The organism is Paenisporosarcina sp. P4_B8 (genome assembly GCF_056402175.1).
In genome coordinates this window covers 172,760-230,430 of the sequence record NZ_JBFUHX010000001.1, presented here as the reverse complement: position 1 = coordinate 230,430, position 57,671 = coordinate 172,760, and the positions used below count along the sequence as shown (strand labels likewise).

Annotated in this window: 48 protein-coding genes, 1 tRNA gene and 1 pseudogene (2 of these 50 running past the window's edge); 17 read left to right on the top strand and 33 right to left on the bottom strand. The window is 41.5% G+C overall.

Annotated features, from left to right (window positions below):
• From AC1DSK_RS01125 to AC1DSK_RS01095, 7 genes are all read right to left on the bottom strand, one after another.
• Positions 1 to 228, bottom strand: the 5' end (the start) of a protein-coding gene (locus AC1DSK_RS01125) for a glycine C-acetyltransferase (protein ID WP_016428344.1). 963 nt of this gene lie to the left of the window's left edge; only the first 228 of its 1,191 coding nucleotides appear in the window; its start codon is at positions 226 to 228; its stop codon lies beyond the left edge, outside the window.
• Between the two features lie 289 nt (positions 229 to 517).
• On the bottom strand, positions 518 to 1,606 hold the full coding sequence (locus tag AC1DSK_RS01120; RefSeq protein WP_477546232.1) for a hypothetical protein: 1,089 nt from the start codon (positions 1,604 to 1,606) through the stop codon (positions 518 to 520).
• Between the two features lie 98 nt (positions 1,607 to 1,704).
• Positions 1,705 to 2,322: a YczE/YyaS/YitT family protein gene (locus AC1DSK_RS01115; RefSeq protein WP_477546231.1), complete on the bottom strand. Its 618-nt coding sequence runs from the start codon at positions 2,320 to 2,322 to the stop codon at positions 1,705 to 1,707.
• A gap of 112 nt (positions 2,323 to 2,434) precedes the next feature.
• Complete coding sequence (ybaK, locus tag AC1DSK_RS01110) at positions 2,435 to 2,923, bottom strand: Cys-tRNA(Pro) deacylase (RefSeq protein ID WP_477546230.1); 489 nt, start codon at positions 2,921 to 2,923, stop codon at positions 2,435 to 2,437.
• 27 nt (positions 2,924 to 2,950) lie between these two features.
• The gene (locus tag AC1DSK_RS01105) at positions 2,951 to 5,119 is read right to left on the bottom strand and encodes a DNA topoisomerase III (protein ID WP_477546229.1); all 2,169 of its coding nucleotides are present in this window, start codon (positions 5,117 to 5,119) and stop codon (positions 2,951 to 2,953) included.
• 208 nt (positions 5,120 to 5,327) lie between these two features.
• Complete coding sequence (locus AC1DSK_RS01100) at positions 5,328 to 5,891, bottom strand: NADPH-dependent FMN reductase (protein WP_477546228.1); 564 nt, start codon at positions 5,889 to 5,891, stop codon at positions 5,328 to 5,330.
• Between the two features lie 337 nt (positions 5,892 to 6,228).
• The gene (locus tag AC1DSK_RS01095) at positions 6,229 to 6,897 is read right to left on the bottom strand and encodes an NAD(P)H-binding protein (protein WP_477546227.1); all 669 of its coding nucleotides are present in this window, start codon (positions 6,895 to 6,897) and stop codon (positions 6,229 to 6,231) included.
• Positions 6,898 to 7,014: 117 nt separating this feature from the next.
• Here AC1DSK_RS01095 and AC1DSK_RS01090 point away from each other — a divergent pair, with 117 nt between their 5' ends.
• Genes AC1DSK_RS01090 through AC1DSK_RS01080 form a run of 3 tightly spaced genes read left to right on the top strand, consistent with a single transcriptional unit; the run spans position 7,015 to position 9,877 of the window.
• Positions 7,015 to 8,037 (top strand): hypothetical protein, encoded by a 1,023-nt coding sequence (locus AC1DSK_RS01090; RefSeq protein WP_477546226.1) that lies wholly within the window; start codon positions 7,015 to 7,017, stop codon positions 8,035 to 8,037.
• Between the two features lie 46 nt (positions 8,038 to 8,083).
• On the top strand, positions 8,084 to 8,266 hold the full coding sequence (locus AC1DSK_RS01085; RefSeq protein ID WP_477546225.1) for an SE1832 family protein: 183 nt from the start codon (positions 8,084 to 8,086) through the stop codon (positions 8,264 to 8,266).
• 36 nt (positions 8,267 to 8,302) lie between these two features.
• A complete protein-coding gene (locus tag AC1DSK_RS01080) occupies positions 8,303 to 9,877 on the top strand; it encodes an ABC-F family ATP-binding cassette domain-containing protein (protein ID WP_016428353.1) in 1,575 nt (524 codons plus the stop codon).
• Between the two features lie 297 nt (positions 9,878 to 10,174).
• Here AC1DSK_RS01080 and AC1DSK_RS01075 read toward each other — a convergent pair whose 3' ends face one another.
• From AC1DSK_RS01075 to AC1DSK_RS01065, 3 genes are all read right to left on the bottom strand, one after another.
• Positions 10,175 to 11,629 (bottom strand): phospholipase D family protein, encoded by a 1,455-nt coding sequence (locus AC1DSK_RS01075; protein WP_477546224.1) that lies wholly within the window; start codon positions 11,627 to 11,629, stop codon positions 10,175 to 10,177.
• Between the two features lie 417 nt (positions 11,630 to 12,046).
• Positions 12,047 to 12,592, bottom strand: coding sequence for an RNA polymerase sigma factor (locus tag AC1DSK_RS01070; protein ID WP_477546223.1), 546 nt, complete (start codon positions 12,590 to 12,592; stop codon positions 12,047 to 12,049).
• A gap of 479 nt (positions 12,593 to 13,071) precedes the next feature.
• Entirely contained in the window at positions 13,072 to 14,325 is a 1,254-nt protein-coding gene (locus AC1DSK_RS01065) for a hemolysin family protein (RefSeq protein ID WP_477546222.1), read from the bottom strand.
• A 164-nt stretch (positions 14,326 to 14,489) separates the two neighbouring features.
• Here AC1DSK_RS01065 and AC1DSK_RS01060 point away from each other — a divergent pair, with 164 nt between their 5' ends.
• Positions 14,490 to 15,887: a dipeptidase gene (locus AC1DSK_RS01060; protein WP_477546221.1), complete on the top strand. Its 1,398-nt coding sequence runs from the start codon at positions 14,490 to 14,492 to the stop codon at positions 15,885 to 15,887.
• A gap of 59 nt (positions 15,888 to 15,946) precedes the next feature.
• Here AC1DSK_RS01060 and AC1DSK_RS01055 read toward each other — a convergent pair whose 3' ends face one another.
• Positions 15,947 to 16,525, bottom strand: a complete 579-nt coding sequence (locus AC1DSK_RS01055) for a nitroreductase family protein (protein WP_477546220.1) — start codon at positions 16,523 to 16,525, stop codon at positions 15,947 to 15,949.
• 170 nt (positions 16,526 to 16,695) lie between these two features.
• Here AC1DSK_RS01055 and AC1DSK_RS01050 point away from each other — a divergent pair, with 170 nt between their 5' ends.
• The 4 genes from AC1DSK_RS01050 to AC1DSK_RS01035 all read left to right on the top strand — a co-directional run bounded on the left by AC1DSK_RS01050 (position 16,696) and on the right by AC1DSK_RS01035 (position 18,763).
• Positions 16,696 to 16,995, top strand: a complete 300-nt coding sequence (locus AC1DSK_RS01050; RefSeq protein WP_477546460.1) for a GAF domain-containing protein — start codon at positions 16,696 to 16,698, stop codon at positions 16,993 to 16,995.
• A complete protein-coding gene (locus AC1DSK_RS01045) occupies positions 16,977 to 17,102 on the top strand; it encodes a hypothetical protein (RefSeq protein ID WP_477546219.1) in 126 nt (41 codons plus the stop codon). Before AC1DSK_RS01050 ends, AC1DSK_RS01045 begins: the two co-directional genes overlap by 19 nt.
• 117 nt (positions 17,103 to 17,219) lie before the next feature.
• Positions 17,220 to 17,789: a glycerol-3-phosphate acyltransferase gene (locus tag AC1DSK_RS01040; RefSeq protein ID WP_477546218.1), complete on the top strand. Its 570-nt coding sequence runs from the start codon at positions 17,220 to 17,222 to the stop codon at positions 17,787 to 17,789.
• A 116-nt stretch (positions 17,790 to 17,905) separates the two neighbouring features.
• A complete protein-coding gene (locus AC1DSK_RS01035; RefSeq protein ID WP_477546217.1) occupies positions 17,906 to 18,763 on the top strand; it encodes a DegV family protein in 858 nt (285 codons plus the stop codon).
• 103 nt (positions 18,764 to 18,866) lie between these two features.
• Here AC1DSK_RS01035 and AC1DSK_RS01030 read toward each other — a convergent pair.
• Together AC1DSK_RS01030 and AC1DSK_RS01025 are read right to left on the bottom strand one after the other, a co-directional pair.
• Positions 18,867 to 19,352: pseudogene (locus AC1DSK_RS01030) on the bottom strand (amidase domain-containing protein); the annotation flags it as partial.
• A gap of 339 nt (positions 19,353 to 19,691) precedes the next feature.
• Complete coding sequence (locus AC1DSK_RS01025) at positions 19,692 to 20,273, bottom strand: site-2 protease family protein (RefSeq protein WP_477546216.1); 582 nt, start codon at positions 20,271 to 20,273, stop codon at positions 19,692 to 19,694.
• A 377-nt stretch (positions 20,274 to 20,650) separates the two neighbouring features.
• Here AC1DSK_RS01025 and AC1DSK_RS01020 point away from each other — a divergent pair, with 377 nt between their 5' ends.
• The gene (locus AC1DSK_RS01020; protein WP_477546215.1) at positions 20,651 to 20,755 is read left to right on the top strand and encodes an ATP-binding protein; all 105 of its coding nucleotides are present in this window, start codon (positions 20,651 to 20,653) and stop codon (positions 20,753 to 20,755) included.
• 41 nt (positions 20,756 to 20,796) lie between these two features.
• Here the strand turns inward: AC1DSK_RS01020 and AC1DSK_RS01015 are convergent, their stop codons facing one another.
• Positions 20,797 to 21,336, bottom strand: coding sequence for a DUF6241 domain-containing protein (locus AC1DSK_RS01015; RefSeq protein WP_477546214.1), 540 nt, complete (start codon positions 21,334 to 21,336; stop codon positions 20,797 to 20,799).
• 317 nt (positions 21,337 to 21,653) lie between these two features.
• A tRNA-Ala gene (locus AC1DSK_RS01010) sits at positions 21,654 to 21,726 on the bottom strand.
• Between the two features lie 76 nt (positions 21,727 to 21,802).
• On the opposite strand from AC1DSK_RS01010, the gene AC1DSK_RS01005 reads away from it, so the two are divergent.
• Positions 21,803 to 22,834 carry a DUF2804 domain-containing protein gene (locus AC1DSK_RS01005; protein ID WP_477546213.1) on the top strand — a complete coding sequence of 344 codons (1,032 nt, stop codon included), beginning with the start codon at positions 21,803 to 21,805 and terminating at the stop codon, positions 22,832 to 22,834.
• Positions 22,835 to 23,036: 202 nt separating this feature from the next.
• Entirely contained in the window at positions 23,037 to 26,066 is a 3,030-nt protein-coding gene (locus AC1DSK_RS01000) for a S8 family serine peptidase (RefSeq protein ID WP_477546212.1), read from the top strand.
• Between the two features lie 77 nt (positions 26,067 to 26,143).
• Here the strand turns inward: AC1DSK_RS01000 and AC1DSK_RS00995 are convergent, their stop codons facing one another.
• Both AC1DSK_RS00995 and kynA read right to left on the bottom strand, forming a co-directional pair.
• Complete coding sequence (locus AC1DSK_RS00995) at positions 26,144 to 26,869, bottom strand: glycerophosphodiester phosphodiesterase (protein WP_477546211.1); 726 nt, start codon at positions 26,867 to 26,869, stop codon at positions 26,144 to 26,146.
• 12 nt (positions 26,870 to 26,881) lie between these two features.
• Positions 26,882 to 27,742 carry a tryptophan 2,3-dioxygenase gene (kynA, locus tag AC1DSK_RS00990; RefSeq protein ID WP_477546210.1) on the bottom strand — a complete coding sequence of 287 codons (861 nt, stop codon included), beginning with the start codon at positions 27,740 to 27,742 and terminating at the stop codon, positions 26,882 to 26,884.
• Between the two features lie 386 nt (positions 27,743 to 28,128).
• Between kynA and helD the strand changes: the two genes are divergently transcribed.
• Both helD and AC1DSK_RS00980 read left to right on the top strand, forming a co-directional pair.
• A complete protein-coding gene (gene helD, locus AC1DSK_RS00985) occupies positions 28,129 to 30,369 on the top strand; it encodes an RNA polymerase recycling motor HelD (RefSeq protein WP_477546209.1) in 2,241 nt (746 codons plus the stop codon).
• Positions 30,370 to 30,498: 129 nt separating this feature from the next.
• On the top strand, positions 30,499 to 31,686 hold the full coding sequence (locus tag AC1DSK_RS00980; protein ID WP_477546208.1) for a GTP-binding protein: 1,188 nt from the start codon (positions 30,499 to 30,501) through the stop codon (positions 31,684 to 31,686).
• A 56-nt stretch (positions 31,687 to 31,742) separates the two neighbouring features.
• On the opposite strand, the gene AC1DSK_RS00975 is transcribed toward AC1DSK_RS00980, so the two are convergent.
• The gene (locus AC1DSK_RS00975; RefSeq protein ID WP_477546207.1) at positions 31,743 to 32,615 is read right to left on the bottom strand and encodes a GNAT family N-acetyltransferase; all 873 of its coding nucleotides are present in this window, start codon (positions 32,613 to 32,615) and stop codon (positions 31,743 to 31,745) included.
• 122 nt (positions 32,616 to 32,737) lie between these two features.
• Between AC1DSK_RS00975 and AC1DSK_RS00970 the strand changes: the two genes are divergently transcribed.
• Positions 32,738 to 33,820 carry an acyltransferase family protein gene (locus tag AC1DSK_RS00970; protein WP_477546206.1) on the top strand — a complete coding sequence of 361 codons (1,083 nt, stop codon included), beginning with the start codon at positions 32,738 to 32,740 and terminating at the stop codon, positions 33,818 to 33,820.
• A gap of 267 nt (positions 33,821 to 34,087) precedes the next feature.
• Here the strand turns inward: AC1DSK_RS00970 and AC1DSK_RS00965 are convergent, their stop codons facing one another.
• The 3 genes from AC1DSK_RS00965 to AC1DSK_RS00955 all read right to left on the bottom strand — a co-directional run bounded on the left by AC1DSK_RS00965 (position 34,088) and on the right by AC1DSK_RS00955 (position 38,760).
• The gene (locus AC1DSK_RS00965; protein WP_477546205.1) at positions 34,088 to 35,911 is read right to left on the bottom strand and encodes an ABC transporter ATP-binding protein; all 1,824 of its coding nucleotides are present in this window, start codon (positions 35,909 to 35,911) and stop codon (positions 34,088 to 34,090) included.
• Positions 35,892 to 37,634 (bottom strand): ABC transporter ATP-binding protein, encoded by a 1,743-nt coding sequence (locus tag AC1DSK_RS00960; protein ID WP_477546204.1) that lies wholly within the window; start codon positions 37,632 to 37,634, stop codon positions 35,892 to 35,894. The genes AC1DSK_RS00965 and AC1DSK_RS00960 overlap by 20 nt, the downstream gene beginning before the upstream one ends.
• Positions 37,635 to 37,860: 226 nt before the next feature.
• Complete coding sequence (locus tag AC1DSK_RS00955; protein ID WP_477546203.1) at positions 37,861 to 38,760, bottom strand: DMT family transporter; 900 nt, start codon at positions 38,758 to 38,760, stop codon at positions 37,861 to 37,863.
• A 214-nt stretch (positions 38,761 to 38,974) separates the two neighbouring features.
• Between AC1DSK_RS00955 and AC1DSK_RS00950 the strand changes: the two genes are divergently transcribed.
• Positions 38,975 to 40,984 carry an EAL domain-containing protein gene (locus AC1DSK_RS00950; protein ID WP_477546202.1) on the top strand — a complete coding sequence of 670 codons (2,010 nt, stop codon included), beginning with the start codon at positions 38,975 to 38,977 and terminating at the stop codon, positions 40,982 to 40,984.
• A gap of 62 nt (positions 40,985 to 41,046) precedes the next feature.
• On the opposite strand, the gene AC1DSK_RS00945 is transcribed toward AC1DSK_RS00950, so the two are convergent.
• Together AC1DSK_RS00945 and AC1DSK_RS00940 are read right to left on the bottom strand one after the other, a co-directional pair.
• Positions 41,047 to 41,505 carry a threonine/serine exporter family protein gene (locus AC1DSK_RS00945; protein WP_477546201.1) on the bottom strand — a complete coding sequence of 153 codons (459 nt, stop codon included), beginning with the start codon at positions 41,503 to 41,505 and terminating at the stop codon, positions 41,047 to 41,049.
• 10 nt (positions 41,506 to 41,515) lie between these two features.
• Positions 41,516 to 42,262 carry a threonine/serine exporter family protein gene (locus tag AC1DSK_RS00940; protein ID WP_016428378.1) on the bottom strand — a complete coding sequence of 249 codons (747 nt, stop codon included), beginning with the start codon at positions 42,260 to 42,262 and terminating at the stop codon, positions 41,516 to 41,518.
• A 234-nt stretch (positions 42,263 to 42,496) separates the two neighbouring features.
• On the opposite strand from AC1DSK_RS00940, the gene ade reads away from it, so the two are divergent.
• Positions 42,497 to 44,269 (top strand): adenine deaminase, encoded by a 1,773-nt coding sequence (ade, locus tag AC1DSK_RS00935; RefSeq protein WP_477546200.1) that lies wholly within the window; start codon positions 42,497 to 42,499, stop codon positions 44,267 to 44,269.
• Positions 44,270 to 44,298: 29 nt separating this feature from the next.
• On the opposite strand, the gene AC1DSK_RS00930 is transcribed toward ade, so the two are convergent.
• From AC1DSK_RS00930 to AC1DSK_RS00900, 7 genes are all read right to left on the bottom strand, one after another.
• Positions 44,299 to 46,452: a beta-propeller domain-containing protein gene (locus AC1DSK_RS00930; RefSeq protein WP_477546199.1), complete on the bottom strand. Its 2,154-nt coding sequence runs from the start codon at positions 46,450 to 46,452 to the stop codon at positions 44,299 to 44,301.
• A 377-nt stretch (positions 46,453 to 46,829) separates the two neighbouring features.
• Positions 46,830 to 47,354, bottom strand: coding sequence for a hypothetical protein (locus AC1DSK_RS00925; RefSeq protein ID WP_477546198.1), 525 nt, complete (start codon positions 47,352 to 47,354; stop codon positions 46,830 to 46,832).
• A gap of 20 nt (positions 47,355 to 47,374) precedes the next feature.
• Complete coding sequence (gene abc-f, locus AC1DSK_RS00920) at positions 47,375 to 49,243, bottom strand: ribosomal protection-like ABC-F family protein (protein ID WP_477546197.1); 1,869 nt, start codon at positions 49,241 to 49,243, stop codon at positions 47,375 to 47,377.
• A gap of 246 nt (positions 49,244 to 49,489) precedes the next feature.
• On the bottom strand, positions 49,490 to 49,621 hold the full coding sequence (locus AC1DSK_RS00915; RefSeq protein WP_477598003.1) for an RAxF-45 family protein: 132 nt from the start codon (positions 49,619 to 49,621) through the stop codon (positions 49,490 to 49,492).
• 46 nt (positions 49,622 to 49,667) lie between these two features.
• Entirely contained in the window at positions 49,668 to 50,867 is a 1,200-nt protein-coding gene (locus AC1DSK_RS00910; RefSeq protein ID WP_477546195.1) for an acyl-CoA dehydrogenase family protein, read from the bottom strand.
• A gap of 15 nt (positions 50,868 to 50,882) precedes the next feature.
• Positions 50,883 to 52,055, bottom strand: a complete 1,173-nt coding sequence (locus tag AC1DSK_RS00905) for a saccharopine dehydrogenase family protein (RefSeq protein ID WP_477546194.1) — start codon at positions 52,053 to 52,055, stop codon at positions 50,883 to 50,885.
• A 72-nt stretch (positions 52,056 to 52,127) separates the two neighbouring features.
• Entirely contained in the window at positions 52,128 to 53,603 is a 1,476-nt protein-coding gene (locus AC1DSK_RS00900) for an aldehyde dehydrogenase family protein (RefSeq protein ID WP_477546193.1), read from the bottom strand.
• 177 nt (positions 53,604 to 53,780) lie between these two features.
• Between AC1DSK_RS00900 and AC1DSK_RS00895 the strand changes: the two genes are divergently transcribed.
• Entirely contained in the window at positions 53,781 to 54,578 is a 798-nt protein-coding gene (locus AC1DSK_RS00895) for a TIGR00266 family protein (RefSeq protein WP_016428387.1), read from the top strand.
• Positions 54,579 to 54,807: 229 nt separating this feature from the next.
• Here the strand turns inward: AC1DSK_RS00895 and AC1DSK_RS00890 are convergent, their stop codons facing one another.
• The 3 genes from AC1DSK_RS00890 to AC1DSK_RS00880 all read right to left on the bottom strand — a co-directional run.
• A complete protein-coding gene (locus AC1DSK_RS00890) occupies positions 54,808 to 56,004 on the bottom strand; it encodes an MFS transporter (RefSeq protein ID WP_477546192.1) in 1,197 nt (398 codons plus the stop codon).
• A gap of 427 nt (positions 56,005 to 56,431) precedes the next feature.
• Complete coding sequence (locus tag AC1DSK_RS00885; protein ID WP_477546191.1) at positions 56,432 to 56,845, bottom strand: VOC family protein; 414 nt, start codon at positions 56,843 to 56,845, stop codon at positions 56,432 to 56,434.
• A gap of 194 nt (positions 56,846 to 57,039) precedes the next feature.
• Positions 57,040 to 57,671: the 3' portion of a ribonucleotide-diphosphate reductase subunit beta gene (locus AC1DSK_RS00880; protein ID WP_477546190.1), read on the bottom strand. The gene runs 409 nt beyond the window's last position; only the last 632 of its 1,041 coding nucleotides appear in the window; its start codon lies beyond the right edge, outside the window; the stop codon is at positions 57,040 to 57,042.

Genomic DNA, 57,671 nt, shown 5'->3' with positions numbered 1-57,671 from the left:
ACCTGCTCCAACACCGTATTTATCAATTGTTTCTTTTGCAATGCGTTTCAATTCTTCATTTGTTGCCAATCCCAAATAGTTATTTGAAGATAAATTGATAAGTTCTTTACCGCGAACTTGGATTTTTGCTCCGTTCGGGCCCTCTACTGGATCGACTTCATTGTATAAACCTTGATCGCGTAATTCTTGTAAATTTTCTTGTAAAAAAGCATCTAATACTTTAGACAAAAAACATCTTCCTCTCAAGCGAATTTATGTGCCACACCACTATCATTGGCAAATCGCTGGTGTATTATAATCTATTACATTTTAACATAAGCGCATTAGAAAAGTGCAAAGCGCCATTCTGTTACGACATACGAAATTTATTTTTGGCTAGTGAAAAATTTATCGTTCAAATTGATGGATTTATCAAAATCAGCTATTTATCAATCAAACAATTCTCATGACCAATTTAACTTTTTGAATCACGGACACAAAAAAACGAGCTCAGTATGAGCCCGCGTTCATTAAAGAATCATTTATATATAGAAGAATTATCTAACTTTTGGAAGAGACCATCCTCAATTTCCTGCCATTTAAAATTATTTACACACGCATCCAATGTCTCTTTTATTGTTTCATCATCCGTGCAATATACTTGTAGATATTCAGTTGCATGCAAAATTTCTTCTTTGTATCGAGCAACAATTCCATCTACTAATTTCTGATCTTCTTCATTCAGTTCGCGGAATTTTTTAACGTCGTAAATTTCGTCTCCAGACCGTTCAGGCTCATATTCATGCGGAGCGGTGCTATCGAACAGGATAGTTTGCAGCTCAGGTAACCACACGTAATCAATGCTGTTGCAGTCGAGTCCACACCAGCCCCACTGGGTATCAAGACCTAAGCTCTCTGCTTTCTCGGCAAAGCTCTTCATCAATGTCGATTTTCCGCCACCTGGATACCCTTTGATGAATATGCGTCTTTTGACTCCTTTTGTTAAGGAAGCGAAATAATCTTTTGCGCCTTCAGGAGTTAACGTGCCCATCAATCGATGAGTTCGATGAGGGGTTTTATTGAATTTAAGCGTGGTGAAGGTTTCATCGAATAGTGTGTTCGCTTGCTCATCAAAGCCACTCCAGTCCATCCCTTTTACATATGGAATTTCCCATTCGTCGTGAATCTTTTTCGCGTTTGTTAATGTTTGCAATGCTTTTGTCAGCCACTGCTCACTGTGCAATGTCTTTTCCCGTAAAAAGCCACCGTGTTCACGCAACTTGTTTTCGTCATAAGCCTCATAGAATGAAATAACGTGATGGGTACTGCCATAATATTTAGGTTCAAAAGAAACTGGGTGTGCAGCCTGTATAAATAAGATTCGATTGCCTCTTACAAAAGTGGCTTCAAGTGTATCTGCATGCAAAGGATCGTAAAACCACTCAATATCGTAGCCTCTTTTCACATAATGATAGCCAACTTGTCTGAATAATTCCGACAGTTTGAATGTCGGGGGGGATTTAATAAAATATACTTTCCGTGCTTCGTTGATCAAATCGGCATAAATATTTTTTTCACCTTGTCCTGTAAAAGCACGTCCAAACTGATGCGTGATTGTTCCGTTCATCGACTCATCCCTTTCATTGTGTTGACTGCATCTACTATATGAAATGGGATGACAAAACATGAAAAAAAGCAGCCACTAAGAGTGACCGCTTTGCTTGATTATTTAGAAACTGTCGTTAGTTTTTCAATCCATTTTTGTGATAGTGGCAATGTAAAGTGCACGATATAACCGAGTGTCAACGCAATGATAACAGTCCCCACACCAACAGGTCCTCCGAGAAGCCAGCCAATGACAGCAACAACCATCTCAAGTAAAGTACGGACACGTTTGACTGTCCACCCAGTCTTCTCAATAAGTATCAACATGAGTGAGTCGCGAGGCCCAGCCCCCATATTTGGCGCAATATACATCCCAACCCCGAACCCCATGATTACTACACCTGCAATGAATAATCCGATTTCGGCAATTGGATTGACTACAATCGGCAATAACCAAAGAAACATATCGATAAAAACTCCGATTAATAACATATTGAGCCATGTGCCTATTGGTGGCCAGCGCTTGGAATAGAGGGAAGTGGCAAGTACGATCAAGAATCCGGTGACAATAGACCAAATGCCAATCGATAAACCAAAGTTAATGAAAAGTCCTACATGCATAACATCCCATGGTGCTATACCAAGTATTTCCCCTCTAATGGTCATCGCAATGCCCAGAGACAGCACTACTAACCCGACTAGAAAAAAACTCCATCGTATGTAAATTGTGTTTGTCATCTAAAAGTGCCTTCTTTCCGTAAAAAATCCACTCATGCTTCGCATGAATGGATTCGAATCAATACTGAAAAGTATATCAGCATTATGTTTTAAGTGTTATATAAATTTATTCCTATTTGGTCAAAGAAGCGAATACCCCTTTGGTGCAGGATGCTAAATCAGTTGGATGCAAATGAATCTGCATTCCGACTTTGCCGGCACTGACAATCATCGTATCAAGTTCTTTCGCAGTTTCATCAATGAACGTGGGAAATAGCTTTTTCATTCCAAGCGGTGAACAGCCTCCGCGTATATAGCCAGTCACCCCTAGCAGATCTTTTACCGGAAGCATTTCAACTTTCTTTTCTCCGGCAGCTTTAGCGGCTGCTTTTAAATTCAGTTCCTGGGCTACTGGCACCAGGAAAACGGATACTTTCCCTGGACCTGCAGTAGCAACCAGTGTCTTAAATACTTTTTCAACTGGCTGTGCTATTTTATGCGCAACAGATACACCATCGATTTGTCCGTCGGATACTTCATACTCAAATAAGTCATAGCTGATTTGTTGTTGATCCAGTAAGCGGACTGCATTCGTTTTTGTTGGTTTGGAAGACTTGGCCATAGACATTTCCTCGCTTTACAAAAATCTTTATTCCTGATTCAATAACTTCTTCAGTGCTTCAGCCATTGCTGTATTTTGAGGTTCATCCTGTTGTTTCAGGAATTTCTGAACGTCTTTCTTATTCGCTTTTGCTCCACCAGAAGATTCGCGGCGTTTCTCGAAAGCTGATAATTTTTCACGATGCCCACATTTACAAACAAACAGTTTGCCATCGCCTTCTCCTCGCATTTCCATGCGTTTATGACACACTGGGCAACGGGCATTAGTTTGCATCGCAACTTGTTTTTTGTATCCACATTCACGATCTTGGCATACAAGCATTTTGCCACGTTTGCCGTTTACTTCAAGCAAATTCTTTCCACAAGTCGGACAGGTCTTACCCGTGACATTGTCATGTTTGAACTTTTGATCGCTTTGTTTGATTTGCGTCACGACCGTTTTTGAAAAGGTCACCATGTCTTTCATGAATTGTTCCTTTTTCATCGTACCCTTTGCAATTTTCGTCAATCGCTGTTCCCACTCACCCGTTAAGGACGGGGATTTTAAATCTTCAGGGACCAATTCAAGCAACTGTCTCCCTTTGGAAGTCGTGTAGATTTCTTTGCCTTTCTTTTCAATGACAAAGCTATTGAATAATTTCTCAATAATATCAGCTCGTGTTGCCACTGTTCCAAGTCCACCCGTTTCGACTGCTGTCTGGATAATGTCTTTAGACTCCCCTGCCATAAATGACGAAGGATTCTCCATCGCAGCAAGTAATGTCCCTTCATTGAATCGGGCAGGTGGCTTCGTTTCACCTTGTGTCATGGAGATAGCACGAATTTCAATCGTGTCTCCTTTTTGTACAGGAGGCAACGTGCTTTCTGTGTCGTCTTCTTTGTCTTGATTGACACGTTTCCATCCTTCATCCCGGACGGTTTTTCCTTTTGCCGTAAATGTTTCTCCAAGCACTTCAAGTGTAATGACTGTTTGATCATATGCATAAGGAGGCAGGAAAACGGCTAAAAATCGCTTAACGATTAAGTCATATAACTTTCGTTCTTTGTCTGATAGATTTTGCATGACCGGTGATTCCTCTGTCGGAATAATCGCGTGGTGATCGCTCACTCTTGCATCGTCAATTACTCCTTTTTGCGGTTGGATATTTGATGAACGCAAAATACTGTTCGTCGCAGCTCTGTAAGGTTGCAAATCGACTGCTTTAATACGATCTTTCAAGGTCGACTTCATGTCGCTTGATAAATGCTTCGAATCCGTCCGTGGATACGTCACGATTTTATGGCGTTCGTATAACCCTTGCAATGTGGACAGCGTTTCTTTCGCTGACCAGCCAAACAGACGATGGCCTTCTTTTTGCAGTTCGGTCAAGTCAAACAACGGTGGTGCAGGTTGCTTTTTAGGCGTTGTTTGAATGGACTTGATCTTACCTTCCTTGCTATTGTCCAATTTCTTCAGAACTTGCTCGACCTGGTCCTTATTGAAATTGCTCGACTGATTATTCGGGCCAAATGACCATGTATAGTTTGCCTCTTTCGTTAATGCTTGCAAACCGTAATATGTTTTAGATTTAAAGTCGCGAATTTGTTTCTCGCGTGCTGCAATCATTGCGAGAGTTGGAGTCTGAACTCGTCCCGTCGATAATTGCGCATTGTATTTCACTGTTAGTGCACGGGTTGCGTTAATACCAACCACCCAGTCGGCTTCCGCTCGTGCAACTGCCGCTTCATACAAATGTTCATAGGCTCGGCCATCTTTCAGTTCGCGGAATCCTTTTTGAATCGCTTGATCCGTTACCGAAGAAATCCACAATCGCTTCACCGGTTTACGGCTTTTCGCTTTTTCTAAAATCCAACGCGCAACCAGTTCCCCTTCACGTCCTGCGTCAGTCGCAATAATGACTTCTTTAACGTCCGGTCGGTTCAGTTGTGCTTTAACAGCATTAAATTGCTTCATCGTTTGTTTAATCGGTACCAGCTTGAATGGCTGAGGCAAGATCGGCAAATCCTCTAGTTTCCATTCCTTATAGCTGTTATCGTATTGTTCAGGGTCAGCATGCGTGACCAAATGGCCAAGTGCCCAAGTAACAATGTATTGTGTTCCTTCTAAAAAGCCGTTTCCTTTTTTATGACAACCGAGGACGCGGGCGATATCGCGTGCTACGGATGGTTTTTCTGCAAGTACTACTGATTTTGACAAAGTGTCCGCCCCTTTCTTACATTCTTCTATTATAACGGAAAACGGTGGTGGCTGTTTAGTGCGAGCTGGCGGGTATCCCTCACATTTTGATTTATTCCTCTTCACGATAGGTTTATTCCCTTTCGCAAAGACCTCATTCCCTTTCACCCACTAATTTCCAACAAAAAAACCACTTCGCATGGAATTCGCGAAGTGGTCCAACTGTCTTTTAAGGTTGGTCAATAGTTTCTTTTGATAAGTGTTTGCCCATTTCGACGTACTGTACAAATACGCGAGCAAGTTCACGTAAGCGATCATGTACGTCTTCATCAATGATGACATTACCCTCACCGAAATGACTGCCTGTCGTGTACACGTAATTCGGTGTCACTAAGCAACGGAAGTAATCCAGGATGGGCTTCAATTGGTTTTCGATGACCAAGTGATGCTGGAACGTTCCACCATTTGCGACAATTGCAACCGGTTTATAGCGCATTGTTCGCGGGTGTAGCATATCGAATGCATTTTTCAGAACACCTGGAATCGATCCTTGGAAAATCGGTGTTGCCAACACGTAGCCATCCGCTTCTTCGAACTCGCGAACGAGACGACGCATATCATCGTTGTACTCACCCAGTGGTCGGCCATCGACAAACTGATGGTCAAAATCGGCCAGCTTCATAATTTCAAGATCGAGCTCACTATTCAATTGTTCAATATATATTTTCACTTGATCCAGAATTGCACCCGTTTTGGAGCCAATAATGGTCCCGTCGATAAGTAAAATTTTCATGTCCATTCTCCTTCAAACGCTTTTCTAATGTAAGTACAAAAAGGAATTTGAACTTCCTATATCCTCATTGTATCAAAAAGAAAATCCTTGCCCTAAGCACCGGGTGCTGAAACTACACAAGTTCATTCTTTTGACGGAGACTGTCGCACAATCCGCTTCAAGCCGTTCCTGCACTTTTACGATTTCTTTAGTTAGGCGGTATCAAACTCACAGCAGTATCAAAATGGATTGAAGTTCTTTCTTGTCGGTGTAAAATTCCACTTCCCCATTTTCTTTCATGAATACAGGAGCACTGTTTCTTCCTCACAGTCGCGCAAGTAGCATGTGGACGTTATTCTTATTTAATTTGTGCAATTGCTTCTGAATCATAAATAGCGACTGTTCTTGAAGGTGTCCGCAAAGCTATTTTCATCATGGCAAATGCCACCTGCTTCGCTTCAATCGAACGGTATTTTTTCAAAGGACCTAGAAAAGCCGGTTTTAACAGAGTCATCGCTATTTCTCCAAAGCACTCCCCTAAACGAAATTCTTCTCGATTCCCGGTCAATAATGACGGTCTGAAAATGGAAACGTGCGGAAGTGTAAGCATCAAGACTTTATCTTCCATCGTTCCCTTTACACGGTTGTAATAGACATTCGATTCAGGATTTGCCCCCATTGCCGAAATAACCAGCATATGCTTTGCCCCTTGTGATTGTGCAAATTTGCCCATCTGGATGGGTGCGATTAAATCCACTTGTTCAAATGCTTCTTTCGATCCCGCTTTTTTCATCGTCGTACCTAAGCAGCAAAAGAAATCATCTACCCCAACAAAGTCATCCTTGGTCACTTGATTCAGATTTTTGACTTTCGTGACTAACTTCGGATGGCTGAAGGAAATTGCATTCCTGACGATAATCGTGACTTTTTCATAAGTCTCGTTTTCACAAAGAAACTTGACGAGTTGTGAACCTGTAAGTCCTGAAGCTCCTGCTATCATCGCAGTTCTTTTTTCCAATGTCTTCACTCCATTCTTGTAATCTAGTATTTTGAGTTTACCATACGCACCTGCAAATTCTAATATTTACTCATACAGAGGTTGTAGTTCCCATACGTTAAATAGAAGATGAAAGGTGGGAATGAAATGAGCAACCAAATTCAACAAAAAACCATTTTATTTACGATTGGACGGGCTGGCTATCCTGTCACGAGGTGTGTCCACATTGCGAAGTTACTGGCTTCTCATCGCATTCTTTTTGCAGCCCCTGAAAAACAAACAGCGGTTCTTCGTACCCTCGACCAACAGGGCTTTGCCCCTCTTTCATATGCAAGAATCGCTGATTTGAAGAAGTTATTGATTGAACACCAGCCTGATATGGTGATTACCGATGGCTATGATACAGATATTGATGAAGGAAAAATGTACGCTTCGCATGTTCCGATCACCCTGCATTTTGACGACTTTGGAGAAGGCGGAAAAGCTGCAACTCATGTAGTTCAATCTTTGTACCGCGAAGACCGTGAGCCAGTTCCTTCCCATTATGTGATAGGATCCACAGGTTTTGTGGTGCCTGACGAATTGGAGCCATACGCGAATTCCGGCCTAAAGCATGCATCTGCACTTCCTCTTCCCCACGTCGTTGTGACATTTGCAGATGAAGATGCAGATAACTTGTCTTACCGTACACTTCGTCATTTGCTGCATTTACAAATCCCACTTGCCATTACAGTCGCCCTACATTCGAGTTACCGACACAGTCGCGATGATTTGAAACTGATGGCATTGGGACGAAAACAAACACGTATTTTAGAATGTGACGATCCAATTCAACTGATCAGCGAATCCGATTTAGTCATTTGTGATGCTAGCTTCACTCCTTACCACGTCGCAGTAATTGGTAAACCATGCATTGTCATCGCAGAAGATGAAAAAGAAGCGCAGCATGCTTTCCCGAAGGAAGTAAATGGTTTCATTTATTTAGGTCTGGGACGCAAATTGAAACAATCCCATTTGCAAAACGCCGTGATGGAGACAATTCTCCATCCTAATAGAAGCGTACGGGCAATTAAAAAACAGTTGGGCTTAAAAATGCATTTAAACAATGCGAACATGCAACAATTTTTAGAAAAAATCATCCAAGAAGAAGCACGAGAAATCACCAGATAAGCTGTTCATGTGATACAATAGGTGAAAAAAGAGGAGTTTCTCTTACATGACTTCACAAGAAATTCAAGCACAAATTGCCGAACTGAAAATGGATTATGTACGTTTGCAAGGCGACATGGAGAAGCTGGAGTCAACTGGACACCCCGGCATGATCGAAAAAGCCGAGCAACGTTTAGCTAATATGGAAGTACAACTCGCAGAACTAAACAAAAAGCTCGCGGCGCTGTAACACGCCGGCGAGCTTTCTTTATGGAGGAATGGAATCATGGCATTATTGACAGTTGAAAATCTCGGTCACTCATTTGGTGACCGCACACTATTTAAAGACGTATCATTCCGCCTAATTGAAGGCGAACATGTTGGACTGGTTGGTGCAAACGGTGTAGGAAAATCTACATTGATGAGCATCATTACGGGCGAAACCATCTATGATTCTGGTCGTGTGGAATGGTTACCTGGTACCCACTACGGATATTTGGATCAGCACACTCGTTTGGAACAAGGTCGTTCGATGCGCGATACTTTGCGTGACGCGTTCTTGCCGCTTTACAAAAAAGAAGCGGAAATGAATGAAATCACTAGCAAAATGGGTGAAGCAACACCTGAGGAATTGGAAGATTTACTTGAGCAAATGGCGGACATCCAAGATGCACTGGATGCGGGTGACTTCTATACGCTTGATATGAAAATAGAAGAAATCGCTCGTGGTCTTGGTCTTGATGCGATTGGATTGGACCGTCCTGTCTCCGCTCTATCAGGTGGCCAAAGAACGAAAGTATTGTTGGCAAAACTACTTCTTGAAAAACCAAAAGTATTGTTGCTGGATGAGCCTACCAACTATCTAGATGAAGAACATATTGGCTGGTTAACGAATTATCTAAAGAATTACCCTCATTGCTTCCTGCTTATTTCGCATGATACGGAATTTATGAACGGAATCGTTGATGTCATTTTCCAACTGGAATTCTCTAAGCTGTCCCGCTTCACGGCATCTTATGAAAAATTCCTTGAGCTTGCTGAAATCAACAAACGTCAGCACATCGATGCGTATGAAAAACAACAGGACTTCATTAAAAAGCAAGAAGACTTTATTGCAAAAAATAAAGCACGCTATTCCACAACTGGCCGCGCCAAATCCCGCCAGAAGCAACTTGACCGCATTGAGCGAATCGATCGTCCAGAAACTGCTGCGAAACCTCAATTCGGTTTCAAAGAATCCCGCAGCCCTAGTCGCTACGTAGTGGAAGCTGAAAACTTATTGATTGGCTATGACAAGCCATTATTGCCGCCATTGTCTTTCTCAATTGAACGCGGTGAAAAAATTGCCCTTGTCGGGATGAACGGTGTCGGTAAATCGACATTGCTTAAAACGATGCTTGGTAAAGTGAATCCACTCGGCGGAAGCGTTAGACGTGGCGATTTCTTAAATATTTCTTACTTTGAACAAGAAGTAAGAGCGGACAATGTAACGCCGATTGAAGAGATTTGGAAAACGTATCCGAGTATGGAACAAAGCCAAGTGCGCGCAGCACTAGCACGTACTGGTTTGAAAAATGAACACATTTCTCGTCCGATGAACAGCTTGAGTGGTGGCGAACAAGCGAAAGTCCGCCTATGTAAGCTCATGATGGAAGAAAGTAACTGGTTGCTTTTCGATGAGCCGACGAACCATTTGGATATTCATGCAAAAGAAGAATTGAAACGTGCAATGAGCGAATACAAAGGCACCATCGTATTAGTAAGCCATGAACCTGACTTCTATGAAGGTTTAGTTACGAAAATTTGGAACGTGGAAGACTGGTTCCAAACGGGCGTGCACGTAGACGATTCAAACAAATAACAGAAAGATCGCTGAAGTTCAGCGGTCTTTTTTTATTGTGTTATGGGGTAATATAGATTTCGCGGGTCGTTATCTGCATTTCCCTGTGGGTTATCTCCATTTTCCGAAGCGTTATCTAGGATTCACCTGCACTTATCTAGAATTCGCACGAACTTATCTACATTTCGCTATATATGCACATATTGACGTGCTTGAAATTGTGCCAGTTGGCTTGCCAACTGACACTTTTATGGGTGTGGGTGTTACGCTTGGGAACAAAAAGAAAAACCCTGCGCATAACCGCAGGATTTCCTCACATTAATATGTCGTTACTTTGATTGCTTCTTGGAATGAATAAATCCATCGTTGCCACCATGTGAATTCATCTTGGAATTCTTCCAAGTCGAGCGTGTACATAGCATCTTTATTGTTCCAGAGGCGTTCAAAATAGTCCTCCATTTCAACTGCGAGCTCGCTGTCATTAGGTGCGATGACACGTAAATTATTTTCAAGATTGTAATTATCCAATGTACGTTCCGTATAGTTTGCGGAGCCATTTGAAATAATCGTATGTTCATCTGTCTGAATCCAGATCGCTTTCGTGTGATACTGTCCAATTACCGTGTTGTACCAACGAGCATTAATCTTCCCTTTAGTATCTTCCACCAGTTCCTGTACCACAGGACGATTGGGTATTCCCGACTTCTCCTGCCCAAATGAATTTTGATTCGGATCCAGAACCATATTGATTTCCACTCCACGATTGGCTGCATCAACGAGCGCATTCACAATATCGCGTTTGGCAATGAAGAACATACCAAGCCAAATTTTGTCGCCTTCCTTCGTATCGGACAAATCTTTAAGTAATGCATCCAATATCTTTTTCTCTGTAACATATTGAACTTCATATTGCCCTTCACTTTCTTTTACGTCAACTCGAGGAAGTTCTGGACCTCCCGAATAGAGTGATACGGCTTCTTCTGCTTCCAACATATCGTTGAGCACGGGACCAGTTACTTTTAAGGCGATATTGCCGTGGAATCCACTTGCATCATGTGGATTCGATGAAGTGACCATCGCTTCCTTGTCTGTTATCACTGCTTTTCGATGATTGGCCTTTACGTTCAAAAGGGTCATATAGGATGCCATCGTCATTTTAGGTGCATCACTTGCCAATGCATTGTCAATCCATCCTTTGCCCCCAATATCAAACCATTGGAACATCGTGCGGTAAATACCTGAATAAATAGGTGTAGAATCGCGTAAAGAATCTAAATCAGTATAAACAATTTCGACTCCCGCATCGCGCATTTTTTTAAACCACTCATTCTCATAAGAGCCATATCCACGATTGAGGGGATCGGTAATAAACACAATCGGCATGTCTGGATTTTCTTTCTTTTTGTTTGCTATTGTCGTGGATAATGTATCGGCAATTTTAGGGAAGTCTTCCTTCTCATCGTAGTAGCCATCGAATAAAAAAAAGTCGACCACAACAAATTCTTCAGCATTTTCAATCATGGTGTATACTTCATCAAAAATATGATTTTCATGGACCATGCCTTTACCTTTTTTATCTTGTGCATAAGTTAAATCCGTAATCATTTCGATATTGTCCGTTTTATGTAACTCCCCTGTATAAGAAATTCCTTTTGGCAGTGGTTTAAACGTGTGCCACATGATTACAGAAATATATATCAGAGCAAATACGCCCAACGAAACAATAATAATTCGTTTACGCTTGCTCCATTGTTTGCGCGGCTTGTTGGCCATACGCTTTTCCCCCTTGAATCGTGCAAGTGTTTTACTACGTTATTCCCTTCTTGGAATTTTAACAAACCGCACTTGGGATGTATTAGAATATATATTTTTGCACTTGGCACTCAAATGCATTGAAATTGTTTTGTTTTCGCTACGCTCCTGGTTGAGAGATGAGTTCGTTTCATTCCCTCGTAGACTTAAACATGAGACGCTTTCCGATAGCAAGTTTGGCTTGTGAAAAATTTATCACTCAGATTGAGGTATTTATCGATCAAACTGACGATTTGTCGCTCATACTGGAGATTTATCAATCAAACTTAAAGGTTTGTCGCTCAAACACGTCTCTTAGGCTAGTTAACTTGTTGAAAAAGCAGAGAATCACTCTCCATAATGCGCAAAAAAATCACAGTCGCAAGGACTGTGATTTCGTTATGCAGGTATATATTCGACAGCAGCTGTATCTGCCATCATCATTTCTTTCAAGCGTTGTTTTGCACGGAAAAGACGAGATTTAACGGTCCCGATCGACACTTTCATCAAGTCGGCAATTTCAACGAGTGAATATTGATGGACATAAAAATACAATACTGTCGTTTTATAAATACCATCCAATTCTCCAATTTTTTGTTGAACCATTTCAGATAAATCATGTTTTTCCATTAAATCTTCCGCCGTCAATGTGTCACATGGGATCAAGTCCATAATCGGAACGTCCAATTGGTCGGGTTGATTCATGACATGTTTGCTACGGCGAACATTTTTACGGTAACGATCACGGAATGTATTCATGCAAATGGTCGTCAACCAGGCTTTTACATGATCCACATCTTTAACATAATCTTCGTAACGAACGACTTTAACCCATACTTCTTGCATCAAGTCCTCCGCTTCCGTTTGATTGCGTGTTAACTTTAAACATAAATGATATATATAGCGGTTATATTCCTCATACACTTGTTCTAATTGCCCGTTCATTTGTTTTTTCCTCCGTTCATATCTTGCTGATGTCTTTATTTTGCCAAAAAGAAACCTTACGCTCTATCGGATTCACTTTCAAAACTCTTACAAACGTGTAAGCCAGAAATGTGGAGCAGGTTACGTTGATCACTTCGACGTTGGACCAAGCTCTCTTTGACGAGTAAATCGCAGTCGCAACTTAATTGAAAACTCGTTTACAAATGCCTTTGGATGGAAGGCTAAGTTTGCGACTTCCTAGTGTGCCTGCGGTTACTCGGCACAGAGGAAACCTCGCTCCTGCTGTTACCTCGTTGCAAAATACAGTTCCACAAAATTTCGCAACGCCTTCATGACCCATATCCTGTTGACCCAAGCGGAGATGCGGTCTGACCTGCGAAACTAGACATTGAAACACATATGTGTCATCTTTGCGGTTTAATGTAAGATCACGAGACAACATACTAAACTAATCGTTAGACAAAAAAAGTGCTGAATGACTATTCGTCATCCAGCACTTCTTCATTTTCTTTTATTGTAATTGTTAATTGCAAAATTCGGTTCCAGTCCATTTCGTTTACTTCAAAGTGAAGATTTTCGTATGTGAACTGTTCTCCATTATCCGGCATATGCCCCAATTGTTGAAGGACAAAGCCACCAATCGTATCGTGGTCATTTGGAATATCAACTTTAAACATTTCATTCACGTCTTCGATTTCCACACGCCCGTGGCAGATGAGACGGTTTTCCGTCATTTCATATACTAAAATATCTTCATCTTCGTCAGATTCATCTTCGATTTCCTGACCAATCATTTCTTCAATGATATCTTCATGTGTGATGATACCGAGTGTCCCGCCGTATTCATCAAGAACGATTGCCATATGTTTTTTCTTCGCTAGCATTTGCTTGAATACTTTTTCAACACTTACTGATTGAACGACGAACAAGGGTTCACGGTCAATTAATTCGTGCAGTTCCATTGTTGGGTCCATTGACCATTCAATCAATGTTTTCGAATAGAACATGCCAACGATGTGATCCATACTCTCTTCGTATACTGGGTATCGCGTGTAATAATGTTCCAAAATGACGTCGCGTACTTCCTCGTATGTAGCATTTGTTGGAATCCCGATGATTTCCGTGCGGTGGGTTTCCAATACATCTTGTACATCTTTATGTGGAAAATCCAAAACGCCTTTTAAACGTTCAGATTCTTCTTCTTCGAAAGTTCCTTCCGTTGATGCGATATCAACCATCGAACGCAGTTCTTCTTTGGTAAGAGTCGCTTCTTTTACAGCACCTTTAGAGATAACGCGAATGAATACATTGGTAAACTTCGCAATCAAAAACGTTAGGGGGCGTAAAATTTGAACGAGAATTGCAATAAATGGTGCAACAATATATGCAATTCGATCTGAGAATGTAACTGCAATCGTTTTAGGTAGCACTTCTCCAAAAATGATGATAATGATCGTCAAGATGGCAGTTGCAAGCGCAATATCCCAGTCATAATTAATTGCAATTAATGTTAAGATTGTCGGCATTGCTATATTTACGATATTATTCCCGATTAGAATCGTTGTTATCATGCGGTCCGGTTTCGCGATTAACAAAAGAAGTTTTTGCGACATTCTGTCACCTTGTTCTGCACGAAGCTGGACCTTCATCCTATTTACTGCTGTGAGTGCCGTTTCACTACCTGAAAAGAAAAACGACAACATTAAACTAATGGCTAAACCTATAAATTCCATTAACCGTGTTTCCTCCTATATGAGTTAAAAGTTTCGCTCAATTTTTAGTAGCCTTATCATAGCATATTCCGAAATCCCATGTCTCATTTCCAATATATATAACTATCAATAGAATATGATATACTATTTCCATTCTCGAAATTTTGTGAAAAGAGGGATTCCGATTGAGTCATTTACAATCATTGAACACATATTTTGAAACGAAGCGTGAAGAGCATTTAGACGAATTAAAACAGTTTCTGCGCATTCCAAGTATTAGTGCATTATCTGATCACAAAGATGACATGAAAACTGCTGCAGAATGGTTAGCTGAATCAATGAAATCAGTAGGGCTGGAAAATGTTTCAATCGATGAAACAAAGGGTCATCCTGTTGTATATGCAGATTGGCTGCATGCAGAGGGGAAGCCGACTCTTTTGATTTATGGACATTATGACGTACAACCAGTTGACCCTTTGAACTTGTGGGAATCCGAACCTTTCAATCCTCAAGTTCGTGACAATAAACTTTTTGCACGCGGCGCAAGTGATGATAAAGGACAAGTATACATGCATGTTAAAGCCGTGGAAGCATTGATGCAAACTGAAGGTACTCTTCCTGTGAATGTGAAATTCTGTATCGAAGGTGAAGAAGAAATCGGTAGCCCGAATTTACCTGAATATGTCTTGGCAAATACTGAAAAACTTGCGGCTGATATTATTGTCATTTCAGACACAGGTATGCAAGGACCAGGTAAACCTGCTGTTTGTTACGGCTTGCGCGGCTTAACAGGTGTTCAGATTGAAGTGAAAGGTGCGAAAAGTGACCTTCATTCCGGTCTATACGGGGGCGGCGTACAAAACGCAATTCACGCACTGGTCGAAGTGCTGGATTCTTTCCGTGATGCAGAAGGAACGATTCTAGTAGAGGGCTTCTATGATAACGTTCGCGCAATAACAAATGAGGAACGTGCTGCCTATGCAGAACTGGACTTTAATGAAGAAGCTTTAAAAGAAGAACTTGGTGTGGATGCCTTATTCGGTGAAAAAGGATTTACACATTTAGAGCGTACGTGGGTGCGTCCTACCTTGGAAATCAATGGCGTATTCGGTGGATTCTCTGGTGAAGGGATTAAGACAGTACTTCCTGCAGAAGCAGGAGCCAAAATTACGTGTCGTTTGGTTCCCGATCAAGATCCTGATGAAATCGTTGAGAAATTAACGGCTCATATTGAAAAGCATAAACCAGTCGGGGTAACAGTTGAAGTTACAGAGTTCGATAAAGGAAAACCATTTATCACACCTTTTGACCATCCGGCGATTCAAGCAGCTGGCCGTTCATACGAAAAAGTATATAATGTGCCAACTGCTTATGTCCGTGGTGGAGGCTCAATTCCGATTGTCGCTGCTTTTGATGAAATTCTAGGATTACCAGTCGTTCTTATGGGCTTCGGCCTTGCTTCTGAAAATTTCCATGCACCAAATGAGCATTTCCATTTGGAAAATTTCGATCAAGGTCTACGTGTAATTGGCGATTACTATCATGAAATTGCACAATTCACTGCACAAGATTTGAAGAAATAAGACCATAAGAAAATCCCGGTTCTCGCAATCAGTGCGAAGAACCGGGATTTTTTTAGTTTTTAGTCGTTTGTACCGAAAAATGTAACGAATTCCTCAACATCTTTGCGTGGTCTTGCTTTTGGCATTTCATCGAAATATCCAAACTGCAACATGCTGATGATGCGCTCACCTTGTTTAACCGCTAGTGCTTCACGGAATTTTGGAGCATCAATGAATGGCGGAGTTTTCCAGCATGAACCGATTCCCAAATCCCAAGCAAGCAGTTGAGCATTTTGGATATAACAACTTGTAGCTGCATAGTCTTCCAACCGTTCTTTTTGACGGACGTCTTCATTAACAATGACAAATGCATATGCCCCTGGGGTAGTGAATTTCTTCATTTGTTTCGTTAACTCGTCTTCAGAAAGATCTTTCCATTTTGTTACGCCAAACTCTCGCAACACTGTATGTAGTTCATTCAATTCTTTCCCACAAGCGACAACCAATCTCCAAGGTTCACGATTTCCGTGATTTGGTGCCCATTTAGCTTCATCCAAAACTGTCATTAATGTTTCGCGTTCCACAGGTTGTCCGTTGAAATTTTTGACCGAGCGACGTTGAAGTATTGCTTCGCGTACTGATAAAGATTGTTCATTCATGTGTGTAAGTTCCCCTTTTCGCTAAATAGTTAAAACCAAAAGTGTGCTAGAGCACCTAAAATAATTACGTGGAAAATCTAATTACTAGCAGATTGTTGCACGGTTTGGCTCCACAATTTTGAAAATCATCAACTACGGACTATTGTAGCACATGGGATAGACGTGTTGTCATTCCAGATAAAAGTGGGTTCATAGATCATTGTTTATCCACAGGACAGTCTCTTGTTGTGGAAGATGCTTATACAGATGAAAGGTTTAATCGAGCAATTGTTCAATCCACTGGCTACCAGACGAAATCGGTGCTTTGCATTCCTTTTCGCAATGCAGAAGGTATGGTTATCGGGGCTTTTCAGGCAATCAATAAACAGACTGTCAGCCAAACTTTCACTGAGCGCGATTTAAAGCTATTAACTTGGCGGCTTCCTATTCGGGCAAGTCTTTGGAATCTTCCATGTTACGCAATGAATTAATTGAAACCCAAAAAGAAATGCTCGACACGATGGGTGAAATTGGGGAAAGCCGTTCACAGGAAACGGGCAATTATGTCTTTTTGTTTGGGGAAACGGTTGAAATATGAGGGTGCACATTTTTGGAGCAAATTCACAATCTTTATTGATCCTCCCTATTTTAATTGTTATTTCCCAAACCCTGCTTTTCCTTCATAATAGAAAGAAAGCATTTTCGGGGTGTTCGTATGATCATTTATTTCTTGTCCAGCTATTTAGTGGGCAATATTCTGACCGCCTGGTGGGTAGGGAAATTGTATAAAACCGATTTACGCCACCACAGAAGCGGTAATTTAGGAGCGCGCAATGCAGGAGCTGTGATTGGTAATTTCGCATTTCTGCTCACTTTTTTAGGTGATGCCTTGAAAGGTGTACTGGTAATCTTTGCAGGAAGCTATTTCGGCTTTGCCGAATGGGCAGTCGCAATGGGTGGTCTGTTGGTCATATGCGGACATATCTTTCCTTTTTGGTTGAAAGGTAGAGGCGGAAAAGGCATTGCCACTTTCGTCGGAATTGGCCTGACATTCAATCTATTATTTGCATTGACGTTCATTGTTGTCTTTTTACTGGTGTTTCCAATCATTCGAAGTGCAACACTGAGCATGATTTTAGCTTATTTTGCGTATATTGGATCAGTAATCTATTTAAATGAACTTCAAAACGCATGGCCGATCGTACTTGCCATACTTCTCATAATGTATCGACATCGCTTTGACATCAAACAATCTTTGGATGAACAAAAATGGAAACGCTCGTAACATTATGAAATGAATAGCTTTTTTCTATTTAAACCATAGAGCATCGCGAGAAAATACTTTTCATGTTATAGTAATAAATAGTCGAAATTTTTAATTAAAGATAGGGTGTTTACTAGATGTCAAAAAAACCAATTGCATGGGTTGTGGATAGTACCGCTTATATCAGCGATACACTTGCTGCCCACCCCGATGTACATGTTGTACCATTAGCCATCCATTTTGGACAGGAACAATATGCGGATGGAATTGATTTAACTTCAGATGAACTTTATGATCGTATTCGGAATGCAGAAGAATTCCCAAAGACTTCACAACCAGCTGCAGGTGAATTTGCCAAACTCTATGAACAAATTAGTGAAAACTATGAAGCTATTCTGGCTGTGCATGTATCAGCGAAATTGAGCGGAACGATATCTTCATCCAAAACAGGTGCAGAAATTTCAGAAGTCCATATGGAATGCGTTGACTCTCTTGCTCTTTCTACAGGCATTACCAAACTTGTAGAACGCGGAATCGTTTTGCAAGAACGCGGAATGAAACTGGAAGAAATTGCAGCACAACTTCGCAACGAAGTGAAAAACTTGCGCAATTACATTTTAATAGGAAACTTGAACCAACTATATAAAGGCGGACGCATGAATGGCGTTCAATTTTTCTTGGGAAGCTTATTGCAAGTAAAACCGATCATCCAAATTACTGCAGAAGGTGAATTGAAAGCGTTTGATAAAGTTCGTTCCCAAAAGAAAGCGCTCAACTACTTAGTCGATAAAGCCGTTGCCGCTTATGAACAGAATAACGTACGTTCGATTGACTTGATGCATGGCAATGTTGCGGAGCAAGCGGAAGCATTGAAAAACCTGATTCAAGAGAAAGTACCCGGCTTGGAAGTTCGCGTAGGTGCCATCAGTTCGGTCCTGGCAGTTCATGCTGGTGAAGGTACAATCGCTATATTATGGCACGTACCAGCTGAATAGAAAAGCGAAAAGCAGCGCTGGAAGCAAGGTTTCCTTTGGTGCTTGTAGCTAGACATAGCAAAATGTAAAAGAGTAGAAAGACCCTTGGAATCCAAGGGTTTTTTCATGTGAACGAATCTTTAATATGAAAGAAAATATACCTCGTAGCATCTGAATAAGCCGGTGACGTTGTATAGCGCCAATACCTTTGGCGTGCGAAAACCGTATGTGCATTGACAAGTGGCTCACCGTTTTCATTGAAGCCCGTCACGATGGTCGTGTGATCAAATCTGCCGTCACCCTGGAAATCGTAACTGATTACATCTCCAAGTTTCAACTCACTTGCGCTTGCTACTTTTACTGCCTGTAAACCGATTGTGGATGTATCCAAGTACCATCGGAGTGCATGTGAGGTACTCCAGCTGTAGCTCCACGTGCCTCCTCTAATCCACCACCCTTTACTACGGTTTGGATAGCCACGCATTGGCGCTCCACCTGCACGCAAGCACTGTGAAATGTAATTCGTGCAATCGACATCAAATACAGGATAAGCTGGATTATTGGAGTTCCACCACGTATTTGCATAATTCACTGCTGCTTGACGGTTGTATATAGAAATCCCTCCTTACGGAGAGAGTATGTATAAAACGAAAGAAATAGAAGATTGGAGAGGAATATAGTTGAGAAGAATCGTATTTGGTAGCATCGTGTCGATTGGACATGGGAGACTGTGACTATCCATCATTCTTCGCAATGAATTCAGACTCGCACTCGCTATTTTTGCCATTCCATTTATCATTCTGTAAGGTATTCCCGTTAGTTATGTGACGATGAGCGGCAGTCTATATGCGCTTATTTTCATTCCCCTCTCCCCTTAGTTTTACCCATTAGAAGCTTTTCTAAAGCAACAAAAAACCACTCTTATATTACGAGAGTGGCCTTCCGATTATCATTCATAAATAGAGTAGAACAAATTCATTACCATATCTATACTGTTTCCGATGAATGGAAACAGCGTACTATCCCCAATCGGTGTCAGAACCACAATTAAAAACAAAATGGAGCCGTAAGCTTCTAAGGGCAAAAGTTTCTCCTGAATTTTCGCAGGAAATAAACTGGAAACGATTCGATATCCGTCCAAGGGTGGAAGTGGTAACAGATTAAAAACGCCTAACACTACATTCAACATGACAAATACATTTAAAAATTCATCCATTGTTTGATTTGGAGGCGAAAAATAAAAAATGGTAAATCCAATAAACGCCAGAACAAAGTTACTGAGAGGTCCCACTAAACTAACAATGATGGATTGTATACGTCTCGTCGCGAAATAAGCAGCATTAACTGGAACAGGTTTTGCCCAACCAAACCCGGCAATAAAAATCAAAAGTGTACCTGCGATATCCAGATGTTTCAGTGGATTAAGAGTTACCCTTCCCTGTCTTTTTGCCGTATCGTCTCCAAATACTGAAGCCATCCAAGCATGCATAAATTCATGCAATGTAAAAGCAATCACCAATGTAATGAGCACAAATGGGATCTCTTCTAATGAAAATGCAAAAAACTCTATGTTGTCCGCCCGCTTTCATTTCATTCTTTTTACAGTGAATGAATAGGCACATCATCCACCTTTCACTGTCACACTAATGTACCATTTCACTCACTGGATTTCATTAACAATTTCTATATATGTCCGTTTTTAACAAAATAGTCCGCTTACTTTCCCATCACATATACTAAACCCTTTTAAAAAACTTTCTAAGGCTTAAAATGATATCTTATTCAGCTATTAAATAATCGGATTGAAATGAAAGTGATTGATTTTGGCTATGGAATTTCCGAAGATCGGTGTCAGTCGTTAGGTAAGCCTTTTTATTCCAACAATGAAAAAGGTTCGGACTTGGCTTAATGCTAACCTACATAGTCATTGAACATCATCATGAAAAAGTAACAATCGCAAGCAAAGTGGGCGTTGGAACCCAAGTCACTTTATCATTGCCGATTTCCAGTTAACATCCACTTAGAAAAGGCATTCACGAAAGTGAGTGCCTTTTTTATTCGTAATATTTTTCAATAAATTGTTTTTCTTCTTCATAACTGAGAATTCCTGTAGCCCTCCCGACAGTCCCTCCCTGCATAGTCCAAATCGTATTGTGATCTTTATCTATTTGTGTGAAATCATTTTCCGCCCATCGATTAAGAATACTTAAATAACGGCTTTTATTTTGATAATCACCATTTTCTACAACTTCTTTTAACCTTGCCACTCTTTCAGCGGTTAGCGGGAGGAACCCCCACTTTTCTTCAGCCTCGATTTTCTGATGACTCATTTGATGAATCACTTGGCCGACTTGAAAGTCTGGCATATCCATCGGAAATTCTTCTTCCACTGGCATATCTCTCACTTCTTTAACTTCAATAATTTTCCCGCCATCTTCAGTCGTTTTTTCCGTAATGGTTCCGTCTTTTTTTATGATAGGTACTTCTTGTCCATAAATAGCGTACAGGATAATTCCCACGACTGCTAAAAAAGTGAGTATTAACAATCCTTTTTGGATTTTGGTCAAATTAAATGGTCCGCTAGTTTCCTTCATATTCCCCTCCATTTGAGACACTGAATTAAAATTTTGAAAAGGTAATATCTACATTTTACTGTAAGATACTTACATCATAAAGAGATTTTTCAGATAATTACGTATAATAGTTATAGTTCTGAAATGAACAATGAAAAAGACTTACTAAATCTGATTCGATTAAGTAAGTCCAAATATTAATTTTTTTACCATTTCAATAAAAATACAGCTTATTATGATTACAAAATCAATAATACAGCTCCACAATAATTTCAATATGTAGTTATTTTAACAAAACAAAAACCACTCAATCCATTGATATGAGTGGTTTTTATAGATGGAGTATATCGGGTTCGAACCGACGACCTTCACACTGCCAGCGTGACGCTCTCCCAGCTGAGCTAATACCCCTTTATCAAAATATTTGGTACAATAATTAGTATATAGCATGATAGTTAGTTGATACAAGAGGCGAGAGGGTGGCGAAATGCAAAAAGTGCAACAACATGCAGAGCGTGAAATTATTACGCCCATTGCATTATGCGATTCGAAAGGAAATTTGAACCCTGCAGCAATCGGTTTTTCCCGAAAACCGTTAATCGATAGTAATTTATCCGGACATTTTATGCGCAAGAAAAAATGGAATTACTGGTGTGTGTATGGTGAAGATATTTTATTTTCAGCAAGCATTCGCCATTTGGATTACGCAGCAGTTTGTTGTGTATATTTCCTGGATTATGAAACTCAACGCTTTTTTGAGAAGACTATTACGATTCCATTGGGTCAACGTGTACAAATGCCGAATCAAGTACTTGAAACTGTGAAATTTTCAAATAATGAAATGAGTGTCCAGTTGTTCCATATGCAAAATGAAACGCATATGACGGTTACCATTCCCGACTTTGATGGTGATTTGCTCCATGCGGATTTACATATTGAGCATCCTGAAAATGACGATACTTTGAATGTTGTCATTCCGTGGAATCGTCAACTCTTTCAATATACGGCCAAGCATCATACTCTACCGACGCGCGGTTTTGTGAAAATTGGGGACAAGCGTTATTCATTTATTCCTGAAGATAGCTATGCCGTGCTGGATTATGGTCGCGGCGTTTGGTCAAGAAAAGCTTCGTGGAACTGGGCGATGGCCTCTCAACGCGTTGGCAAACAGCGCATCGGCCTTAACTTAGGCGGAAAATGGACCGATGGAACAGGTATGACGGAAAACGCAGTATTTGTCGATGGTCACATGTCAAAAATCTCGGAAGATGTCATTTTTTCTTATGATGATACCGATTATATGAAACCTTGGCATATCCGGTCGAAATTTTCACGTGATGTCGATTTGACATTTACCCCATTTTTCAAACGTGAAGCGAAGATAAATGCTCGTCTCGTCACATCAGAAATCCATCAATTAGTCGGTTACTATCACGGCTTCGTTTATTTGGACGATGGCTCTCGCCTACCTATCACACAATTGCTAGGAAGTATCGATGAACACAAAGCTAAGTGGTAATTAGTAAAAGAGGAGAGCACTTCTGTTCCTCAATAATGGTACAAGAAAAAAATATATGTTTTGCACTATCCAAGCATTTTTCCTATTTAGGAGATTCTTGCTGATGGTGCTTTTTTTATTTTTGTAATTAAAAACATTTCTTTTCACTTTTATGCCACATTGGCTCATGTCCTTAAGCATAAAATAGTTCATCTAAAGGAGGATGAATATTAAGAAACAATTAAAGATTTTCTTATTTGCGTACATATTCTTTTGGCTGCCTGCACAATTTGCCGGAGCTGAAGAAATAAAAGTAGAACCGAAAATTTCTAAATTCAACATTGAGGCATTATTTGATGATTCCAAGGACTTTTATAGTAATCAATTAATTGTAAACTTCAAAGCTTCAGCTACTGGTAGCGAAAGGAAACAAATTCTGGACTCTGTAAATGCAAAAGAACTTTCGATACAAGTAAATGGAAAGTTCGCCCTCGTTTCAACGCCAAAGAGCTCTGATTTATCCGCAGTGGCGAAGGAATTATTGAAACATGAACAAGTCGAATTTGTTGAACCAAACTATCAATTGGAAAATACGTTTAGACCAAAGGATCCATCGTATTCAAAACAATGGCATTTAAAGAAAATTCATGCCTCCAGTGCTTGGGATCAAACAAAAGGAAGTTCTGGAGTTATTGTTGCTGTAATTGATGAAGGTGTTCAAACAAATCATCCTGATTTAAAAGGAAAATTTGTCTCTCCTTATAATGCAGTAACCGGAGGAACCTCCTTTTATTCTGGAGACCATGCAACACATGTTGCAGGCATTATAGCGGCATCCTTCAATAATTCGGGAGGTGCCGGAGTCGCCCCGAATATTAAAATCATGCCAATCAATGTTTTTACAGGGGATTCCGCGAGTAGCTATGATGTTGGTGAAGCCATTATTTATGCCGCTGACCACCATGCTGATATCATCAATTTGAGTCTAGGTGGGAGCTATACCTACGCAATGGATTACGCCATACAATATGCAAAAGCAAAAGATGTATTGATTATTGCGGCTGCAGGTAATGAAAAAAGTTACGAATTGATTTATCCCGCTGCACTTGATGGCGTCATTGGGGTTAGCGCCACTGATTCGAATGACGAAATTACCGAGTTCTCAAATTATGGAAGTTATATTGATTTAGCTGCCCCTGGCGAAGGTATTTTTTCTTCTCTTTCAGGAAGTAAATATGGAGCATTGGACGGGACGTCTATGGCGGCTCCCGTTGTTTCAGGAGTTGCTGCTTTGGTTCTTTCTAAAAATCCTTTGTTAACCTCTGATCAGCTAGAAAAAATCCTTACTAAGTCTTCAGTCGATTTATACCATAGAGGCTGGGACAATTTTTATGGATATGGTCGCGTTGATGCATATCGGGCACTTCAATTCACTACTTCAGCCATATCAAATCTCAAATTATCCTCTACAAAATTTACGATGAATGGATCAAATAAGACCGCTTTTTCATTTGAAGGTGTTAAAGGTTCAAAAATCTCGTTGTATCTTCAGAACTCGAAAGGCACCACCATCAAAAAATTCGTCTCCTATAAGGATTGGTCCGGGGGGAAGTTTTCGGCATCATGGGATGGAAGAATGGATAATGGCATGTATGCTTCCACCGGTACTTATAAAATAATAGCTGCAGTAAGCGGCAATGGTGAAAACCTTCATTTATCTGCTACTTTGAAAGTAATTGATAAAATAGTTCCATCTATTAATTTATCTGGATCAGTCAACTATTCCCCTACTGTTACTGGAAAATTAACTGTTCCCTACGAATTGAATAAGAATGCCAAAGTTACTGCCTTTATTAAAGATAAAAATGATAAGATCATTAAGATCATCTTAAACAATTCCTCTGTTTCTAGAGGTCAAAGGACTGTTCAGTGGGATGGGAAAGACAGCGAAGGTAACCAAGTAAAAGATGGAGTTTACAGCCTTGAGATGTCACTGGTCGATGCCAACAAAATAAAAGGCACCTCTCGCAAGTTCAGCATCACCGTGGACACAATAATTCCAACAGGAAAAATAGCTTTGTCTTCGGAACTGATGAAGTTAAATGGGTCTTTGCTGAACATGGGCAAAATCGATGTGAGTGAAGCCGTATTTTTAACCGCTTATGTTGCAAATGATAATGGAGTCAAAGTCAGAAAAATTGATACTGAGAAATCCATTAAAAAAGGAGCATATTCATTAAGTTGGGATGGGAAAAATGACAATTCAGAGTTTGTAGCTGAAGGAAACTACCACTTATTAATCGAGCTTCTTGACAGTGCTGGAAATATAGCATCTTTGAAATCCGCAACTTTCGCCTTTCAGGATTGGAATCAGCCCGTTATTGAAGGCGCTGCAAGTTACTTTTTTACAAGTGACGGAAAACAAACTTTTTCATATAAACTAAGCAAGCCCGGCATCGTCACCATTCAACTATTCAAGAATGATAATTTGGTAAGCACGATAGAGCAGAATGTTTCCAAATCCCAAGGAAATCAATCATTCGTTTGGGATGGAAAAGACCAGTCTGGAACAATCCTTCCAGACGGACAGTACTCTTATAAAATTTCAATTGTGGATGCATATAACTTATCCCAGACATACAAAGGAATTATGAATATTGCTTTAACGCAAATTGAAATTCAATATCCTACTGTTGTTCAGTTTTTTGATGACGATACAGCAGAAATCTTCTATAAATTATCTCAGCAAGCAAATGTCACAATAGAGATTTATGACGGCAATACCAAGATACGGACTATTATTAGCGACAAGAAAACTGACAAAGGAATTAATCATTTTATATGGGATGGTTATAATGACAATGGTGATCTGGTCTATTCAGACGAATTAATATATAAAATAAAAGTCATCAATACTTCAGGCAACGAACAAACAGTATTAGGAAAAATTACAAATGATGACCTGCCTATTTGGCTAGTAGATCACAAGTACACTTTTTCTTCATCAGATAATTATTCTACCTACTACACGCATCTAAAATTGACACTTGTTGTAAAGGCTCCTGTAAAAGTTGAATTATTTGTATGGGATTCCTACAACGACTTAATCGACGAAAAAGAATATAACTTAAAAAATGGCATCAATAATTTAGTCTATGCCAAGTTCCCTGTTGACTCTGTGAACACTTACGGGTTGCTATATACAGACTCTTTAGGCAATCAATATTTCTTTACGATTGAAGAAGCATACTAGAATTGTTTGCACAAATACGAAAGGGAATCTCCATGTCACTGGAGATTCCCTTTTATTCTTACCGCTAAAACCCTTTTTCAAGAGCCTTTACCGACCGCTAGCAACATTTTCTCTGGATAATCAGTAAAAATCGCATGTATACCAATTTTCTGCAAAGCAATCGCATTCTCAACATCATTCACGGTGTAGACGCGAATGATCGCTCCTTTTACTAATGCCTCTTTCGTCATTTTGCGAAGGGCAGTTGGAAGGAATATATGCAGAGCGTCCGCTGGAACGAAACGTGCGTAGTCATATGCATCCACCAGTACTTCCATAGTCAATATGGCGACTTCAATATGAGGAGCTAGTTTCTTGAAATCACGGACTGCTTCGTGATCAAACGATGAGACGACGACCCTTTCCGCCATTCCCATCTTTTCAATCACGTGCAGCACTTTCTCCCCCATGCCTTCATATGGAAATATATCTGATTTCAGCTCGATATTGATGTGATGCGGTGTATGTTGGAAAACCGTTAAAACTTCTTCCAACGTAGGAATCGTTTGTCCTGCAAATTCACTTCCAAACCAGCTACCGTAGTCAAAAGCACGCAGTTCCGCTAACGTTAAGTCTTTTACATACCCTACACCATTGGACGTACGGTCAATTGTTTCGTCATGAATTACGACTAGTTCTCCATCTTTTGTTAGATGGACATCGAATTCTACTCCATGAATATCGAGTCTGGCCGCTTCTTCAAATGCAGCGAGTGTATTTTCAGGAAACGTGCCTGATGCACCGCGATGTGCATAAATCTTCATGTGACGACCTCCTTAAATTTCTGTACGTAAAGTCCATAGTTCCGGGAAGAAATATTGGTCCAGCACTTTTTTTAAGTAATTCACACCTGAAGAACCACCTGTCCCCATCTTAAAGCCAATGATTCGTTCGACTGTTTTCATATGTCGGAAACGCCACTGTTGCAGCCAGTCTTCGATATCCACGAGCTTCTCCGCTAATTGATAGAGTTCCCAGTATTGATCGACATCCCGGTAGACGGTCTTCCATGCTTCCAATACACTGTCGTTTGGCTCATAAGGAGTCGATACATCTCGCAGAAGAACTTCTTCATCAATAGGAAGACCTGCACGAGCCAGCTTTCTGATCGCCGCATCGTATAAACCTGGTTGATGGAATGCATCTGTCAACGTGTTCAGTAATGCTTCATCTTTTTCATAGATTTTCAGCACATGCTTCGTTTTATAGCCGAGTGCAAACTCAATCATACGATATTGATACGACTGGAAACCACTTGCATTGCCAAGTGACGAACGAAACTCCATGTATTCCGCAGGTGTCAAAGTGGACAGTACATCCCACCCTTGTATGATTTGCGTCTGAATCTTCGATACGCGCGCTAATTGTTTGAACGCTGGTTGCAAATCGTCATTTTCAATATTTTTAATGGCTGCACGCAATTCATGCAAAATCAGCTTCATCCATAACTCTGAAACTTGATGAATCATAATAAATAATGGTTCATCGTGGTGATCGGTTAAACCGTCCTGCGCTGTCAGTAATTTATCGAGATGAAGGTACTCCCCGTACGTCATGTTTTCTTTAAAATCTGTATGTAGTCCCGCTTCTCCAAGTGCTGCGCGGTTTTGACCGTTTTCCATTGGTTTCTTATCCATATTAAAATCCCCTTATTGCTCTACTTTCACTCAACTCATCTAGTTGTATTATGACATGAGATTTGCTATTTTAACAGACTACTCGAATTTTTTGAAAATTCTTATTGCATGGAATTACCAAACTATGGTACAATTCTATTCTGTTTTCAAACCCCAACATCTTCGGAAAAGCGCAATGCGCCTTTTTAGCTCGTCACCAGCACGGGAAGAACCGATGCGAAAGCCTGATTTCGTCTGAGGTTTAGGAAGGAAGGCTAATTGCGCGACATCGTGTCGCAACGCCTTCATGACCCACATCCTGTGGGCCCAAGCTTAGGAGTGAGCTGGCGCATGAAGCTAGACATTTCATACTTGCAGGACGCAAAATCTTCATATCGGAGGACTGTATGACACAGAAACATCCTGATTTTGAGCAAGAGCAAGAGCGCCTGACCTACACTAAACACTATATGCAACAGTTACTCGACGAATCGAAACGTGATGTGAAATCAGCACAGGAAAATATACGTCACGCAATGGCTGATTTAGATTATTTGGATTCCAGTTTAAGCTACATGAACATTTTAACTAACGCACGGTTTTTCGAAATGGCCCGCTCTCAAAAAGAAGGACTAGAAGCCATTCAGCAAAAACCTTATTTCGCACGCATTCATTTCCAAAAAGACGGTGCAGACAGCGAAATGCTGTACATCGGAAAAACTTCTTTATTTCATAGGGAAACGCAGGAACCGATTATTGTAGACTGGCGTTCGCCAGTGGCGAATGTGTATTACGATGGGCGACTCGGGGATATCGAATACGATGTACGGGAAGACACTTTTACCGGTCACCTATTTTCAAAACGCCAATACAACATTGAAAAAGGCGAATTGCAGTCCGTACGCGACATCGATTTAACGACCAATGATGAGCTTTTACAAGAAGCACTTTCAGGTAAAGCAGATGTTCGCTTGACTGAAATTGTGTCGACCATTCAAGCTGAACAAAATGAAATTATTCGTGCTCATTTAAAGCAACCCATTATTGTGCAAGGCGCGGCAGGCAGTGGAAAAACGACCATTGCATTGCATCGAATTTCGTATTTCCTCTATACGATGGGCGAACATTTCCCAGCCGAAAAGTTAATGATTTTAGCCCCATCAAAACTGTTTATGGACTACATAGCAGATGTATTACCTGAGCTCGGTGTCGGTCAAATATGCCAGACAACTTACACTGAATATGTCTTGAACGCCACTGGTATAAAAGTGAAACTTAAAGATGTGAATTTGAAGCTTTCAGCATTAACTGAACAAGAAAACCCTGATGAAATGATGCTTTGGATATCTCAGATGAAAGGCTCTCTTTCCTATACACTGTTAGTAGACGCCTTTCTATATGAATATGAAAAATTGATAGCCAACCAATTCGAAGATTTATATATTGAGAAATACTGCATTATGCGTGGTTCGAAATTAAGAAAATTATTCTTATCCGATTTTGCCTATATGCCACTAGAAAAACGGTTGGAACGAATCAAGACGATCTTGCAATCGCATGTGCGACAAAAGAAAAAAGAAATCCTGAATGTATTAAACAAGAAATACGAAGATGCCCTTGATAAAGCGTTGGTCGTTCGTGATGATGCAAAACGCAAAGCGGAAGTGACAAAATTCATCGATGAGCGCGATCGCCGAATTCCATTAATCGAAAAAGAATCCAAGACCACGGCCAATGTTTACATGAAACGTTTTAAAAAAGCCAACATCAAAAATATGTATCGTGAGTTCGTCACAAATGGGAAGTTAATAAACGAACATGCCACACTTTGGACAGCGGAACAGAAAGACGCGTTTCTGCGAAGCCATTCGATGGAGTCATGGGAAATAGAAGACTTGGCACCWCTTTATTACATGCACGCCAAGATAAAAGGCATTTCGGACAAGTGGAAAATGCGTGTCGTCTTCATTGATGAGGTCCAGGATTACAGCGTATTTCAACTGGCCGCCCTCAAAGAGGGCTTGGAGACGGATATGTTTACAATGGTTGGAGATTTGGCTCAAGGCATTCATAGTTACCGTGCCCTCACTTCCTGGGAGCCGATTATTGAATTATTCCCCCGTGCCACTTACACGACTTTGCAAAAAAGCTATCGAACAACAATTGAAATCATGGAAATGGCAAATAGTATTTTGATGCAGATGGACGAAGACTTACCATTGGTGGAACCCGTCGTCCGTCATGGCATCGATCCGCAGTTCCACGAAATGAAGATGATTGATGGCAATCGGATTGTCACTTTAATGGACGAAGTCCGAAGTCGTGGTCATCGTTCGATTGCTCTTATCTGCAAAACGACGGCAGAGGCAAAAGCTGTTGCGAAGCACCTTGATGATTTCCTTGAGATTCAGTTGCTGAGTGATCATTCGGATATACACCAGGAAAAGCTACTCATTGTGCCGAGCCATCTAGCAAAAGGGCTTGAGTTCGATGCAGTTATCGTTGTGGCGTTTGACAACCCGTTCCGCGAACATGCAATCGACCGCAAGCTTTTGTATGTCGCGATGACTCGCCCTATGCATGAGCTACATTTAGTCGGACCAAATCGGGAACATTTTTTATTGCCCGCTACATCAACTAAATCGTGAAATCTATTCTGACGTTTCTCTTACCCAGGAGAAACGTTTTTTCTTTTCCTCTTGCATCATTTGACAATTCCATGTATTGTTTAAATCGTAATCATTACTATTTACATTAAATCATGAAGGAGCGAACATATGCAAACTCAAATTCCGGTTACCGTGTTAAGTGGGTATCTTGGCGCGGGCAAGACAACTGTATTGAATCACTTACTTGCTAATAAAGAGGGAAAGAAAATCGCGGTAATTGTCAATGATATGAGCGAGATTAATATTGATTCTCAACTGATTCAGGACGGAGGTTTTTCACGTACGGAAGAAAAATTGGTGGAGCTGACAAATGGCTGCATTTGCTGTACCCTGCGTGAAGACTTAATGATTGAAGTGGAAATATTGGCGAAACAAGGCGATATCGATTACATCGTAATTGAATCGACAGGTATTTCAGAGCCGATTCCAGTTGCACAGACTTTTACATATATCGATGAAGAAGTGGGAATTGATCTTTCTCTGTATTGTCGCTTAGATGCCATGGTTACAGTGGTGGATGCCTTCCGTTTCTGGAGTGATTACGAAAGCGGCGACTCTTTGTTTGAACGCAAACAAACGGATGATGAACACGATGTCCGTGACGTATCCGATTTATTGATTGACCAAATTGAATTTGCCAATATTATTTTGATCAGTAAAACTGACTTGGTGACTGAAGAATATGTACTTGCGTTCCAATCATTCCTGAAGAAAATGAATCCCGACGCCATTTTAATCCCAATTAAAAAAGGTGATGTTCACCCTTCAATGCTTTTGGATCAACGATTATTTGACTTCGAGCAAGCCAGTCAATCAGCAGGATGGATTAAGGAGTTAAATGAAGAACATGTACCAGAGACTGAAGAATACGGAATCACTTCATTTGTTTACAAACGAAAACGTCCTTTTCACCCCGAAAGATGGCATGCTTGGTTAAGCGCATTCCCACAGGAAATTGTCCGCTCTAAAGGATTTTTCTGGCTGGCCACACGTAATAAAATGGCTGGATTACTGTCACAAGCAGGCAATTCCCTTCAATTCCAAGGAGCTGGATATTGGATTGCTTCTCTTCCGAGAGCTGAACAAAGAATGATCATACAAGATGATGAATCTGTTGCTTCAAGATGGGACGAAAAACATGGAGATCGACAAACGGAAATGGTTTGGATTGGTCTCGATATGGACCGTGAGAATATTGGAGCACAGCTGGATTCCTGTTTGCTGACAGATGAAGAAATGACTAGTGATTGGTCCACATTTGCAGACCCATTACCACCTTTTGTGGCTGCTAATTAATGCAGGGGCTCTATTCAAAATAATGTTACTAATAAACAGAAAAACCCCACTGCAACTTAATTTGCAATGGGGTTTTTCACGTAATAATCAACTTGCAATACTGGTTTAAAACCTGCTTTTTTATAAACCGATAATGCTTTGTCGTTGTCAATTTCCACATCGAGCTTAACGAATTCACAATTTCTTCGCTTTCCTTCTGCTTGTGAAAATGCCAACAATGCGGAACCAATGCCTTGACCTTGTCTTTCGGAATCTGTAGCCAACGCAGTTACCCAAAGAGTTTTTCCATCTTCCACAAGTGTTAAAGTACCGACGACTTGCTCCTGTTGCTTCGCTACAAAAACATGTCGTGAAGGGTTTGATGCATTGTAATCCAGCAATGTTTGCACTTCATCTTGTGTATCGCCAAATGCATTCATTAAAATACGTGTAAGTTCCTGAGTTTCATCCGTTAATGGTACGACATCCACCGCAGGATTTTCTTCTGCTGAATTCACGTCTGCTTTCAACGTCGCTTCAGAGAAGTTCCACTCATAGCCTGCGTGTTGCAGAAAAGCTGCACCGGCTTGGGATTCTTTCATATTCAATGCAAGCTCACCTTCAGCGCCCCGTACTTCCAAATTATGTTGCAATTCTTTTATCAACGCCTGCCCGAGCCCTTGTCTGCGATATTCCGGGTGGACCAGTCCACTCCATTCATAGGAGTGAATACCAATCATATCAATGGCCGAAACAACTCCGACCACATCGTCTTCTGCATATGCAAGCACTGCAAAGCCTTTAGTTACTGGATCCGTCATGACGGGAATATTTAAGACTTGGTCGTAATTGGCGCCTTCTATTTCTTCATTTGCACGCAGGAGTCCCTGTATTTCACTCGATGTTTCTACATCTAAAGGGAACGAAACTGTCAATATGGCAATATCCACAAGTATTTCCACCTTTCTTTCATTGTTGTGACTAACGTGTTTCATTATGGTAACAACTGTTTATTTCCTCCCACAATCGGTTATATAATAGCGACAGTTTGATTTTATGGAGGAGTTAAATCATGGATAAGAAACGATTATCCTGGGTGGACGTGACAAAAGGATTTTTAATGATTCTTGTCGTAATCGGCCATTACCCAGGGCAACTTGATTTCCCTCTTGGGAAGTATATATATTGGTTCCACATGCCTGCCTTCTTTATTTTAAGCGGGATGTTTTTTAAACCTGTTCTGGAAAAAGGGCTTTTAAAACAAGCCATTCATAAACGTTTTATGCAATTAATCGTACCATATTTGTTTTTCCTTGTAACGATTACGGTCATTCGCTATGGAATGGAAATCGGTTCAGGAAACATGGATATATCATGGTATTTGAATGATATTTGGACACTTGTAATTGGAGGACGATTTGCACGTGGTGCTTATGGAGTTTTCTGGTTTGTAACAACGTTGTTCTTTACGTATTTGTTCTTCTTATGGATGACAAAATACTTCAATCGTATGAAACAGATTGTGATTTTAGCTGTCTTCTACTTAATCGCTCATTTGGAAAGTTTGTTTGCGATGCAAGTAATTGGTGGTGCGCCTGATAAAGCTTCTCAAACCATTCCCATGATTTGGAATATCGACGTAGCACTAATGGCGGTTGTCTATTTTGCACTTGGATATTATATGAAGAATATTTGGATGAATATTACGAAGCCTTGGTTGATTTCAGGGTTTATCGGAACGGTTTCCGCCGTTTCGCTCGATTGGTTCGGCGTAATCGATTATCACTTGAGTATGAAGTTCCTGCGCTATGAACATGCGGTTTTGGATTTAGTCATTCCGATTTCCATGACACTATTTTTTGTCGGATTATTTCAATGGGTTACTTCCCACATGTCATTGAAGTGGCTGCAACAAATTGAAAAGCACTCAATTTCTATTATGTATCTCCACATTTTCACAGATATCGTATTGAATGATTACTTCAATTACGGAATCATTGGATTTACGGCATTTGGATTGCTGGTACCGATTGTTGCATCAATACTCATTCAAAAACTGGTCCCTTACGGCAGATTGTTCCTAGGCGGTTTTTCTCCGAAAAAACGCCTAGCTGCTAAACCAGTGAAATTAAAAGAAGCTGAGCCTCAATACTAGAGGCTCAGCTCAGACTGTAGACAAACTCATTAATTTTGAGTTTATCTGCAGTCTTTTTCATTTAAACTAAAATTCAGACGAATCTGAGCCCTTTCCTGCGGACGAACGCCTCAATCTCCTCGACCTAAAGGTCTGCGGGGCTTTCGCCATCCGTATTTCCGCGGGAGTGGCTCGGATTCCTTTCCTTTTTTTAAAAAATACATACTTAAGGTGACTACAATGCTTTCAAAACATAATTCCATTCAACGAGACCAAATTTAAATGTTTTTATATGTGCGATTCCGTCAACATGTTGTAATACAGCCCTTTTTGGGTCACGAGCTCTTGTTGACTTCCAGATTCAACGAGTTGTCCTTGATCCATTACATAGACAACGTCTGCCTTTCTGACGGTATTCAATCGATGAGCGATAACAAAACTCGTCCGGCCTTCCATCAATCGTTCCAGTGCTTCCTGGATTTTCATTTCGGTCACTGTATCGATGCTGCTAGTTGCTTCATCCAACAGCAAAATGACGGGGTCCGCTACCAGAGCGCGTGCAATTGACAGCAATTGTTTCTGGCCTTGACTGATTTCCCCTCCATCTGCAGTCAGGACCGTGTTGTATCCTTCTGGTAACTTAATGATGAAGTCATGTGCATTTGCTTGTTTGGCAGCTTCTATCAATTCTTCATCCGTTGCATTCAATCGGCCGTAACGGATGTTATCTTTTACTGTAGCCTCGAATAAAAATGGATCTTGCAAGACAAATGCAATTTGACTGCGCAATGTTTGGCGAGCCAATTGGTCAATCGGGATATCATCAATCCGTATTTGACCATCATTCGTTTCGTAAAAACGGGCCAGTAGCTGCATGATGGTCGTTTTTCCTGCACCTGTTGCACCGACCAATGCGGCTGTTTCTCCAGGATTCAGGATAAAACTGACATCACGAATCGTATGTTCAGCATCTGATTGTTCATATTTAAAGGAGACACGATCGAACTCGACTTTTCCTTTTAACACAGTATCTAATTGAGTCGTGGCTTCATCTTTTTCAATCGGTTCATCAATAATGGCGAATACCCGCTCCGCTCCGGCAATTGCAGAAAGGACGGTATTAAATTGATTCGCCAGGTCATTCAAGGGGCGGGTAAACTGACGCGCATATTCAGAAAAAATTACGATAGTACCAATCGATACGTGACCGTTCAGGGCAAGCAAGCCGCCAACACCCGCAACGATGGCAAAGCTGGCATTGTTCAACATGTTCATTACTTTCGGGATGAAACCTGAATAAGTCAACGCCCAAAATCCGGTATGGCGTAGGCGTTCACTTTTTACAATGAACTCATCAGTGACGCGTTCCTCCTGCGAGAAAGCTTTGACGATTCGCTGACCCGAGATTGTTTCTTCAATCATGCCGTTCAATTCCCCAACTGCCTGTTGTTGCTGTTTGAATAGTATCCCTGTTCGTCTTGTAATCCATCTCATGGAGAAAAACATGACCGGAATGATTGTCATGGTCAGCAATGTCAGTAAAGGACTTAACGTCAGCATGACAATGACGGTTCCGGTTAGCGTTAAAATACTCGAGAACACTTGAATAAATGAACTATTTAAAGTGGCACTGACGTTTTCAATGTCGTTCGTCACACGGCTCATGAGTTCACCATGCTGACGTTTATCAAAGAAAGATACAGGCAACTTTTGAAAATGGGAGAAGAGATTCGTTCGCATCCGATAAATGGTTTGTTGCGCAACGCCGATCATCCAATAGTTCTGGAAAAACATCGACACCGAGAGGAAGAAATAAATACCTATCAACCACATCATCATGTTTTGCATACCTGCAAATTGACCTGGCACGATATACTCATCGATAATTTTCCCAAGTAAATAAGGCCCAACTAAAGCTAGAGTGGAACTGACAACGACGAGCAACAAAACCGTAATCAATAGTGCACGTTGTTCATCCACGAGGTGCCAAATTCGCTTCAATACACCTTGCCAGTCCCCTGCCCGTTCTCCTTTTTTCTTTTTGACAGGGGTAATATCTTCTTTCGTCAGAACCGGCTCGTAGCCAAATGGTTTAGTTAACATCTGTCGCATTTACTTCCACCTCCTGTTCTTGTTGCGACTCCGCAATTTGACGGTATAATTCGGACGTTTCGATCAGTTCCTGATGAGAGCCATAAGCAGCAATCCGTCCATTGTCGAGTAAAAGGACACGGTCTGCGCCTTTTGCAGTACGGATTTTTTGCGTAATGACGAGCATGGTTGCTTCTTCTTTATCCAATGCTTCCCAAAGCAATGCTTCGGTTTTCACATCCAGCGCACTAGTGCTGTCATCCAACAGAAGAATTTCTGGCTTTCGGACCAACGCACGTGCGATGGACAGTCTTTGTTTTTGACCGCCGGACAAATTTACACCTTTTTGACCAACACGCGTATCATAGCCTTTCGCGAACTGTTCAACAGAAGAATGAATTTGCGCTTGCTTGGCAGCTTGTTCCAATTCTTCTGTTGATGCTTCGACTTTGCCCCATGCCAAGTTTTGATAAATGCTTCCCGTAAACAACAGTGACTGCTGGGGAACGAGCCCTATGGCTTGTCGTAATTGATCCAACGGCCATTTGTTAACGTCTTTCCCGTCAACTGTAATGGAACCCGAGGTTACTTCAAAAAAGCGCGGGATGAGTTGCATCAAAGTGGATTTACCGGCGCCGGTAGCTCCCATGATGGCCAATTTCTCGCCAGATTTCACATCAAATGTAATATTGTTCAGCACTAGTTCAGAAGAATTCGGGTAGCTGAACGTCACGTTTTTGAAACTAATTTCACCTTTAAGGGCTTCATGCATTTTACCTGTTTCTTCATCGCGTTCCAGCCCTTCATTGACCAGTAACACTTCTTCCATGCGTTCTGCAGAAGCTTTCGCACGGGCAAATGCCATGATAATAAAGGCGAACATCGAGAAAGCCCCCGTCATACGCATTGCGTAGTTGACGATTGCGACCAACTCGCCAATTTGGGCATTGTTCGATTGAATTTCACGTGCACCAAACCAAAGAACTGCCAGCAAACTGATGTTCATGACGAGTAGAAGAAGTGGAAGAATGATTTCCATAATGCGAAGTGCTTTCACTGTATCCATTTTGAGGAGGTTCGACACTTTTTCAAAACGAGAAGACTCGAACGTACCGCGCAAATATGCTTTAACCAACCGTACTGCCTGGAGGTTTTCCTGTAGGACACGGTTCACGCGGTCGAGTCGAACTTGCACAAGTGCAAAAAAACTGACCCCTTTTTTCACCATAATATAGAGAAAAATCAGTAGGAATGGTGCCCCGATTACAAGGAACATCGCGAGGTAGGCATTGACGATAAACGCCATAATGACACTGCCGAGTACGAGTAAAGGCGCCCTCAACATAATACGCAAACTCATAAAGAGTACGTTTTGCACCATGGTGACATCACTTGTAAGCCTCGTGATTAAGCCAGCAGTCGGGAACTTCGTAAACGTCGCAACTGTAAACTGCTGTACTTGCTTGAATAAAGCACTGCGGACATCAAAAGCAAAACTTTGTGATGCATGCGACGCAAAGAAAGAGTTTGTCGCGCCAGACAAGAAAGCGACGAAAGCCATGAGCATCATGACTCCTCCCCACGTCCAAATAACAGACTGATCACCTTGCATAATGCCATCGTCGATTATTTTGGCTATAATGAGTGGCTGTACAAGCTCGACAGAAAGCTCGATTAGCATGAGGAAAAGCGCAATGGCAATTGGCCATTTATATGGTCTGACATAAGAAAATACGGTTTTCACTAGATGCCCCCCTGAAACTTCTTCGTTAAACGAATTAATTATCTGATTGTTCACTATTATGCCACAATGAATGAGTAAAAGGTATCATTCATTGTGATGAAATGTTCTCTGTTGGATACGATTTTTGGGTGAGCGGTTGCTTAGTTGGAATCACCCCGAATTGACACTCGTCCAAGGACAAAAAAAATCACCTATCCCCAAAAGGATAGATGATATTCTAGCAAACTTATTTCTTGTTCCGATCTCCAGCAATCGATAGCCACGTGACACAAATCAGCATGATGAGAGCCCCCATCAGCTGCCATTTCCCTAACACTTGTTGCAGCCAAATGACAGAGATAATCATCGCAGTAAGTGGCTCCATGCTTGATAAAATACTGGTCTCTATCGCACTTATGTATTTCATACTGCTCAAAAATAAAATGAAAGCAACTGTGCCTATAACGATGACTGTCAATAAAAGAACGGACAATTTCCAATCCAATAATAAAGCCCATTCGTCGGATTGCCAAACGCGACTTACACTTCCCAGTACCAGACCGCCGATCAGCATCGACCAACCAACCACCAGCAAAACACCCCATTCTTTCATTAGGGCACCGGGATATAACGTATAAAATGCAAAGCTCAGGCCTACAGCGACTCCCCATGCCAACGCTTCCGGGCTTAACAGTAATTTGGTGAATGAACCATTCGTCAATAAGAAGAATAAGCCGATCAACGTTCCGGCAATTCCAATCAACTGATATTTCGGTGGCCATTTCTTCATACTCCATGATACAAATATAACCACAAAAATCGGTGCTAAAAATTGAAGCAACGTCGCAACTACCGCATTGCTTGATTCAATTGCTGCTACAAATGAATATTGAACCCCTAGCATGCCGAAAATGGAGAAGATAATCAATCGCTTAACCCAATATGGCTGTCGCCAAATTGGTCTTAATTGATTTCCTGTTAATTTTAGAAAAGCGAGCAAAGCAACTCCTGCAACAAGTAGCCGAATCGTCAACATAAACGGAACAGTCAGCATTGAGTTCGATAATATCCATTCCATCAATGGACCCGTTGCTCCCCATAACATGGCTCCGGTAATAATTAATACGATTCCTTTTGCGCGAATCATTTACTCACCTCTTTATCTACAAGTCTACTTTTCATCTTACTATTGTTCAAGTTGAATTCAATGAAAAACTTGCGAACATTTCATTTCCACCTCCAATAATTCTCCTTGAATTTTCCTTTATTTTTCAGAATAAAACATTATTTATTTTGATGACTTGATGCCAAGACTTCTCTATAATAGGAGATATTAGTTTAAAAACAAGGAGTCCTGCGAAATGAAAGGTATGCAACAAGTATTGGAAAATGGTAGCAGTATATTGGACCATGTTCCTTTTCCGATGATACTGACTGCGAGTGACGCAACGGTACTTTGGTGGAGCAAAGAAGCTGAGAGAATATTTGGTTTTACTGCGGACGAAATCGTTGGAAAATTCTATCCTTTTTTCGAAGAAAACCGTTCAGCCATACATAAATCAACGTGGGGTCAAGTGGTTCAAAGTGAGAATCCAATTCGTTTTGAAAATTTCATTATTCATTCAAAACATGGCAAAGCTGTTCATGTTTCGGCTGTTTTAAATTCAATGACAATCGATAATGAACAATGCGTCATGTTCTTATTTGAAGTTAATAATGTTCCAACAATGGATCAAACATCAAGTACACAAGAATTAGCTAGCTTTAAAGTGGGAATCGATGAAACCTTTATGCTCACTTATTTGGACCCAGATGGGCTAATTACATATGCAAATACATTGTTTTTGAAAACAAGTAAATGGACGCCAAAACGTATTATTGGTAAGTCATTTTGGCAGCTTTTCCCCGAAGAGTCAGCTGAGAAATCGGTCAACCCAATATGGTACACCCTGAATAGCAACCGCGTTTGGCAAGGGTCTGTTGAAAAACTGACTAAAGATGGAGAAACATACTGGGTAGATATGACGGCCATCCCTGTTTTGGCGACGAATGATGAGCCTATGTACTTTGCCATTTTGGAAAAAGATATCACGGATAAAAAACGCCTGCAATTGCATCTTGAGCAAATTGCTTATGTGGATTCAGAGACAGGATTAATGAATCGCCATCGTCTTGAAAATATCGTGTCCGGACTTATTGCAGAAGAACGTCACTTTTCTTTCATCTTTTTAGATATCGATAAGTTTTACACATTGAGAGACATGCACGATGAAGAGTCTGAAACCACTCTATTACTGGAATTTGCAAAACGCCTGAAAATGTATTTCCAGGATAGTGATATCGCACGCGTGGGTGAAGATGAATTTGTAGTGTTGACGCCTTTGAGTGATTGGTTTATTCAAGGTTTCTTAAGTTACTTGAAGCAGCATCCGATTTACATTCGCAACAAAGCTATCCCGATTTCAATCAGTGGCGGGATTACGAGATACCCAGAAGATCAATCAACATTTTTACATATGATGAGAGCGTCTAGTGCGACCATCCATAAGGTGAAGCAAGAAGGCGGAGGAAATATCGTCAGCCTTTCAAAAGCCAATCATGTCGCGTTAAGCCGAAAGGCCATGATTGAAAAACGTTTGATTGAGGCGTTGCACCATAAAGATTTAACTGTTATGTATCAACCACAAGTTGATTTAAAGACTGGCAAGATTGATGCAGTGGAAGCACTGGTTCGTTGGGAAGACGCTGTACTAGGAACCGTTACACCAAACGATCTCATTCCAGTTGCAGAAGAGACAGGCATGATTCATGATATTGGGAGCTTTATGTTGGAGAAGGCATGCGAGCAAGCCGCACTTTGGGCAAAAAACGGCAAGCCGATGAAAGTGAGTGTAAACTCTTCCATTCGCGAATTCCGTGATAAAAACATGGTAAAGCAAGTTAGACAGACATTAGAGAAATTTGGCTGTCCTGCTCATCTACTGCAAATTGAGATTACTGAGAAGTTTGCACTGGAAGCGGAATCGGAACAATCCATCATCCGCCAAATGCATCAGCTTCAAAGTGAGGGCATCAGGTTTGTTCTCGATGATTTCGGGACAGGCTATGCGTCTTTCCGTTATATGCAGATGCTACCGATTACCGAACTTAAAATCGATCAATCATTTATCGCGTCCATTACGAAACAAGAGAAATTGCAAAAACTAGTACACGGCATGATTCAATTTGGAAAATCGATGGAGATACGCGTCTTGGCTGAAGGTGTTGAGACAAAAGAACAACAGGATTTATTGACAAAACTCGGCTGTGACGCCATTCAAGGTTTCTATATCAGTCATCCTGTATCTGCTGGCGAAATTGAAAATTTATGAAATAAAAGCGCAAAGTGCCTGTTTAGCTTGACACCTTGCTCAGACATAAAAAAGACGGTTTCTCAAACATTTTGAGAAGCCGCCTTTTTTCTACTTAAATACCTAAATATCAACTGCATCAAAACTTCAGCAAACACCAAACCCATTGCGATTGCACCTGATGTCATAAATGCTTTGGAAGCGTAAGAGATGGCGGTTAAATAGTCATTTTCCACAATGTTGCGCATCGCATTGTATGCAAGTCCTCCGGGAACGAGTAAAATGATGCCCGGTACACTGAAAATGATCATCGGCATACGGAAACGTTTAGATAAAATATGTGATGCCAGCGCTACGATAAAAGCTCCTGCAAAGGATGCTTGAATTGCATCACCTGAAACCATTGTAAAACCACTGTAAATTACCCAACCGCACATCCCTACTAAGCCGGCAGCAACTAGTTTTTTTCTAGGGGCATTAAATATAATGGCAAACGACATTGCGATAATAAAACTTAACACCGCTTTAATGATCCAAATCATGACACCCCTCCTAAAATGATAGTACGAGTGCAACGCCTGCACCAATTGCGAATGCTGTCAACAATGCTTCTGCACCTTTTGATACCCCGGAAACAAAATGCCCGGCCATAAGATCGCGTACTGCATTTGTAATGAGCAATCCTGGTACCAATGGCATGACACCACTGATAATGATTGTGTTCAAGTCTTCCCCAACTTGCAGCAGAACCGCTAAAAAAGCCAGGGTTCCAACGATTGAGGCAGCAATGAATTCCGCGAAAAACTTAACACGGGTCAATTCATGTATTAGTGTGACCACAACGAACCCCATTCCACCTGCAATGGTCGCTGCCGGAACATCTTTCACGACACCATCGAACAGGATAAGAAAACACCCGCTCGCAACTGCAGCTGCTATAAACTGTAATAGAAAAGGGAACATTAAGTTGGCACTGGCAACTCGTTGTAATTCTTCATATGCTTCTTCGATAGTCAGTTCAGTGGTGGCCAGTTTTCTTGATACTTGATTCACAAGTGCTATTTTCTCTAAATCTGTCACCCTGTCCCGAATGGTCATCAACCGTGTCGAGCCATCTTTTCCAAGCGAAAACATGATTCCTGTTGGTGTGACGAAGCTTTGGGTCCCTATCAGACCTTGTGAAATCGCCATACGGGTCATTGTATCTTCAACCCGATACGTTTCCGCACCACTCTCAATCATTAGTCGACCCGCAAGCAGGCAACAATCTATTGCCAAATCATTCTTCTCATTTAGCACGTCTTTGCCCACTCCTTTCACTTATCACCTTTGCACAATCTTAACGAAATGTGCAGTAAAAAACAAATATTGTTGGTACTTTACATGAATCTATTGCTCATACCGAGTACAATGATATAAACGTGAGTAGCCATCCATTACATATTCACTTTTCCGGTTCTATAAACTATTCATTTCGTATATACGACAGTACAATACCTATAAGTAAATTCTTTTCATAAAGGGGGAAATTTCATGCAAGGTTCAATCGATACACTCAAAAAAATCATCGCGGTATCCCAACAAAAACAGCCTGCTGATTTCATTTTGCGCAATGCGCGTGTAGCGGATGTATTTTCACTTATTTGGGCGAACGCAGATATCGTTGTCTCGGATGGCTTTATTGTCGCGATTGATTCCACTCGCTCATTTGAAGCCATTGAAGAAATGGATGCAGGGGGACGCTATGTCGTACCCGGATTGATTGACGGACATATCCATATTGAATCGTCGATGCTCACCCCATCTGCTTTTGGTGATGTTTTATTGCCCCACGGCGTAACAACTGTTGTAACCGATCCACATGAAATTGCAAATGTTGCAGGAGTTGAGGGCATCCAATTCATGCTGAAGGATGCAGAAAGAAGCCCAATGGATATTTTTGTCATGCTCCCTTCAAGTGTACCCTCCACATCCTTTGAACATGCAGGTGCAAGACTGGAGGCAGAAGATTTACGACCGCTCCTCTCCCACCCTTCCGTACTCGGACTTGCAGAAGTAATGGATTATCCAGCGGTTTTGAGCGGAGACGAAGGCATGCTTTCAAAGCTCCTGATGACCAAGGAAGCGGGTCTTCGAATTGATGGGCATGGAGCGGGATTGCAACGCGAACAGATTCGAGGATATCGCGCAGCCGGCATTCAGACAGACCATGAATGTGTGACAGCGGATGAAGCACGTGACCGCATTACCCAAGGCATGTATGTGTTGATACGTGAAGGCTCTGCTGCGAAGAATCTACATGATTTGCTTCCTGCGGTAACACCTCACAATGCAAGAAGATTTTTATTTTGTACAGACGACAAACACCTGGATGAACTGGTGGAAGAAGGCAGCATCGATCATGCTATACGTCTCTCCATTAAAGCTGGAATGGAACCTCTTCAAGCGATTCAATTGGCCACACTGAATGCTGCGGAATGTTATGGTTTGTCTCAAAAAGGAGCATTGGCAGCGGGATTCGAAGCAGATTTTCTATTGCTCGATCATCTTGAACTTTTCAAAGTAGCTGCTGTATTCAAGAAAGGAGTCAAGGTGGCGGAGCATGGCCGCATGATAAACGCTACTGAAACTCAAACGGATTGTACCGTTCGAATTCGCCATTCCGTTCATTTGCCTACTTTGACGGTCGAAGATTTGGCTATCCCGCTCCCGCAAGGTGCCAAAGCGAATATTATGGAAATCATACCAGACCAGATTGTTACCAACAAAGTGGTTGAAAAAGTTGAAACTATAGATGGCGCATTCGTGCAAAACATGGAACGGGATCAATTGAAACTAGCTGTAATTGAACGGCATCATCAATTACACACCATTGGATTGGGTATTGTGAAGGGCTTCGGCCTAAAAAAAGGAGCAGTCGCGACCACCATTGCTCACGATTCGCACAATGCGATTGTTCTGGGTACGAATGATGAAGACATGATTGCGGCTGTACAGGCGTTGCAGGATATGCAGGGTGGATTGGTCGTTGTCCATGATGGTCAAATCATGGCTTCGCTTGCATTGCCTATAGCCGGATTGATGACGAAAGTTCCTCTCGAGGAAGCAGTACGATCACTGGCAAACTTGCATGAAGCAATCCATACCATTCATCCGAAGCTCGATTTTCATTTGTTTTTGACCTTATCATTTCTAAGTTTGCCAGTCATTCCATCACTTAAATTAACTGATACGGGATTATTCGATGTCACTACATTCCAGCATATCGGAATTGACGCGAATACGAACGAAAAAGCAGACCACTAAGCGAATCGCGTTAGTGGCCTGCCTTGTTATTAATATGTGACTACACCAATCTCTTTAAACGTATTTAAATCATAACTCTTCGTTTCTTTCATTGAAATAGTATAAAGTGTATCTCCGGCATAAATCATCCGTTGAACGAGCTGCTCCCAATCTTCGTTTTGTTGCTTGGATGATTTAATCATGTTGGCCACTTGCTGGATTCCTTCTTCAGCCGTTATTTCATACATCATTGCACCTTCGCCTGCATACTGCCCGTATCCATCCTTATTAGTACCCTGATACAACGTCACAGGAAAACCGTATAAACCTTTTCCTCGGTGTTGGAATAATGCCTTGTGATCGTATTGCAATGGGCTGTAAGTGCCTTGACCACCCAAAATTTCTACGTCTTTTTCTTTCGGATTAGCAAAATCTGTAACGTCAAATAATGAGATTTTCATGCCGCCAGTAATGATTCGAGGTTGACTGCCATTTTCGCCTGGAATCGTTTTTGTATCGTAACCGAAACCGATTAGATGATTTTCGTCCAATGGGTGCAAGTAATTACTGAAACCTGGAATTTTCAACTCCCCTAGTACTTTTGGCGCCGATGGATTAGAGACATCCATCACAAATAGCGGATCAGTTTCTTTAAATGTCACCATATACGCTTTGTCTCCCATAAAACGAGCTGAGTAAATGCGCTCCCCTTTCGCAAGTCCCTCGATGGAACCCACTTTTTTCATACCGGCATCTAGAATATATAGATTGTTCTCAGAAAGTTCATCCGTATTCCACGCAAAGCCTTTCGTAGTGACGACACGGAAATAACCTTCATGCTCATCCATCGAAAACTGATTTAGGAGCATGCCCGTCACTTCTCCAGATGATACAAACTCAACTTTAGTACCATCTAAATTGAATTTGAATATTTCCGTATTGGTTTCCTGGGGATTCCAAATTCGATCAATGGCATTATTGTTATCACTATTCTTTGAAGGGACATAGATAGGTGCAGTTAAATACAACGCCTCTTTAGACATATACATGGCATTGCTTCCGCCCAGATACCCTTTCGTTACAACTTGGGATTGCTCTGGATTCTCAAGATTCATAGCTGTAATGACGCTATACGTCCCCTCCAGTGTTCCCGGCAAGATGGATAAATCAGAAAGCGGCATGGATGATACTTTATCCTTTTTCTTACTGTCAAATGTATAAGGACGCAACTCTACATCTTTTGCCCCTTCCATTGCCCAGAAGTTTGGCATCACATTGGTCACGAAATACAACATGTCTCCTGTTTTTCTAGCCCCGTTCAAGTATCCTTCCGCACCGATTTCCCGTATCAGTTTCGGATTCTTCGCATTTTTCACATCATAGAAACGTACATTTGTGGAACTGTTAACAGGCATCATCATTTTACTGGAGACTTCTCCTGATGTTTCCTCATAATCATATGGTACATGCCGATCTCCAAGCACAATCAATGTATTTTCATGTAAGAATAACTGTGATGGATAGAACTCTGCATCGAATGACAGTTCAGCTATTTTCTTCATGTTTGCAGGATTTTGAATATCCGTTACGATTACACGTCCATTTAATATAGAGTAAATAAATTTCCCGTCTGTCTTCACCATATCCGATTCATCTACGCCTTCCACTTGATTGTTCGTTTCCGAGTGGTCAGCTTCTCCTCCACTGCTTGAATTCATCGACTTTTCGCTTTCAGCTGACTCTTCCCTTGAATCAGAATACATCTGACTCATTTGTTTCTTTAACTTAGCGAAGTAATCTTTCAATTGCTTTTCCGATTTTACAGTTTGCAAATCTTTGTGAACAGTAAACGATAATTTACTGGTCGACATGGATTTGAAGAATCCGCCTTGAATAGCTTCCTTCTTGATGTGCAATATATACGAACCCGGTTTGATTTCGGACACTTTAACTGAATGACCGTTTTGTGTAAGCTGCAATTTCGCATTCGTTTTCTTTCCTTGCTGATCAACCAAATAAATCGTTCCATCCGATATGGCTGAAGCTTTTAACGGCTCCGAAAAATTTGCTTTCCACCCTTGCTCAGACAACGCAATCGATGAAGCACTGACTGTCACTTTATCAATATAAAACGCAAACGATAGGACTATTCCCGCAATCACAGCAGCGACCACGAGCCAAACACTTCTTTTTTTCAATACCATCTCTCCTCTTTTTTAAGCTAGTTATTTCATTAGACCGATAAAGTGTTATTTAGTTTCAATTATTCTGAAAATAATTTATTTAAAGAATTTCTTATTAAATCGCATAACGCAAGTCTTGCAATTAGGACAAGCTAGATACTCGACGGGGAAAGATTGTTATTTATTCTGAGGAGGGCTGGGTAGGGGATTTATCGAGAATCCGTAGGGGGATATCGAGGATTCACGGATGGATATCTTCATTTCGGGGAAGGTTATCTGGATTTCGCAATCGGATATCAAGTATTCGGCATCGCTTATCTAAAATTCATGTTTTCTAAACAATTTAATTGACCAGTAAGCGAAACAAAAACGGAACCGCTGAAGGCGATTCCGTTTCTTTAGTTCACTTCTATTACAATAACTGTCTTTAACTTTACATTGGCTCCGGTCTGCTCGACTTCAAAATCAGTGGTTGCGGTGATTTCGTATTTACCCTTTGGGAAACCATCTTTGTTGAAATACTCTTTTATGAATTCATCCTTCGTTATTTCCCCGGACTTCGAAAAAGGAACTTCTAGCCACTCATCCTTTTTTAAAGTTGTGAAGCTTAATATAGTCTGAGAAACTCCGCCTATGTCTTTAATTTTGTTCAATTCCTTTACCGAGAATTCGATTGGCGAAAAACCACCATGCGAAATCCTTACTTCATTATCCGGCCCAGTATATTTAAGCCGGGCAGTAATTGAATCTTTTTCATGTTCTTTGTACTGTTTGGCAATTGAAGTCAACTCCAATATGAATGCATCCTCACTTGCTTTGCTTGATGAAGTAAGATCAACTTTAGTGGCAGCTGAAGAACATCCAGTCAGTACGAAACAACATGTAAGCAAAAACAAGACACATCCATATTTCATCTGACTCACTCTTTCCCTTCTCTTTTAATTCACGCCTCGTATTTAAACCAATCCGCCATTAGTTCTTCCAAACGTTCTTCTAGTGATTTCTTTATCACTAATAAATTTTCGTATTCTTGCCAATCCGCTTCAGCTTCAATTTGAACAGTGAGAGTCGCCAGTTCTTCTTCGACATCGGCAATTTCCTTTTCAAAAGAACGAGGTTGTTCCTCCCGTTCACGGATAGTTTTGACTCGTTCTTCCTTTTTGACCGGTTCTTCTTTTTCAAGCGAGGTCTGACGTTCTGCCCATTTCGAACGTGCCCATTCATAGGCTCCTTCGAAGGTAATGAATGTTCCCCGATCCAGCCAAGCGGTGCGAGGGAAAAGTTTATTCAGGAAGTAGCGATCGTGGGAGACAGCCACTATGGTCCCTTGGAAATCTTCGAGTGCTTCTTCGAGCACTTCTCGCGAATCGATATCCAAATGGTTTGTTGGTTCATCAAGCATCAATAAATTGATGTCCTGATGCATGAGTTGCGCAAGACGCAATCGCATCCGTTCTCCTCCACTTAAATCTCCAACCCGTTTGAAAACGTCGGGTCCATAGAACATAAACTTCGCGAGAATGTGGCGCGCTTCGCCTTCAAATACATTGACTTCCGCTCGGAAGACATCAATGAGGCGCGCTTTCGGGTTGGCAATCTCGAAATGTTGAGACAGGAATCCCACTCGCACATTACTGCCAAGACGTGCGGTGCCTGCATCGACTTCGAGTTCTCCCCGCAGTAATTTCAGAATGGTGGACTTGCCAGTTCCGTTTCGACCGACGATTGCAACGCGTTCTTTCCACCTAACATTAAAGTCAGCTCCTGCAAGCAACACATTGTCGCCGAAAGATTTGTACACTTGTTCCATGACCACCACTTCCTTGCCACTTCGTGGAGCTGCTTCAAATGATAGAGTCATTTTTTTCGGATCAATCAGCGGCTTCCGTACTTTCTCCATACGTTCCAAAGCCCTTTCCATATTGCGTGCACGACGGTGCAAAGCAGCATTCGGCGGAACTGCTTCATTTGCCCAAAGTTTTAGGCGCTTGATGGCTTCGCGCATTTTCTTGATTTTTTTCTGCTGTTCCTCGTATTCCTGAAACTCCCGCATGATGCGTTCTTCTTTTTGGATGGCAAACGATGAATAATTGCCATGATATAAAATCAATTCGCCTTCTTCGAGATCCGCAACTTTCGTAACGACCTGATCCAGGAAGTAACGGTCATGCGAAATGATGACGACCGTACCTTCATAATCAACCAAATACTGTTCAAGCCATTCCACGGCAAACAAATCCAAATGGTTCGTCGGTTCATCGAGTAACAATAAATCTGGTTTCGTCAGTAGTAATTGACCGAGCATGATTTTTGTTTGTTCCCCACCACTCAACGATGGGAATGACCGATCAACAAAGCTTTCCAATTGCAGACCCTGTATGACCTTATCAATTTCCGATTCATACGAATATCCGTCACGTAGCGTGAATTGTTCCTGGATATTTCCATATTGACGAAGCAATCGTTCCATTTCTTCAGGCGTTGCGCTAGCCATTTTCATTTCAAGATCCGTCATTTGCGTTTGCATCTTGAGCAGTTCTTCAAAGGCCATTGTCAGAACATCGAGCCCCGTCACTTCCTCTGAGTAGGAAGGAATCTGGGCCAAGTAGCCAATCCGATTTCCTTTTTTGAAATGAATGCTTCCCGAATCAGGACTTTCTACACCAGCTAACAATTTAAATAATGTAGTTTTCCCTGTACCGTTACGTCCTACAACGGCTAATTTATCACCTGTTTTGATTGCCAGTGATAAGTCCTCAAAAATGATGTTTCCACCTAGCATTTTACTGATTTCCTGAATTGTACATATCATATTTTCCGCTTCCTTTCGATTTCAGCTGGAAGCAATCCATTCTTCATTTGCAGTCGATTTATTTTTGCGTACAAAAAAAGACTGCCTGAAAAGCAAGCAGTCTTTTCTCGATGTCTGGCTCCAAGCGCCAGCCCGCGTGCCCCTTAAAAGGGGTCAGAAAGGCAATTGCCTTTCAACCGAACAGCGCCGGTGTTGGGCTAGAGCGGCGCTTTGCGCTTTTCCATATGGAGAAGAAAGAATGTCTTGTCAGCTGTGATGTGCATGTAATTCCCTAAAATTGGACAGACCTGTCCCGTTGTTAGAAATTTCATGAGTAATCGCACATGATGTGGATAAAAATTCCAGTATATAACCACGTGCATTCACAGCGTTCTTCATTCTTTCTTCACCTCCGTTCATTCAAGTTGAGAATATTCTATCATATTTATTTATTGATTTCAAATGGCCATTTTGGCAGCATGTTCGATAATTTTTTATCTTCACGATACCCAAGTACATATTCCGCTTGCATAATTGTATGGATCTCGCGCGTTCCTTCGTAAATAACCGGTGCTTTTGAGTTGCGCAAGTATCTTGCGACTGGATATTCATCCGAATAGCCATACGCACCGTGAATTTGCACAGCGTCATCTGCTGCTTGGTTCGCAAAATCACATGCTTGCCATTTCGCTAATGAAGTCTCACGCGTATTACGCACGCCTTTATTTTTCAGTTCACCAACACGGTAGACAAGGAGTCGGCTCATTTGAAGGCCAGCTTCCATTTTCGCAACCATTTGCTGTACCAATTGGTGTTTACCAATTGGCTTGCCGAACGTTTCGCGCTCGTTACAATATTTCACACTTGCTTCAATACACGCCATGATTAAACCTGCAGCGCCTGCAGCAACTGTAAATCTTCCGTTATCCAAAGCCGACATGGCAATTTTAAACCCTTCGCCTTCTTCCCCTAAACGGTTTGTAGCCGGCACTCGAATATCATCAAAGAAAATTTCTCCCGTATTTCCTGCTCGAATGCCGTACTTCCCTTTAATCGCTTTCGAACTGAAGCCTTCCATCGTGCGTTCCACAATAAACGCACTGATACCGTGGTGTTTCTTCGATTTATCAGTATATGCAAAAACGATGAAATGGTCCGCTTTATCACAAAGGGAAATCCAAGTTTTTTGACCTTTTAAAACGTAATCTTCCCCGTCGCGAGTTGCTGTTGTTGCCATTGCGGCTACGTCCGAACCAGCGCCCGGTTCCGTAAGACCGAAAGCGCCGATTTTTTCACCTTTCGCTTGCGGTACCAAATACTTTTGCTTTTGTTCCTCTGTGCCCCACTGCATTAACGTCATGGAGTTCAATCCAATATGCACGGAGACAGCTGTACGAAACGCCGTATCTCCCCGTTCCAATTCTTCGCAAATGATTGCAAGTGAATTGTAGTCCATGCCACTTCCACCGTATGCTTCAGGGACACAAACGCCCATGAAACCTAGTTCCGCTAATCTTTTCCATACGTTTTGATCAAATCCACCCGTTGCATCCCACTCAGCGATATGGGGAATAATTTCTGCATCCACATATTGGCGGATCGTTTTACGAAGTAATTGTTGTTCTTCCGAAAATTCGAAGTTCATGATGAGTGCCTCCTGTTATCCGTTACCAACCGTAGTTGATTGTTGTATTGATTCTTGAATTTGTACGCCTCGTTTTTTCATTTCATTAATGTAGGTATCGCCAGGCACAATTTGTTCAGGTGCGTATACGCCTCGTTTTGTGATTTCCCCATTGCCGATCATCTGTGCAACAATTGAAATCGTGTTTGCCGTTGCACGCGCCATTGCTGTTACTTGATCCGTCATATCTTTCTTCGTCACGAGTTCGTATGCATATTTAACTAGTTCCCCATCTTTGTCACCGGACACAATTACACGCAACAGTACGGCATCTTGTTTATCACCAAGTAATAAACCAGGCGTCAAAGCGGCTTTCAGCACTTCACGCGTACTGATTGTTTTTCCATCCACTTCAACTTTTGTCGCTTTATTTGTTAAGCCTAGATCCACCAATACTTTGAATTTTTCTGCGTGGCCTGGGTAACGTATTGTTTTATATTCGAGTGTTTCCACGTTCGGAAACGTTTTTGTCAATGTAGAAGTTCCACCTGATGTATGGAAAGCTTCCAGTTCACCGAATTCATCAAAATAAATCGGCTCTATTTCGGAAAGGGATGGCACTTCGAGCAATTCACCATTTCGGACAACGAGGGATGTGTCCGTATAATGGTCCATCACCCCGTCCAATGAAAAGACGATGTTGTATTTCAATGGACCTTCCGGTTCAACTGGAATCCCACCTACATAGAGTTTGATCGATTTGACTTCATCTAACTTGCTTGCACCATATCCAGATAAAATATTGATCATTCCTGGAGCTACCCCTAAGTCTGGAATGAGAGTAATGCCTTTCGCTTGTGCTTCAGCAGCCAAACTTAACACCGCATCCGTCGCTCCTCCAATGTGACCTCCTAGATCCACTGAATGAACGCCCACTTCAACCGCTGTACGCGCAACTTTTTCGTTGAATGAATAAAATAATGCGTTAATGACAACGTCGCCTTTGCTCATGACTTCTTTCAATTGCGCATCATCATTGGCATCTAACCGAACTGCTTCTATTTTATCGGATTGAATTTTCTCCTTAAAAGCCTGCACTTGCTCCACATGCACGTCTGCTAAAAACACTTTTTCGACGTTTTCGCTTCTGACTAAATCACGCGCCGCTTCTTTCCCCATTAATCCTGCACCTAATACAACAACCTTCATTCTTACATCCCCTTTGTAAAACGTTTTCTTTGCATGTATATGTGATGCTGACAGTCTTTCATTCAAAACTACTTAATTATCAATTTGAGCTCGTTGTAACTTACCGCTGAAGTCGACATAAATGCTCTTCCATTCTGTATAAACGTCAAGTGCTGCCACGCCGGAGTCACGGTGTCCGTTACCCGTCCCTTTTGTCCCGCCGAATGGCAAATGAATTTCAGCACCAGTAGTTCCGGCATTTACATACACAATCCCTGTATCCAGATCACGCTGTGCCTTGAAAACAGTGTTGACGTCACGCGAGAAAATACTACTGGATAAACCGAATGACACGCTGTTGTTCACTTCAATTGCTTCGTCTAAACTCGAAACCTCAATCAGTGAAACGACCGGGCCAAAAATTTCTTCCTGTGCAATGCGACTATCTCTCGCAACGTTTGTGAATAGAGTCGGTGCATAGTAGTTTCCGTTTGCCAAATCACCATCAGATAGAATCTCTCCACCCGCTAGCAATGTAGCACCGTCTTCTTTTCCGATTTGGACGTAATTATGGATTTTTTCCAGTGCTTTTTTGTTAATGACTGGACCTATTTTTACGGATTCGTCCATACCGTCACCGATAGCCAAACCTTTCATCGCTTCCTGAAGACGCGTTTCAAGTTCTTCTTTCACATCTCTATGCACAATGACGCGACTGCATGCTGTACAACGCTGACCTGCTGTTCCGAAAGCACTCCATAAAATCCCTTCAACCGCCAATCCAAGATCTGCGTCGTCCATGACGATGACGGCATTTTTACCACCCATTTCAAGTGATACTTTTTTCAAATGACGACCGCCACGTTCAGCAACTGAACGACCTGTCTCAGTCGACCCAGTAAATGAAATGACTTTCACGTCCGGATGTTCGATCATCGCAGTTCCAACATCTGCCCCTGATCCGAATACAATGTTCGCAACGCCTGCAGGTAGTCCTGCTTCTTCAAATACTTTCGCCATTTCATAAGCCATCATCGGTGTTTCGGTTGCTGGCTTCCATAAAAACGTATTGCCAGCAACAATCGCAGGGAATGATTTCCACGTGGCAATCGCAACTGGGAAGTTCCAAGGCGTAATGAGTCCAACCACACCGATTGGAGCACGTACGCTCATCGCAAACTTATCAGCTAGTTCCGATGGCGTCGTTTCGCCGAACAAACGGCGGCCTTCACCTGCCATGTAGAATGCCATATCGATTCCTTCCTGCACTTCTCCGCGACCTTCTTCAATGACTTTTCCCATTTCTTTCGTCAACACTTGTGCAAGATGCTCTTTCTTTTCTTTCATAATACGTCCAATTTCATATAAATAATCTGCCCGCTTCGGTGCAGGGACCAGCGCCCATTTTTTCTGCGCTTCCTTTGCTGCCGAGACAGCTGAATCCACATCTTCTTTAGTTGATAATCGCACTTGCGCTAACTCTTCTCCATTAGCAGGGTTAGTCACAGGAACGTACTTTGCATCTCCAGCTTCCTGCCACTTTCCACCGATGTAATTGTTCAATTGCATGTACCTTACCCCTTTCGATTTGAGAACGCTTTCACTTTACTTATTCGACACATGGTCGTTTAAACCTTTCAATTTTTTGAAAAAACGGATTATTTATAAATAGTGACGTATGATGAAACTTTTTGTTGCGAGAAGCGTATGAATGAGTAGATTTAAATTACTGGAGGAATGTGACGCATGAACAACCATGAAATTGATTACAAATTACACGGTGACGATATGCAGTTTGTGGAAGTAGAACTCGATCCAAAAGAAACGGTTGTTGCAGAAGCAGGCAGCTTAATGATGATGGAAGACGGCATCTCTATGGAAACTATTTTCGGAGATGGCTCTTCTTCAGGAGGAGGAGGAATCATGGGCAAACTGATGGGTGCCGGTAAGCGTATGCTTACAGGAGAAAGTTTATTCATGACGACATTCACTAATAACGGATCTGGCAAAAAACATGTGTATTTCGCTTCCCCATATCCAGGAAAAATCATTCCAATGGATTTGAGTGAAATGGGCGGCAAAATCATTTGTCAAAAAGATGCGTTCCTGGCAGCGGCTAAAGGCGTATCGGTCGGCGTTGAATTCCAACGTAAACTTGGGACTGGTTTCTTTGGTGGTGAAGGCTTTATCATGCAAAAACTTGAAGGTGACGGACTCGCATTCGTTCATGCTGGAGGTACTATTCATAAGAAACACTTACAACCTGGCGAAGTGTTACGTGTCGATACAGGATGTTTAGTGGCAATGACCAAGGAAGTTGATTACAACATTGAAATGGTGCCGGGCGTAAAAACGGCGTTGTTCGGCGGAGAAGGATTGTTCTTCGCTACATTGCGTGGACCAGGAACCGTATGGATACAATCGTTGCCATTCAGTCGATTGGCAAGCCGAGTCTTTGCAGCAGCCCCACAAATTCCTGGCGGCAGCTCAAAAGGTGAAGGTAGCTTGGCAGGCGGGCTATTTGATATATTAGGCGGGAAATAAATAAAGTTAATGACAGTGTGCCTTTAATGGTGCATTGTTTTTTTGTGGTTGCGTCATTTATTCCCTTGCATTTTGAATTATTCCTTTTCGTGCTCACTTTATTCCGCTTCAGACGTGGGTTATTCCCTTTCACCAGTATTTCCCCATATATCTACATTCTGATTTGCTCTTTATGCTTCGCTGTAAAATAAAAAACCTGATACGTATTCGCACCAGGCACTTAATCAATCTATGAAACTTTCATTTTCCTTTTCATCCGCCATAAGAAATAAAGCACCGGCAGGATTAACGACGCAGAAGAAGTAATCCCTCCTGCAATGGACGTGTACAATGCCAGCATGCCGACGAGTGGTCCACCGGCAATCTGTCCGAATGCATCAAGCTGTCCAAACATGGAAAGTGTTGTGGCACGCCCTTTTGATTCTATGCGTTTATTTGTAACGATGCTCATCAATGGATAGTTTACGTTTCTCAGTGCACTTGTCACCCAATACATGGCTACAGCCACCCAGAAATGACCGGTCCAAGCGAACGCAATCATCGTTGCAATCAACACGGTGTTAGTAATCAATAATACATGTGCATAACGTCCTTTGACGTGTCTCTCGACGAAACGAAGGACCACGATATTCAGTAAAAACGCGACCGCATAAAATGTACCGAACCAATAAACGGTCTCACTTTCCGACAACTGGTAGTCTACAATGAAATGTGCGCCATACAAACGATCGAAGCCTTCGCTGGCGAGCCCCCAAAACAAGGTTACCATCGCAATACTGACCAACACGGTGTTCCCGCGAATTTGAGAAACACCAGCTTTGATGGCGTTCACCATATGCGTGACACCCGAGACACCTTTTTCACGAGTAACTCTAACAAACTTTGTTTCAGGCAGCTTGATGAAAGCCCATACCGCCATGACAATGAGCATGATTCCCGCAACAATAATTGCAATTTGTACGGACCAAATCGCTGCGATTGTCACACTTGCCAGAATCGCCGCAAAGCGAGCCAAGGATGAAAACTGCGATCCACGTAAGAACGTCTTTTCCAAACTTTTAGCGTTCAGTTCATCAGCAATCCAAGCTTGTTCCGCCCCGCTGATGAATGTCCAGCCGATTCCCCACATCGCAGAAGCTACCGCAATTGCCCAAAACTCAGGCGTACTGCCTTCCAAAACATGTGCTAACCCGATGACGAGTGTTCCGAAAGCAAGCGACCTTTTCCGTCCGAAGTGATCCGCAAATAAACCTGTGGGCATTTCAAACAGCAAAACAGACACTTCCATAATCGTACCGATCAATACGAGTTGCAAAGCATTCAATTCCGCTTGAGTTACATAGTAAATGGCATTTAATGTGAACACCATCTGAATGAAAAACGACCGTGAACTTGTTAAAGTGTAATAAAAATTTTGTATACTCAATTCTAATTTCCTCCGATTTTTTGATTTGGGTTAAAATCAAATCGGAGTTCACATTTTATCCCAACATGCCCTCCAATTTGTATGCTGAAGCCAATGTTGTTCGTTTCATATGCTATCTCTCCCTTTCTAAAACTTTATTCATTATAATTTCTATTCAGAATATTGTCATGGTTTTTTTAATACAAAAGAGCGGATTTGGTGTGGGTAAATTAATCAGAGTTTTATTCGGCATGAACTTGAATTTAATCGGAGTTGCCGGTTTTATTCGGCATGAATGAACTTAGGGGTTCCTTGTTAGGATTCTTCATTGGCGTTCTTCCTGGAGCTGGTGCAACACTTCACCGAGCTTTATTCCCATTCACCGATTTTTCCCCAATAAAAAAGGCTGCCATTAACATTGGCAGCCCCTACTATCTTTCACAGTTTGTTATTCAGCTTGTCCTTTTTCGAAATTCAGATCCCATGTGTACCCAAACTGGTCGCGCACTTTAGCATATTTGGCTCCCCAGAACGTGTCCTGAAGTTCCATGATTGCCTGACCGCCCACTAATAATGCATTGTACAGACGATTCACTTCTTCTTCGCTTTCACATTCAATCATCAATGAAACATTTGTCGTACCTGATTCGCCAGGGATTGGGGAGTCAGCAAGCATAATGCTGAAGTTTCCATTTGTTAAGTGACAATGCATAATGTAATCTGCCGCTTCAGGTGGTGATGGAAAATCGCTTTCCCCATATTTTAGTATACCTTGGTTCTCTAAACTGAATGTTTCTTCATAAAATGCAGCTGCGTCTTTGGCATTTCCGTAAAACGTTAAATATGGAAGTACTGGTTTCATTCTCTACATCTCCTTAATGAAAATTAAGTATCTCTTATAGGGTTCGCCAGACTTCTTTATTATCCTTTTACATCTTAAAATGTTTATTTGTTACTCTTTTGATTATTTAAAGGTCACTTGTACAAATTTATCGCTCAAACTCATCACACTACAGATTCAACTCGCCTTATGAAACAGCGTTCTTCCCAAATTCCCTATAAATCATCAAACCCATTGTCTTGCACATTGACTTTTACATATTGTCGCGACTTTTGTTCAAAGAAGTCCGTTTTGCCCAAATCCACTTCTTCATAAGCCTTGATCCACTTCAATGGATTTTTGCGATACGCCGGGAACGGTCGTTCATAACCAAGTTGAGCACAGCGGACATTTGCATAGAAATAAATGTATTCTTCCACATCCTCTACGTCCAGACCGTCAATTCGATCCCCTATCACTTCCCGTGCCCATTCGATTTCAAGTGCTGCCGCTTCTTTGAAAATATTTTCAACTTTACGAGCTCTTTCTGGCGTATCGTACTCAGGATATTCTCGCAACAACTCCTGATAAATTTTCACGAACAAATCGACGTGAATTTGTTCATCTCGATTGATGTAGTTGATCATTGTGCTCGTGCCGACCATTTTTTGATGACGAGCGAGATGATAGAAGAAAGCGAATCCAGAATAGAAAAATAACCCTTCCAAAATGACATCATAGACAATCGCAGTCAATAATGAATCAACATTTGGCTCATCTGAAAAAGCTTCATACCCTTTCATGACGAATTCGTTTCGCTTTTCCAGGACCGGTTCCGTGCGCCAGTAATCAAACACCCGATCTTGCT

Excerpts from the sequence above, each read along its gene's own strand:
- AC1DSK_RS00950 (WP_477546202.1), top strand. The coding sequence starts at position 38,975 with ATGAAAGGTATGCAACAAGTATTGGAAAATGGTAGCAGTATATTGGAC.
- AC1DSK_RS01065 (WP_477546222.1), bottom strand. The coding sequence starts at position 14,325 with ATGGAATTTATAGGTTTAGCCATTAGTTTAATGTTGTCGTTTTTCTTT.
- ybaK (WP_477546230.1), bottom strand. The coding sequence starts at position 2,923 with ATGGCCAAGTCTTCCAAACCAACAAAAACGAATGCAGTCCGCTTACTG.
- AC1DSK_RS01000 (WP_477546212.1), top strand. The coding sequence starts at position 23,037 with ATGAATATTAAGAAACAATTAAAGATTTTCTTATTTGCGTACATATTC.
- abc-f (WP_477546197.1), bottom strand. The coding sequence starts at position 49,243 with ATGATATGTACAATTCAGGAAATCAGTAAAATGCTAGGTGGAAACATC.
- AC1DSK_RS01045 (WP_477546219.1), top strand. The coding sequence starts at position 16,977 with ATGTTACGCAATGAATTAATTGAAACCCAAAAAGAAATGCTCGACACG.
- AC1DSK_RS01070 (WP_477546223.1), bottom strand. The coding sequence starts at position 12,592 with ATGAACGGGCAATTAGAACAAGTGTATGAGGAATATAACCGCTATATA.
- AC1DSK_RS01100 (WP_477546228.1), bottom strand. The coding sequence starts at position 5,891 with ATGAAAATTTTACTTATCGACGGGACCATTATTGGCTCCAAAACGGGT.
- AC1DSK_RS00945 (WP_477546201.1), bottom strand. The coding sequence starts at position 41,505 with ATGATTTGGATCATTAAAGCGGTGTTAAGTTTTATTATCGCAATGTCG.
- AC1DSK_RS00930 (WP_477546199.1), bottom strand. The coding sequence starts at position 46,452 with ATGGTATTGAAAAAAAGAAGTGTTTGGCTCGTGGTCGCTGCTGTGATT.
- AC1DSK_RS00965 (WP_477546205.1), bottom strand. The coding sequence starts at position 35,911 with ATGCGACAGATGTTAACTAAACCATTTGGCTACGAGCCGGTTCTGACG.
- AC1DSK_RS00885 (WP_477546191.1), bottom strand. The coding sequence starts at position 56,845 with ATGAAACCAGTACTTCCATATTTAACGTTTTACGGAAATGCCAAAGAC.
- AC1DSK_RS00915 (WP_477598003.1), bottom strand. The coding sequence starts at position 49,621 with ATGAAGAACGCTGTGAATGCACGTGGTTATATACTGGAATTTTTATCC.
- AC1DSK_RS01080 (WP_016428353.1), top strand. The coding sequence starts at position 8,303 with ATGGCATTATTGACAGTTGAAAATCTCGGTCACTCATTTGGTGACCGC.
- AC1DSK_RS01085 (WP_477546225.1), top strand. The coding sequence starts at position 8,084 with ATGACTTCACAAGAAATTCAAGCACAAATTGCCGAACTGAAAATGGAT.
- AC1DSK_RS01115 (WP_477546231.1), bottom strand. The coding sequence starts at position 2,322 with ATGACAAACACAATTTACATACGATGGAGTTTTTTTCTAGTCGGGTTA.
- AC1DSK_RS01040 (WP_477546218.1), top strand. The coding sequence starts at position 17,220 with ATGATCATTTATTTCTTGTCCAGCTATTTAGTGGGCAATATTCTGACC.
- AC1DSK_RS00905 (WP_477546194.1), bottom strand. The coding sequence starts at position 52,055 with ATGAAGGTTGTTGTATTAGGTGCAGGATTAATGGGGAAAGAAGCGGCG.
- AC1DSK_RS01120 (WP_477546232.1), bottom strand. The coding sequence starts at position 1,606 with ATGAACGGAACAATCACGCATCAGTTTGGACGTGCTTTTACAGGACAA.
- AC1DSK_RS01090 (WP_477546226.1), top strand. The coding sequence starts at position 7,015 with ATGAGCAACCAAATTCAACAAAAAACCATTTTATTTACGATTGGACGG.
- AC1DSK_RS01055 (WP_477546220.1), bottom strand. The coding sequence starts at position 16,525 with ATGAATGAACAATCTTTATCAGTACGCGAAGCAATACTTCAACGTCGC.
- AC1DSK_RS00995 (WP_477546211.1), bottom strand. The coding sequence starts at position 26,869 with ATGAAGATTTATGCACATCGCGGTGCATCAGGCACGTTTCCTGAAAAT.
- AC1DSK_RS01015 (WP_477546214.1), bottom strand. The coding sequence starts at position 21,336 with ATGAAGGAAACTAGCGGACCATTTAATTTGACCAAAATCCAAAAAGGA.
- AC1DSK_RS00910 (WP_477546195.1), bottom strand. The coding sequence starts at position 50,867 with ATGAACTTCGAATTTTCGGAAGAACAACAATTACTTCGTAAAACGATC.
- AC1DSK_RS01075 (WP_477546224.1), bottom strand. The coding sequence starts at position 11,629 with ATGGCCAACAAGCCGCGCAAACAATGGAGCAAGCGTAAACGAATTATT.
- AC1DSK_RS00955 (WP_477546203.1), bottom strand. The coding sequence starts at position 38,760 with ATGATTCGCGCAAAAGGAATCGTATTAATTATTACCGGAGCCATGTTA.
- kynA (WP_477546210.1), bottom strand. The coding sequence starts at position 27,742 with ATGGATAAGAAACCAATGGAAAACGGTCAAAACCGCGCAGCACTTGGA.
- AC1DSK_RS01035 (WP_477546217.1), top strand. The coding sequence starts at position 17,906 with ATGTCAAAAAAACCAATTGCATGGGTTGTGGATAGTACCGCTTATATC.
- AC1DSK_RS00970 (WP_477546206.1), top strand. The coding sequence starts at position 32,738 with ATGGATAAGAAACGATTATCCTGGGTGGACGTGACAAAAGGATTTTTA.
- AC1DSK_RS00980 (WP_477546208.1), top strand. The coding sequence starts at position 30,499 with ATGCAAACTCAAATTCCGGTTACCGTGTTAAGTGGGTATCTTGGCGCG.
- AC1DSK_RS01020 (WP_477546215.1), top strand. The coding sequence starts at position 20,651 with ATGCTAACCTACATAGTCATTGAACATCATCATGAAAAAGTAACAATC.
- ade (WP_477546200.1), top strand. The coding sequence starts at position 42,497 with ATGCAAGGTTCAATCGATACACTCAAAAAAATCATCGCGGTATCCCAA.
- AC1DSK_RS00900 (WP_477546193.1), bottom strand. The coding sequence starts at position 53,603 with ATGCAATTGAACAATTACATCGGTGGAAAGTGGCAGGAAGCTGGAGAT.
- AC1DSK_RS01005 (WP_477546213.1), top strand. The coding sequence starts at position 21,803 with ATGCAAAAAGTGCAACAACATGCAGAGCGTGAAATTATTACGCCCATT.
- AC1DSK_RS00895 (WP_016428387.1), top strand. The coding sequence starts at position 53,781 with ATGAACAACCATGAAATTGATTACAAATTACACGGTGACGATATGCAG.